This window comes from Streptomyces sp. NPDC059169 (assembly GCF_042755225.1).
Taxonomy (GTDB): domain Bacteria; phylum Actinomycetota; class Actinomycetes; order Streptomycetales; family Streptomycetaceae; genus Streptomyces.
On record NZ_JBHZCF010000009.1, the window covers coordinates 287,012 to 342,369 of the forward strand.

At 70.2% G+C, this 55,358-nt stretch carries 38 protein-coding genes (1 of these 38 cut by a window edge); 7 read left to right on the forward strand and 31 right to left on the reverse strand.

Annotated elements, in window-relative coordinates:
- Positions 1-98, reverse strand: partial view of a hypothetical protein gene (locus tag ACFXOM_RS19330; protein WP_384932559.1) — the 5' portion only. It extends 64 nt beyond the left edge of the window; only the first 98 of its 162 coding nucleotides appear in the window; its start codon is at positions 96-98; its stop codon lies off the left edge, out of view.
- Positions 99-210: 112 nt separating this feature from the next.
- Between ACFXOM_RS19330 and ACFXOM_RS19335 the strand changes: the two genes are divergently transcribed.
- Positions 211-1,323, forward strand: coding sequence for a M48 family metallopeptidase (locus tag ACFXOM_RS19335; protein ID WP_384932562.1), 1,113 nt, complete (start codon positions 211-213; stop codon positions 1,321-1,323).
- On the opposite strand, the gene ACFXOM_RS19340 is transcribed toward ACFXOM_RS19335, so the two are convergent.
- The 12 genes from ACFXOM_RS19340 to rplU all read right to left on the reverse strand — a co-directional run bounded on the left by ACFXOM_RS19340 (position 1,308) and on the right by rplU (position 16,900).
- Entirely contained in the window at positions 1,308-2,393 is a 1,086-nt protein-coding gene (locus tag ACFXOM_RS19340; RefSeq protein WP_384945307.1) for a hypothetical protein, read from the reverse strand. The genes ACFXOM_RS19335 and ACFXOM_RS19340 overlap by 16 nt on opposite strands.
- 77 nt (positions 2,394-2,470) lie before the next feature.
- On the reverse strand, positions 2,471-3,079 hold the full coding sequence (locus tag ACFXOM_RS19345) for a hypothetical protein (RefSeq protein WP_384932567.1): 609 nt from the start codon (positions 3,077-3,079) through the stop codon (positions 2,471-2,473).
- A gap of 66 nt (positions 3,080-3,145) precedes the next feature.
- Positions 3,146-4,429 (reverse strand): glutamate-5-semialdehyde dehydrogenase, encoded by a 1,284-nt coding sequence (locus tag ACFXOM_RS19350; protein WP_384932569.1) that lies wholly within the window; start codon positions 4,427-4,429, stop codon positions 3,146-3,148.
- A 204-nt stretch (positions 4,430-4,633) separates the two neighbouring features.
- Positions 4,634-5,212: a hypothetical protein gene (locus ACFXOM_RS19355; RefSeq protein WP_384932572.1), complete on the reverse strand. Its 579-nt coding sequence runs from the start codon at positions 5,210-5,212 to the stop codon at positions 4,634-4,636.
- Positions 5,213-5,353: 141 nt separating this feature from the next.
- Positions 5,354-6,481 (reverse strand): glutamate 5-kinase, encoded by a 1,128-nt coding sequence (gene proB / locus ACFXOM_RS19360; RefSeq protein WP_384932575.1) that lies wholly within the window; start codon positions 6,479-6,481, stop codon positions 5,354-5,356.
- Between the two features lie 561 nt (positions 6,482-7,042).
- Positions 7,043-8,260, reverse strand: coding sequence for a glycosyltransferase family 2 protein (locus ACFXOM_RS19365; RefSeq protein WP_384932578.1), 1,218 nt, complete (start codon positions 8,258-8,260; stop codon positions 7,043-7,045).
- A 118-nt stretch (positions 8,261-8,378) separates the two neighbouring features.
- Positions 8,379-10,526 carry a hypothetical protein gene (locus ACFXOM_RS19370; protein WP_384932581.1) on the reverse strand — a complete coding sequence of 716 codons (2,148 nt, stop codon included), beginning with the start codon at positions 10,524-10,526 and terminating at the stop codon, positions 8,379-8,381.
- 130 nt (positions 10,527-10,656) lie between these two features.
- Positions 10,657-12,159, reverse strand: a complete 1,503-nt coding sequence (locus tag ACFXOM_RS19375) for an SDR family NAD(P)-dependent oxidoreductase (protein WP_384945302.1) — start codon at positions 12,157-12,159, stop codon at positions 10,657-10,659.
- Between the two features lie 191 nt (positions 12,160-12,350).
- Complete coding sequence (locus ACFXOM_RS19380) at positions 12,351-14,456, reverse strand: glycosyltransferase family 4 protein (protein WP_384932587.1); 2,106 nt, start codon at positions 14,454-14,456, stop codon at positions 12,351-12,353.
- Between the two features lie 280 nt (positions 14,457-14,736).
- A complete protein-coding gene (gene obgE, locus ACFXOM_RS19385) occupies positions 14,737-16,173 on the reverse strand; it encodes a GTPase ObgE (RefSeq protein ID WP_384932590.1) in 1,437 nt (478 codons plus the stop codon).
- A 137-nt stretch (positions 16,174-16,310) separates the two neighbouring features.
- The gene (gene rpmA, locus ACFXOM_RS19390; protein WP_055703572.1) at positions 16,311-16,565 is read right to left on the reverse strand and encodes a 50S ribosomal protein L27; all 255 of its coding nucleotides are present in this window, start codon (positions 16,563-16,565) and stop codon (positions 16,311-16,313) included.
- A 14-nt stretch (positions 16,566-16,579) separates the two neighbouring features.
- Complete coding sequence (rplU, locus tag ACFXOM_RS19395; protein WP_017944922.1) at positions 16,580-16,900, reverse strand: 50S ribosomal protein L21; 321 nt, start codon at positions 16,898-16,900, stop codon at positions 16,580-16,582.
- A 268-nt stretch (positions 16,901-17,168) separates the two neighbouring features.
- On the opposite strand from rplU, the gene ACFXOM_RS19400 reads away from it, so the two are divergent.
- The 6 genes from ACFXOM_RS19400 to ACFXOM_RS19425 all read left to right on the forward strand — a co-directional run bounded on the left by ACFXOM_RS19400 (position 17,169) and on the right by ACFXOM_RS19425 (position 26,749).
- The gene (locus tag ACFXOM_RS19400) at positions 17,169-19,040 is read left to right on the forward strand and encodes a hypothetical protein (protein ID WP_385038584.1); all 1,872 of its coding nucleotides are present in this window, start codon (positions 17,169-17,171) and stop codon (positions 19,038-19,040) included.
- A gap of 92 nt (positions 19,041-19,132) precedes the next feature.
- Positions 19,133-19,735 carry an acyltransferase gene (locus ACFXOM_RS19405; RefSeq protein WP_384932598.1) on the forward strand — a complete coding sequence of 201 codons (603 nt, stop codon included), beginning with the start codon at positions 19,133-19,135 and terminating at the stop codon, positions 19,733-19,735.
- A gap of 279 nt (positions 19,736-20,014) precedes the next feature.
- Positions 20,015-21,703, forward strand: coding sequence for a D-glucuronyl C5-epimerase family protein (locus ACFXOM_RS19410; protein ID WP_384932601.1), 1,689 nt, complete (start codon positions 20,015-20,017; stop codon positions 21,701-21,703).
- Positions 21,704-21,970: 267 nt separating this feature from the next.
- Positions 21,971-23,074 carry a non-hydrolyzing UDP-N-acetylglucosamine 2-epimerase gene (gene wecB, locus ACFXOM_RS19415; RefSeq protein ID WP_384945291.1) on the forward strand — a complete coding sequence of 368 codons (1,104 nt, stop codon included), beginning with the start codon at positions 21,971-21,973 and terminating at the stop codon, positions 23,072-23,074.
- Positions 23,075-23,216: 142 nt separating this feature from the next.
- Positions 23,217-24,617: a glycosyltransferase gene (locus tag ACFXOM_RS19420; protein WP_384942401.1), complete on the forward strand. Its 1,401-nt coding sequence runs from the start codon at positions 23,217-23,219 to the stop codon at positions 24,615-24,617.
- Positions 24,614-26,749 carry a glycosyltransferase family 1 protein gene (locus tag ACFXOM_RS19425; RefSeq protein ID WP_384942395.1) on the forward strand — a complete coding sequence of 712 codons (2,136 nt, stop codon included), beginning with the start codon at positions 24,614-24,616 and terminating at the stop codon, positions 26,747-26,749. Before ACFXOM_RS19420 ends, ACFXOM_RS19425 begins: the two co-directional genes overlap by 4 nt.
- Before the next feature lie 94 nt (positions 26,750-26,843).
- Here ACFXOM_RS19425 and galE read toward each other — a convergent pair whose 3' ends face one another.
- From galE to ACFXOM_RS19515, 18 genes are all read right to left on the reverse strand, one after another.
- Complete coding sequence (gene galE / locus ACFXOM_RS19430; protein ID WP_384942393.1) at positions 26,844-27,809, reverse strand: UDP-glucose 4-epimerase GalE; 966 nt, start codon at positions 27,807-27,809, stop codon at positions 26,844-26,846.
- Positions 27,810-27,894: 85 nt separating this feature from the next.
- Positions 27,895-29,178, reverse strand: a complete 1,284-nt coding sequence (locus ACFXOM_RS19435) for a nucleotide sugar dehydrogenase (RefSeq protein WP_384942391.1) — start codon at positions 29,176-29,178, stop codon at positions 27,895-27,897.
- Entirely contained in the window at positions 29,175-30,806 is a 1,632-nt protein-coding gene (locus ACFXOM_RS19440) for a glycosyltransferase family 2 protein (protein ID WP_384942389.1), read from the reverse strand. Before ACFXOM_RS19440 ends, ACFXOM_RS19435 begins: the two co-directional genes overlap by 4 nt.
- Positions 30,803-31,816: a Gfo/Idh/MocA family protein gene (locus tag ACFXOM_RS19445; RefSeq protein ID WP_384945288.1), complete on the reverse strand. Its 1,014-nt coding sequence runs from the start codon at positions 31,814-31,816 to the stop codon at positions 30,803-30,805. The genes ACFXOM_RS19440 and ACFXOM_RS19445 overlap by 4 nt, the downstream gene beginning before the upstream one ends.
- Positions 31,813-32,931 carry a DegT/DnrJ/EryC1/StrS family aminotransferase gene (locus ACFXOM_RS19450; RefSeq protein ID WP_384942385.1) on the reverse strand — a complete coding sequence of 373 codons (1,119 nt, stop codon included), beginning with the start codon at positions 32,929-32,931 and terminating at the stop codon, positions 31,813-31,815. Before ACFXOM_RS19450 ends, ACFXOM_RS19445 begins: the two co-directional genes overlap by 4 nt.
- 332 nt (positions 32,932-33,263) lie before the next feature.
- On the reverse strand, positions 33,264-37,340 hold the full coding sequence (locus ACFXOM_RS19455) for a ribonuclease E/G (protein ID WP_384945285.1): 4,077 nt from the start codon (positions 37,338-37,340) through the stop codon (positions 33,264-33,266).
- Between the two features lie 234 nt (positions 37,341-37,574).
- Positions 37,575-38,366, reverse strand: a complete 792-nt coding sequence (locus ACFXOM_RS19460; protein WP_384942382.1) for a TIGR03936 family radical SAM-associated protein — start codon at positions 38,364-38,366, stop codon at positions 37,575-37,577.
- A gap of 707 nt (positions 38,367-39,073) precedes the next feature.
- A complete protein-coding gene (locus ACFXOM_RS19465) occupies positions 39,074-40,999 on the reverse strand; it encodes a TIGR03960 family B12-binding radical SAM protein (RefSeq protein ID WP_384945282.1) in 1,926 nt (641 codons plus the stop codon).
- 84 nt (positions 41,000-41,083) lie between these two features.
- Complete coding sequence (locus tag ACFXOM_RS19470) at positions 41,084-42,766, reverse strand: CHAD domain-containing protein (RefSeq protein WP_384942365.1); 1,683 nt, start codon at positions 42,764-42,766, stop codon at positions 41,084-41,086.
- A 43-nt stretch (positions 42,767-42,809) separates the two neighbouring features.
- Complete coding sequence (gene rodA / locus ACFXOM_RS19475) at positions 42,810-44,009, reverse strand: rod shape-determining protein RodA (protein WP_384942363.1); 1,200 nt, start codon at positions 44,007-44,009, stop codon at positions 42,810-42,812.
- A gap of 2 nt (positions 44,010-44,011) precedes the next feature.
- Entirely contained in the window at positions 44,012-46,186 is a 2,175-nt protein-coding gene (mrdA, locus tag ACFXOM_RS19480) for a penicillin-binding protein 2 (protein ID WP_384942361.1), read from the reverse strand.
- A 19-nt stretch (positions 46,187-46,205) separates the two neighbouring features.
- On the reverse strand, positions 46,206-46,871 hold the full coding sequence (mreD, locus tag ACFXOM_RS19485) for a rod shape-determining protein MreD (protein ID WP_384942399.1): 666 nt from the start codon (positions 46,869-46,871) through the stop codon (positions 46,206-46,208).
- Between the two features lie 21 nt (positions 46,872-46,892).
- Complete coding sequence (gene mreC / locus ACFXOM_RS19490; protein WP_384942359.1) at positions 46,893-47,903, reverse strand: rod shape-determining protein MreC; 1,011 nt, start codon at positions 47,901-47,903, stop codon at positions 46,893-46,895.
- A 164-nt stretch (positions 47,904-48,067) separates the two neighbouring features.
- Positions 48,068-49,087, reverse strand: a complete 1,020-nt coding sequence (locus ACFXOM_RS19495; protein ID WP_384942357.1) for a rod shape-determining protein — start codon at positions 49,085-49,087, stop codon at positions 48,068-48,070.
- Between the two features lie 291 nt (positions 49,088-49,378).
- Complete coding sequence (gene ndk, locus ACFXOM_RS19500; protein WP_384942355.1) at positions 49,379-49,789, reverse strand: nucleoside-diphosphate kinase; 411 nt, start codon at positions 49,787-49,789, stop codon at positions 49,379-49,381.
- A gap of 98 nt (positions 49,790-49,887) precedes the next feature.
- On the reverse strand, positions 49,888-50,226 hold the full coding sequence (locus ACFXOM_RS19505; protein ID WP_384942353.1) for a DUF4233 domain-containing protein: 339 nt from the start codon (positions 50,224-50,226) through the stop codon (positions 49,888-49,890).
- A gap of 5 nt (positions 50,227-50,231) precedes the next feature.
- On the reverse strand, positions 50,232-51,761 hold the full coding sequence (locus ACFXOM_RS19510) for a bifunctional folylpolyglutamate synthase/dihydrofolate synthase (protein ID WP_385038587.1): 1,530 nt from the start codon (positions 51,759-51,761) through the stop codon (positions 50,232-50,234).
- 171 nt (positions 51,762-51,932) lie between these two features.
- Positions 51,933-54,563, reverse strand: coding sequence for a valine--tRNA ligase (locus ACFXOM_RS19515; protein WP_384942350.1), 2,631 nt, complete (start codon positions 54,561-54,563; stop codon positions 51,933-51,935).
- Positions 54,564-55,358: the final 795 nt, after the last annotated feature.

Below are 55,358 nucleotides of genomic sequence, written 5' to 3' on the forward strand. Positions count from 1 at the left end.
AGGGCAGCTCCGACCAACGGGACAAGCAGCATGATCCGGAGCGTGTCGCCCTCCTGCTGCCCGGACGCGGCGGAAAGCAGTGCGGCGGTGTCCGGCATGTCGGTTCCACTCCTCGGTTATCCACAGGCCTCCGCCGCACCGTAGCCCCAGCGCATACGCTGGGGACCGTCAGGGGGACGAGCCAAGACTCGTGAGGACAGGGGGCACCCGATGACCGACAACAGCCACGAGAACGTGCCGAGCAGGCAGCGCAGGCGTTTCCCGGGGATTTCTTCCCGGGCCTACGAGCATCCTGCTGACCGCTCTGCTCTGGTCGCCTTGCGCAAGCTGACCGGCTTCGACACGGTGTTCAAGGCGTTGAGCGGACTGCTGCCCGAGCGCAGCCTGCGGCTGCTCTTCCTCTCGGACTCGGTGCGGGTGAGCGACGCTCAGTTCGCGCACCTGAACACCATGCTTCGCGACGCCTGTTACATCCTGGACCTGGAGAAGGTCCCGCCGATGTACGTCACCCAGGACCCGAATCCGAATGCCATGTGCATCGGCCTGGACGAGCCGATCATCGTCGTCACGACCGGCCTGGTGGAGCTGCTCGACGAGGAGGAGATGCGCGCGGTCGTCGGTCACGAGGTCGGCCACGCGCTCTCCGGCCACTCCGTGTACCGAACGATCCTGCTCTTCCTCACCAGTCTCGCCCTCAAGGTCGCCTGGATCCCGCTCGGGAACGTGGCGATCACGGCGATCGTGACGGCGCTGCGTGAGTGGTTCCGCAAGTCGGAGCTCTCGGCGGACCGGGCCGGACTGCTGGTGGGGCAGGACCTGCAGGCCTCGATGCGCGGTCTGATGAAGATCGCCGGGGGTAACCACCTGCACGAGATGAACGTGGATGCCTTCCTGGAGCAGGCCGAGGAGTACGAGGCCGGGGGTGACCTTCGCGATTCGGTCCTGAAGATCCTCAATATGCTGCCGCGTACGCATCCCTTCACGACGGTGCGCGCCGCGGAGCTGAAGAAATGGGCCGAGAGCCGCGACTACCAGCGGATCATGGACGGCCACTACACGCGCCGCACGGAGGACAAGGACACCTCGGTCACGGACTCCTTCCGCGAGTCGGCTTCCCACTACGCGGAGTCGGTGCGGACCAGCAAGGATCCGCTGATGAAGCTGGTCGGAGACATAGCAGGTGGCGCGGGCGACCTCGGCGGCCGGCTGCGCGACAAGTTCACGGGGAGCGCAAGCCGCGGTGGCACTGACGGCAGCACTCCGTCGGACGGCCGCGGCACATCAGACGGCGATGGCAAATCAGGCGATCACGGCGAGGGCTGAGCGCTCGCCGAGAGGGTTCCGCAGAGTGCGGCGGCCCGGCTCGACTCGTACGGGTCGGTGCCGGCCGGGCTCTCCGTGCCGGCCCGCTGGCCCGCCAGCAGCGGTCGCAGCTCGGTGGAGACGTCGGCCGAGCACGCCATGGGACCCGCCTGTACGTGGCTGAAGAGCAGCTCGGCCCGGTGGAGACGCAGGTCGTCGCGATCGAAGCGGAAGTGGAGCTCCCTCCGGACGGTGAAGAGTGATGCCCTGCCGGCACGGCCGGCAGTGGCGTCCGGGCTCTGCCCGACGGGACGCAGGGCGTACGTGAGCGTGTGGTCCGACATGACCTCGAGGTCATCGGGGCCGGCGTCGACGACCCGCAGCGTTCCCCTGACCCGTACGTCGGTGTCCGCCAGTGCAACCTTGGTCGGATCGAACCGGACGAGCCAGCCGGTAGCCGCGTGCCGGCCGTCGTTCGCGGGGAACTCGAGCGACCGGTCGAACTGGGGCGCCTGCCCCGGATCGAGCAGCATCCGCACGGGCCGAACTTCGCTGCCGATGAGCACATCAGGATCGAGGGAGGAGACGGTGAGGTAGTCCTTGGCAATCATGAGCGCATTCATCACCTGGGCATCCGTGAAATTCCTGGTGCGGCGTACACCCGGAAGAGTGATGCCGGCGGAGCCTTTGGGGAACTTGGCAGCGGGGCTGTGGGCGTACAACGTCACCGGATCGCCTCCGGGCACGGTGCCCTCGGGGGCGAGGGGAATCACGGTGCTGCGCAGCTGCTGGACGGGCTGGGCGCTAGGGGGCTGATAGGGATGCCGGACGCCCATGTAGATGGCGGTGCCAAAGGCCAGAGCGATGATCAGAACGAGCATGAGGGCCTGCTTGGACCCACCCCGCAGGCTCATCACGCGACGGCTCCGCACGGCTCTGGCGTGCTCGCCCATGCGCTCCTGGGCGGAAAACTCCTGGAGCCGGGCAGCACGGATGAACGATTCGTCGAAGACGACGGACCGGTACTCGTCCTCATCTCCGCCGGGGAGCCCCTCGGGTGTCCCCTCAGGTGGGTCTCCACGCCCTGCCATATCTTCAGAGTAGGTCGGGAGGCGCTGGCGTAAACGCGCTGCTGCGCGACAAGTTCTGCCCCGCGCTCACGCGGTCGTCAGGGCGTGCGGGGCACTGCGGAGACGGGAGGGGCGGAGTAGTCCGCTGAGGCGGAGGGGCCCGTCACCCGCTCGGGGAGCGCGCTGTGGGAAGGGGCGTCGACGCCGGTGGTGGCCGGTGCCGGAACCCGGTCCTGGCGGTTCGCCGACGCTCCGCGGTAGACCGCCGCGAAGGCGAGGGCGATCATCCCGATGCCCATCAGCAGCGCGAGGACCCAAGCGACGGGCCGGTGCCAACGGGCGGTCCCCCGGTACGGGCGCAGAACACCTCCGTGCGGCCCGTAGGGGCCGAACTCACGGGCGAGGCCGTCCGGGTCGTAGAAGTCGTCGTACGGGCGCCCGTCGGCGTACTCACCGCCCGGGCCGTAGTCGTCGTGGAGCTCGTCCTCCACCGGTCCGACGCCGGCACGGGCTCGCGCGGCCTCGGCCTCCGCACGTGCTTGGGCGGCCGCGAGTAGCCGCTCGACAGCCGAGGGCTCGTGGATCGTGGCGGACCGCACGAAACCCTCGTCGAACACCACGGAGGCGAAGTCCTGGTCCGCGCCTCCGCGGTCGTCGTCGGGCTCCCGGCCGTCCTGGAACGGCCTGCCCCCCACGTCGTCCGGCACGCTCTCAGGGTAGACCTGGGTGTGGCTTTTGGGCAGGGAGTGCGGGCAACTGCCCGCATCCCTCCGTCACCGGGTGTGACCGTCCCCCGTCACGATGTACTTCGTCGAGGTCAGCTCGGGCAGGCCCATGGGACCGCGGGCGTGCAGCTTCTGGGTGGAGATCCCGATCTCGGCGCCGAATCCGAATTGGCCGCCGTCCGTGAAACGCGTGGAGGCGTTCACGGCGACCGTCGTGGAGTCGACCAGCCGGGTGAACCGGCGCGCGGCGGCCTGGGAGGTCGTGACGATGGCCTCGGTGTGGCCCGAGGACCACAGACGGATGTGCTCGACGGCCTTGTCGAGGGAGTCCACGACGGCCGCGGCGATGTCGTAGGAGAGGTATTCGGTCTCCCAGTCCTCCACGGTGGCGGGCACGACCGTGGCCTTGGACGCCTCGCCGTAGGGCAGCGTGCGCTCGTCGGCGTGGACGGTCACGCCCGCCTCCGCGAGGGCATCCAGGGCACGCGGCAGGAAGGCGTCGGCGATGTCCCGGTGCACGAGGAGGGTCTCGGCGGCGTTGCAGACGCTGGGCCGCTGGGCCTTGGAATTGATCAGGATGGCTACGGCCATGTCGAGGTCGGCCTCGGCGTCGACGTACACGTGACAGTTGCCGGTACCGGTCTCGATGACGGGGACGGTGGACTCCTCCACCACCGTGCGGATGAGGGAGGCCCCACCGCGCGGGATGAGGACGTCGACGAGGCCACGGGCCCGCATCAGCTCGCGGACCGAGTCGCGGCTCTCGCCCGGCACGAGCTGCACGGCGTCAGCGGGCAACCCGGCTCCCCCGACGGCGTCCCGCAGCACCCTCACCAGGGCGTTGTTGGACGCGTAGGCGGAGGATGAGCCGCGGAGGAGGACGGCGTTGCCGGACTTCAGGCAGAGCGCCGCGGCGTCCACCGTGACGTTCGGACGGGCCTCGTAGATGATCCCGACGACGCCGAGCGGCACCCGGACCTGGCGCAGGTCGATGCCATTGGGGAGGGTGGAGCCACGCACGACCTCGCCGACCGGATCGGGCAGGGCGGCGACGTGCCGCACGTCCGCGGCGATGGCCCTGACCCGCTCCGGCGTCAGGGTGAGGCGGTCGATGATCGACTCGCTGGTGCCGGCTTCCCGGGCGCGGTCGATGTCCTGGGCGTTTGCCTCGACGATCTCACCGGTACGGACCTCGAGGGCGTCCGCGATCGCCTGCAGGGCGTCGTCCTTCGCCGCGCGCGGAAGTGGCGCGATCTCGGCGGCGGCCGCGCGGGCCCGGTAGGCGGCCTGGGTGACCGGAGTGAGGTTGTCGTACGGCGAGAGCGAGGTCATGCCCGCAGGGTAATGCGCCGTCTGCGGGCATCCCGCACGTATCCCGCAGTGCGAGACGGAACGGGTCCTGTTCCGAGACCGGTCCACTGTCTTCCCGGTAGCGTCGTCGGGGCGGCGCCGCTCCGGTGAAGGGCCGACCTGTTCGGGGCCACCGGCGAGGCATCCCACGCCGCGTCACCGGCCGGTCCGTGGACGGGGGCCCGGTCAGAAGGGATGGACGCCGACGGGTGACGCGGGGGGCGGGCCGTAGCCCTCGGCGATGCGCTGGTGGTAGGTCTCGCGGTCGATGACTTCGAGGCCCACGATCTTCCACGGCGGCAGCTTGGCGCTGGACCGGTGCTCGCCCCACAGGCGCAGCGCCACCGCAGCGGCGTCGTGCAGGTCCCGGGCCTCTTCCCAGTAGCGGATCTCCGCGTGATCGTTGGCATACCGGCTGGTGAGGAGGAACGGGTGGTCGTGTGCGAGCTGCTCGAGACCGCGCCGCACCTCGCTCAGCGGGGCCTCGGGGCCGGAGGCGCACAGGGTGATGTGCCAGAGCTTGGAGACGACGTCGCTGTCCGGGGAGGACGCGTCGTCCGCGATGCGCCGGTCACCGCCCGAACCGCCGAAGCGGTGCACCGTGTCGGCCCGGTCCTCCGCGCCACCGTCGCCGAAATCGTCGAACCCGTCGAGATCCGCCCCCGCTTCCACACTGGTCAGGGCACGCTGCTCCGCAGCGGCCCTGCGGGCTTGGGTGGTACCCCGTGTCCCACGGGGCGCCGCCCCTGGGCGCGCTCGTCTCACCGGCGGCCTCCTGTTGATGCGATCTGGTGCTGTACCCGCGTACCCCCCCCGACAAAGTTGACCAGCCCGGGACGGGACGTGGGGCGGTTTTGGTAAAGGTCCTTGTCGGAAACCAGGAGTTTCAGCCGTTTCAGGGTGGAATCACGGAAGCAGGACGACGAGATCGTCCCGGTGTACGACCTCCCGTTCGTACTCCGGGCCGAGTTCTTTCGCGAGGTCACGGGTGGAGCGGCCGAGGAGTTGCGGCATCTCCTTCGAATCGAAGTTCACCAGGCCCCTGGCGACCGCACGGCCCGTGGAGTCGCGCAGCTCCACCGGGTCGCCGGCGCTGAACTCCCCGTCGACGGCTGCGATCCCGGCGGGCAGCAGCGACTTCCTGCCGTGGACGACGGCGCGCACGGCACCGTCGTCGAGGGTGAGCGACCCTTGCGGGGTGGAGGCGTGGGCCAGCCACAGCAGCCGGTCGGCGGAGCGCCTGCCGGTGCGGTGGAAATACGTGCCGGTGTCGTGACCTGCGAGGGCGGCGGCGGCGCGGCTGGCGGAGGTGAGCACGACCGGGATCCCCGCGGCCGCGGCGATGCCGGCCGCCTCGACCTTGGTGACCATGCCGCCGGTACCGACGCCCGCCCTGCCGGCGGAGCCGATCTCGACCCCGATCAGGTCGTCCGGTCCCCGTACCTCGGCGATCCGGGACGCGCCGGGCCTCCTCGGGTCCCCGTCGTACAGGCCGTCCACGTCGGAGAGGAGCACCAGCAGGTCGGCACGTACGAGGTGGGCGACGAGGGAGGCGAGCCGATCGTTGTCGCCGAAGCGGATCTCGTCGGTGGCGACGGTGTCGTTCTCGTTGACGACCGGGACCGCACCCATGGCCAGGAGTTGGTCGAGGGTGCGATAGGCGTTGCGGTAGTGGGCGCGCCGGCTGGTGTCGTCGGAGGTGAGGAGCACCTGCCCCACCCGGACGCCGTAGCGGGCGAAGGAAGCGGTGTAGCGGGCGACGAGCAGTCCCTGGCCGACGCTGGCGGCGGCCTGCTGTCGGGCCAGGTCTTTGGGGCGGCGGGCCAGCCCGAGGGGCGCGAGCCCGGCGGCGATGGCTCCGCTGGAGACCAGCACTATCTCCTTCTCGCCGCCGCTGCGGACCTTGGCGAGTACGTCGACGAGGGCGTCCACGCGGTCCGCGTCGAGGCCGCCGGCGGCCGTGGTGAGCGAGGAGGAGCCGACCTTGACGACGATCCTGCGTGCTTCCGATACGTACTGCCTTGCCACTGTCACGTGGCGAATCTATGCCAGGGACCCGGTTTGGCGCGCATCCATATCAGCCGCTGGACGTCGATCCGGGCGGCAGCCGGGACCGGAGCCAGGGAGCGGCGACCCTTCTCCCACCGCGGACCACCCGTCAGTCGGACACGTGCACCCGGGAACACCCGGAGCCGGGCGGTGCGCGGTGCCGATGGTGACGAACCTTCAAAGGGTCAGCGGAAAAGGAGCTTTACCCCATCCATCGGCCCAATCGACTTTCGACCGATGAAAGTTTGCTCTGCTATCGCCTTGGACCGTACCCGGCACACCTCAGTACGCGGAGCCGGCTCTGTCGCCTCGTCGGACACCGGTCGTGTACCGGGACGGATGGTCGTCCGCCGCAGTAGCGATCGTCGCCGGTCCCCCGGCCGCCCCGCCGGGGGATCGAGGGTCCCGAGCCGGGCCCTCCCGTGACGGCGTGGTCCGCGGGCGGACGTCGGTCTTGCGGGGCGGCACTGCTGTGGTCGTCCACCGAGCACGGTCCGGGCGGCGGGAGTGCGGCACGCACGAGCCCCCGTCCTGCCGGCGGGTGCTCTAGGCCCACCGTTTGAAGGGAGTCCTCCCCAGGCCGTGGCCCACGTACCGCCGGACCCGGCGCGTCACCCGCCGTACGAGCGACAGGTGCGGGTCGATGCGCTTCCCCGCGACCCGCTCGGTGACGGTGACCTCATAGGCGGAGTCGGGGATCCCCGCGGCCGGGTCGGCGAAGTGGGGATAGGCGAGGTAGTCCCTTCCGCGTCGGTGCACCACGGCGGGAGGGGTACCGGCGCGGACGAAGGCGAGCACGTCCCGCAGGGCATCGGGCTTGTCGAGCGCGGCGCAGGTGAGTCGGAGCCGTTCCTCGACCCTCAGTCTCCGGGCCACGCCCGGCGTCCAGTGGTCGGCCATGAGCGGCGCGACGAGTTGCATCTTGTGGCGCAGGATCTCCTCGGGCTGCCGCAGGACCACGGGTCCGAACTGCGGCAGCAGCGTGACCGTGAACGGGCGCACCATCAGCTGGTCCCGCCGGGTGCCCGGCGGGAGAAGCCCGGCGATCAGCCGCATCAGCGCCCTGGCCGAGTCGAAGCGCGGCTCGTACCCACCGGTCTTCGTCAGGTTCTTCCCGTCCTCGCGACCGACCAGGTAGTAGCACGTGTAATCAGCGATGACGGACACCCCGGCGCCCCGCAGGTACGCCTCCATCGTGAACAGTGCGTCCTCGCCGGTGCGCAGTGACTCGTCGAACGTCATGCCGTGCGTCACGAGCAGGTCCCGGCGGAACAGCTTCTGGGCGCTGAGCGTGAACTTGACGTTGGACGTATAGATGTCGGCGCGGTCGACGGTCCGCCGCCACATCGACGTCGCGGCCCTGCGGTTGACGCCTTCGACCCTGCCGAGGACGACGTCCGTGCCGGCCCTGTCCGCCATCGCCACCATGCGCTCCAGAGCCTCCTGCCCGAGGTGGTCGTCGGCGTCGAGGAAGAAGACGTAGCGACCGCGGGCCATGGCCAGGCCGGTGTTGCGCGGGGCGCCCGGGCCACCGGAATTGGGCTGGTGCACGACCCTCACGGGGACGTCCGTACGGGCGGCGAACGCGTCCAGGTACTCCCCGGTGCCGTCGGTGGAGCCGTCGTCGACGGCGACGACCTCCATCCGTGCCGGGCCCAGCGTCTGGGCTTCGACCGAGTCGAGGCACGCGATCAGATAGGGCATCGCCTCGTACGCACCGATGACCACGGTGACGTCCGGGGCACCCGAGGGGGAGTCGGACATTCGTCCATCGTGCACAGCACGCATGTCGGGGTCGTGACGGCACGCGCAACGGCCCGCAAGCCCGCCCCGGTCAGGGGGGCCTACGGGCCGTTCGGCCGATGTCCCGCGCTGCCGCAGGTCAGCCGGCGACCTGTGTGGTGGCCTCCGCCCCGCCGGCCTCCTTGGCCTTGTCCTCGGCACCGCCCGTGTCGATCCCGCCGGCGTCCGACTCCCGGTCGAGCTCGCCGATGGCCTGCGCTCCGATGCGCTGCAGCACGCCGGCGTTGCGAGCCTCGGCCTTGGCGGCGAGCGCCCGCACCGCCGCGTCGAACTGCTCGATGGAGGTGGGCTCGTCCGGGCCGAGCAGGTACTTCTTCAACTCGGCACGAGCATCCGCCAGGCTGTCGGCCGCCGGGTCCGCCACGGCGTCCAGCAACTGGTCCAGCCCGTCGGCGCTGTTGGAGAGGATGACGGCGGCGCGCACGGCGGTGTTCTGCCGCCTGAACTCCTCGGCACCGAGTTCTGCCGAGTCCGTGACCGCATACGGCTTGCCGCTCGCGATGAAGTCCGAGACGACGCTGGAGATGTCGGACACCATGCCGTCGGACTCGTTGAAGCAGTCGTACAGCTTGGGCTCGGAGCCGGTGACGATCTTGTGTTCCCACCAGCCGGAGGTACGCCAGTACGCGGCGTTCCACTCGGCGCGCAACGCCTTGATCTCGGCGAGCCGCTGGGGGTCGGCGAGGGAGACGCGGGACTCCTCCGCCTCGTCGCCGCCGGCGCGACCGGGCGTGCAGAGCACGGCCAGCCGGGCCTCGATGCGGGCTGCTTCGGCGCGTGCTGCGGACTGGCCGGCCTGCGCGGCGGCGGCCTCGCCGGCCCAGCGGGGGTCGGCGGCCCGCTCGGCGGCGGCCCGCTGCACCATTGCCGTGATCCGCTCGTGGACGGCCTTGGCCTTCTTGTTGCGGATGCCGGTGAAGGGGTGCGGCTTGTAGATCACACGGACGGGCCGTTCGGCCTCCAGCAAGCGTCGGACGATGTTCTCGCCCGCGAGCAGCAGGGAGGTGTTGCCCGGGTTGTTGTCCCAGCCCTCCCAGGTGGGGGCGTAGAGGATGGTCGGGATCGGGTTCTTCGGCGCCCCGCCACCGATCTCGATCGGGGCGAGCTGGGGGCGGCCCACCTCGACGATGTCGTCGTCGCGGACGCCGACGTCGGCGAGTGCATAACGGTCGCGGCCGGCACGTCCGGCGGTCCAGACCTCGTCGTACACCTTGGAGAACGGATTGACGCTGGCGAGCTTGTCGCTGTCACCGTGACCGATGAAGACGTGCTTCATGGTCGGTACGCGCAGCATGTGGATGTTCTTGCCGACGTTGGCGGGGTACAGCGTGACCCGGACCGTGTCCAGCTTCATCGCCATCAGGTGCTGGCCGCCCGGAATACACAGCACGGGCACGTCGGTCTCGTTGAGCTTGGCGACGAGACCGCGTTCCCGCATGATGATCACGGGCCGGCCGTCGATCTGCTCCATCGTGTCCAGCCACATGTTGACCTGGTACGCGGACTCGTCCGAGCCGGAGAAGTACAAGGCGACGGTGGGCTGGTACTCGTTCAGCCAGGTCTGCACGGCCTTCAGCACCGCTGGGCCGGACGGCACCCGGCGCCGGCGGCGCACGTACGGTACGAGGGCGGCGGTGTAGAGCAGGCCGAGCCCGATGGTGACGGCAGTGCCGACGTACCCGACGGTGTAGTTGCCGCCGGCGGCGGCGACGATCACCCCCGCCATCGCCGGGATGTCAAGATGCAGCATCTTCTCGGTGGAGCGGTGCAGCAGGACCTTCGGCGGGGCGTCCGGGATGCGAACGGCGTTGAGGTCGACGTTGCGGGTGACGACCGGCATGGTCCGGCGCAGTCGGATCAGGGTGGTCAGTGCGCCGTGCGGAGCCTGCAGGCCGTAGAAGAGCAGGAAGCACGCGACCGCGGCGTAGAAGAGCGGTTGCTCGGCGAGGCCCTCACGGGCGAGCAGCAGGATCAGCAGTAGCTGGCGGAGCAGGAAGCGGATCGGCAGACCGGCCCGGACCTTGTTCAGACGGTTGACCAGGTAGCTGCCGCGCTGGTGCAGGTACCAGTCGGCGACGTAGGTCACCGCACCCGCCGCGGCGAACATCCAGATGCTCGGGACCAACGCGGCGATCATGACGCACGGATAGCCCAGCCCCATCAGGGCCGCTGCGGCCAGCTCTGACCGGCTGCCCACACGAGCCAGTCGAATGGCGGTCGAAATCACGAAGAACCTGCTCCAAAGGTGCCGGTTAATTCACACTTGCAGGGAATTGTGAAGCCGGGGCTTCATGAACTCGGGCCTCTGTATCGCCAGCAGCGATTGCAGAGGCCCGAATTTTTCGTCAGCGGAAATATTACACGTCCTCCTGGCGGTCCAGCACGGATGCCAGGGCCTGCTCGAACCCGGAGGCCTCGCTGGCCCCGCGGGTCGGGTCCTGCTGGCGTACGTCGATGACGTGGCCGGTCAGGTCGGAAAGCAGCACGTCCAGCGAGGTCCGGGCCACGGCCTCGGAGGACAGCAGCGAACCGGCCGGCTCCTGGCCGAACGCCTTGGTGCGCATCGGTGTGGCCGTGCGCTCCGGGTTGACGCAATTCACACGGATTCCCTCGGCCGCCCATTCGTCGGACAGGGCCTGCGTGAGGTTCACCATGGCTGCCTTGGTGGACGAGTAGAGACTGTAATCGGCTCGACCGCGGGTGTAGCTGGACGAGGTGTAAAGAAGCAGCTGCCCCTTTGTCTCCACCAGATATTTGTACGACGCACGGGCGATCTGCACGGGCGCCAGGTAATTCACCTTCAGCGCTTCCTGAATGGTCGCGTTGTCCGCCTCGGCGAGCTTGCCGATCCGCAGCACGCCGGCGGTGTTGATGACGTAGTCGATGCGGCCGCTCTCGGCGTAGGCCTTGGAGAGGGCGTCATCGACGTGCTCCGGGTTCTCGACATGCGTGCCCGTGGTGGAACGGCCGAGGGCGTAGACCTTCGCGCCGTAGCGCTCGGCGAGGGCGGCGATGTCCGCGCCGATGCCGTACGAGCCGCCGAACACGACCAGGGTCTTGCCGGAGAGCAGCTCACGGTAGGCGGCCTCGTCCGCCTGGCGCGGGGCGGCGGTGGAGGCCAGCTGGAAGAGCTTGTCGGCGATGAAGACGTCGACCGGTTGGGTCACCTTCATGTTGTACTCGTCACCTGCGACGACGTAGATCGGCACGTCGGGCAGGTACTTGAGTACGACGCTGCAGTCGTCGGTGGCTTGGAAGTTGGGGTCACCCGCAGCAACCTCGTAGGCCCGCCGGATCGTGGACAGCTTGAAGGCCTGCGGCGTCTGGCCGCGGCGCAACCGGGAGCGGTCCGGGACGTCGGTGATGAACTCGCCGTCCTCACCGTGCGTACGGGTCACGATGATCGTGTCGGCCGAGGGGATCGCGACGTCGACCGCCTGGTAGCGATCGAGGGCGCTGACACAGTCCGCGATCACCCTCTGTGACAGCAGGGGGCGCACCGCGTCGTGGAAGAGGACGTTGCGGTCCTCACCCTCCGCGAGTCCCTCGCTGAGTGCCGCGATGGCCCGCTCGGTGGTCTCGTTGCGCGTCGCACCGCCCTCGATCACACGGGTCACCTTGGTCAGCCCGGCCTTGGCGATGATCTTCTCGACGTCGGGCACGAAACCCGGTGCCATCAGCACGATCACGTCATCAATGGCCTCCGCCTGCTCGAAGATCGTCAGCGTGTGCTCGATGACGGCCTTCCCGGCGATCTTCAGCAGCTGCTTCGGGATCGCGAGCCCCACGCGCTGGCCGGTACCACCGGCGAGCACGACTGCTGTGGTGCGGGGCTTGGCTGCGGCGTGCGGCACAGACACAGAACGACCTACCTTGCGATGACTGGGGGACGATGTGATGGTCGCACTCAGCGTGACCGTCCCGCAAGGAGGTCACCAGGCGCTCCGCACCCTGTGGAAACCCTGCGTTCACCCCATGGCCAGGGGCGTTGTCAGGGATGTGGGACGGTGAAGGGGTGACTGATACCACATGTGGCCCACGCGGCGCAGCGTTACCCCGTCGCTTTGTCGACGACATTGATCACAAGTTCGTTCCCGGCACTGAAGAAGATCTTCACCGTGACTTCGTCCCGGGGCTTGGAGAGCAGTCTGCGCACCATGGCGCGAAGCAGCGCCAGCGGACGCTTCTTGGGTACGACGACCGGCGGGTACGGGTACACGCCGCCCTTCTCGACCACGTCGTCGAGGAAGCGGCCGATTCTGGCGGGCTCGGCGTCGGGGGCGTACCGCAGCCAGAGGTCCCACACATCATGAGCCGCGACCTGCATCCCCACCGGCGCACCGACCGGAACGGTGCAGCGGAAACCGTCTGCGCCCTCGCGGGTACCGGGGAACGCCAACTCGCCCTGGTCCGCGCCGCGTCGGCGCATCAGGAGCACGGGATCACCAGTCGGCTGCGCCTCGCCCAACAAGCGTCCGGAAACGGTGATGTCCCTACCGGAGACCGTCACCTCTGCGGACTCGGCGTGGACGGAGCGCGCCCAGGAGCGCAGCGAGAGTGAACCCTGCCGTACGTAGGGGACGAGGGTGCGGACGGGATCGCCGGAGCGGAGGCGCTCGGCCGACCGCATCGCCCCGCGCTGATCGACGGCGCGGGTGGTGAGCGACCGGCGCTCCTCCCTTGACCCGCTCCCCGCGGTGTGGCAGGTCCAGATGCCTTCGGCGAAGTCCCGGTCCGCAGGGACCGTTGCGCGGCCGTCCGCGTCGAAGGGGAAGACGAGGTCGGCGACGGCGGGGGCGGGATGCACACAGACGAGCTGGGAGACGTCCCCGCGCTCGCCGAGCAACTTCACGGTGACCGCACCGCTGTGCTCGACGACGCAGTCCGCGACGGGTTCCTGGAGTTGGATTCCGTGCGCGGGGGGTTGCGACGCCCCCTCCGCGGAAGGGGATCCGGCTACGGCGGACAGGTGGGCACCGGCCCCTCCGGCGTAGCAGCCGGCGGGGATCCGGGAGCCCGCGCCCAGAGAGGCGAAGAGTTCCTCGTACTGCTTGGCGACGGGGCCGGGGTCGAAGCGGCTGGCGTGGGAACGGGCGGCTGCGCCCATGCGCCGGCGCAGGTCCTCGTCGTCGATGAGCCGCAACAGGGCGGCGGCTACGGCTTCGGCGTCACCGACCGGGACGAGCAACCCGTCGACGCCGTCCGCGATGATCTCGCGAGGCCCGTAGTCGCAGTCGGTGGAGACGACCGGGAGCCCGCACCGCATCGCCTCGACGAGGGTCATGCCGAACGACTCGTGGCGCGAGGTGGACACGGCGATCGCGCCCTTGACCCACTCCGGCTCGATCGGCGAACGCGGGCCCATGAGCTGCACGTTGTTGTAGAGGCCGAGCTCGTCGATGCGTTTGCGCAGTCGGTCCTTCTGATTGCCCCAGCCGCAGATGCGCAGGGTCCACTCGGGTCGTTCGACGACGACCTTGCCGAACGCCTCGATCAGGACGTCGTACTGCTTCTCTGAAGCGAGGCGCCCGGCCGCCACGACGGTCGTCCCGCTCAGGTCGGAGGGGGCCACCATCGGTTCGGGCACGCTGTTCGGGATCGCCAGCACCCGGGTGTCCGGAAGCGGCATCTTCTCCCGCCACACCGCCGCGTCGCCCTCGGAGACGGTGACGAAGGCGTCGAGAGCGGCGAGGTACCGGCGCATCTCGGCGCGCAGCTCCGGCTTGTGGTGGTTGTGGGTCATGTGCTCCTGCCCGATGAGCACGGCGTGGTCGGGAGCGAACTGGGCCGTGTACGCCACCAGGCCGGGCCGGGTCCCGATGATGACGTCCACACCGGAATGCGCGTAGTGGTCGCGCACCCGCGCGTCGGTGAGCTTGCTGTACTCCTTGAAGCGCGCGTCACGGGCCGGGAAGCACTCAGCGGGCTGGAGGGCGAGCGGGTGCTCCTTCTCGTTCGTCGGGGACTTGGGGCGGGTGTCGACGAGCGGGACGACGGTGATGCGCGGATCGATCGCGAAGAGAGGCTCGTCCCGGTGCCGGAAGACGGAGACGATCTCCACCTCGTGACGCCCGGCGAGTTCCTCCGCGAGGTTGAGCGTGGTGCGGATGGTGCCACCGATGCCGTAGATGGTGTGGATGAGGAAGGAGACCTTCATCAACGCTCCGTTTCAGTTCTGCTGGGGCACATTGCCCCACCCCCGCCTGGAAGACGGTGATTCGGAGCAGCAGGTTTATTCCGCTCACGACCTGAGCGGTTCGGCTGTGCCTCCTCACTCTTCGTCCGTCCTCCGTACCCCACGCCCCGTCCCCGGTTCCGTCCGGCTGCCCGGGCCCAACGAGACCGGCAGCCCACCTGCCGTCTGCGCCAACGCAGACGTCGGGGCCCCGGGTTGTAACCCGGGGCCCCGACGGGACGCTCTGGTGAGGACTGTGCGGTTAGAACGGATCGAAGTCGTCGAACTCGCGCTCCGCGTCGTCGCGCTCGGCCTCGCGGTCCTTGCGGCGCTGCGCCGCCGGTCGCGGCGCCTCGAAGCGGTGGTCCTCGCCGCGACGGCCGAGCATCTCGGCGCCGGCCATCATCGTCGGCTCCCAGTCGAAGACGACCGCGTTGTCCTCGGGGCCGATCGCGACGCCGTCGCCGGCGCGGGCACCGGCCTTCATGAGCTCTTCCTCGACGCCGAGCCGGTTGAGACGGTCGGCCAAGTAGCCCACGGCCTCGTCGTTGTTGAAGTCGGTCTGGCGCACCCACCGCTCGGGCTTCTCACCCCGCACGCGGAAGAGGCCGTCCTCCTCCTGGGTGACCGTGAAGCCCGCGTCGTCGACCGCCTTCGGGCGGATGACGATCCTGGTCGCCTCCTCCTTCGGCTTGGCCGCACGCGCCTTGGCGACGATGTCCGCGAGCGCGAACGACAGCTCCTTCAGGCCCGTGCGAGCCACTGCCGACACCTCGAAGACGCGGTAGCCGCGCTCCTCCAGGTCCGGGCGGATCATCTCGGCGAGGTCCTTGCCGTCCGGGACGTCGATCTTGTTGAGGACGACGATCCGGGGGCGGTCGTCCAGGCCGCCGTAGCTCTTCAACTCCTCCTCGATGACGTCGAGGTCGGAGACCGGGTCACGGTGGGACTCCAGCGTCGCCGTGTCCAGCACGTGCACCAACACGGAGCAGCGCTCGACGTGGCGCAGGAACTCGAGACCGAGTCCACGGCCCTGGCTGGCCCCGGGGATCAGACCGGGGACGTCCGCGATGGTGTAGACGGTCGAACCTGCCGTGACGACACCCAGGTTCGGCACGAGGGTCGTGAACGGGTAGTCCGCGATCTTCGGCTTGGCTGCCGACAGCACCGAGATCAGCGAGGACTTGCCCGCGCTGGGGTAGCCGACCAGCGCCACATCCGCGACGGTCTTGAGCTCCAGGACGATGTCGCCTGCGTAGCCGGGCTCACCGAGCAGTGCGAAACCGGGCGCCTTGCGACGCGCCGAGGCGAGCGCCGCATTGCCGAGTCCGCCGCGGCCGCCTTCCGCCGCCACGAAGGTGGTGCCCTGCCCGACGAGGTCGGCGAGGACGTTGCCCCGCTTGTCGAGGACGACCGTGCCGTCGGGCACGGTGAGCACCAGGTCCTGGCCGTCCTTGCCGGAACGATTGCCGCCCTCGCCCGGTTTGCCGTTGGTCGCCTTGCGGTGCGGCGAGTGGTGGTAATCGATCAGTGTCGTGACCGACTGGTCGACGGTGAGGATGACGTCGCCGCCGCGACCGCCGTTGCCGCCGTCCGGCCCGCCGAGCGGCTTGAACTTCTCACGGTGGACGGAGGCGCAGCCGTGGCCTCCGTTACCCGCGGCGACGTGCAGCTCGACGCGGTCCACGAAGGTGGTCATGGTTGTGCCTCCAGAATTGACTGTGCGAGATGTCTGACTCGGTGCCGTGCTACGGCACAACACGCGAAAGGCGGACCCGCTTCCCGTAGGGGAAGAGAGGTCCGCCCTCGCGAAAGAACCGTTCTACGGGGCCTGGATCAGGCGACCGGAACGACGTTCACGACCTTGCGGCCGCGGTGGGTACCGAACTCCACCGCACCAGCCTGCAGCGCGAACAGCGTGTCGTCACCGCCGCGGCCGACGCCCGCGCCCGGGTGGAAGTGCGTGCCGCGCTGACGGACCAGGATCTCACCCGCGTTGACGACCTGACCGCCGAAGCGCTTCACGCCGAGCCGCTGAGCGTTGGAGTCGCGACCGTTCCGGGTGGACGATGCGCCCTTCTTGTGTGCCATCTCTCCTCAGTCCCTTACTTCGCAGCCGTGGGGATCGCCGTGACCTTGATCGCCGTGTACTGCTGGCGGTGGCCCTGACGACGGCGGTAGCCGGTCTTGTTCTTGTAGCGCAGGATGTCGATCTTGGCGCCCTTGTGGTGGTCCACGACCTCGGCCTGGACCTTGATCCCGGCAAGCACCCACGGGTCGCTCGTCACGGCGTCGCCGTCGACAACGAGCAGGGTCGAGAGCTCGACCGTGTCGCCAACCTTGGCAGTGGAAATCTTGTCAACCTCAACGATGTCGCCGACAGCAACCTTGTGCTGGCGACCACCGCTGCGCACGATGGCGTACACGCGGATCTCTCTCTCGCTCGGAACGGAAACCTCTGATGCCAGCCGTCCCGCACGGGTCGGGGACCCGTAGCTGTCCACGAGGGCGAACGGCCTCTCCGGCGGAGCCGGAGGGAGTTGCTCAGAAGTTGGCGTGCATGGAGACACGCCGACGGTCCAGGTTACGGGGCGGGCCGCAAGGGGTCAAACCAGCCCGCTCTGTGCCTCCTGGGGTCGACGAGCCGTGCGATCTCTGGTGGGAAGACCTTCTCTGCCTGTTGAATGACCGCTCGTGCCTCTGCGCTCCTTCATCACCCTGCCCCGGCTACTCCGGCACGGCTCGACCGTGGGCGCCGACCTCCCCCCGGACGAGGCGGTCCTGCTCGACGAGCGGCCCGCTCCGCTGCGCGCCGCAACAGCCGCGGCCGTCGCCGGTGATCACGGCCCGGCGCAGGAGCTGCTGGCGGCCACCCGGTCCGGTGCCGAGTGGGAGCGGCGCAGCGATCATGTCTCCGCACTGGCCCGCACGGCCCTGCACCACCACGGCTGGCTGGACGCCTGGCTGGCCGAGTCACCCGAGGATCCGGACGCGATGCTGGTCAAGGCCGACCTCTGCATCCGCCGTGCCTGGGCGATCCGCACCGGTGCCCGCGCCGACCAGGTGCCGCGCGAGCAGCTGCGCGCGTTCTTCGCGCTGCTTGAGGACGCGGTCCCGGTGGTCGGTGCCGCCGTCGAGCTCAACCCCCACGATCCGGTGCCGTGGCGGATCGCCCTCACCCACGCCCGCGGCATCCAGGCTCCGCGCACCCTCTTCGACGCGTACTGGGCCGAAGCCACCGCCCGCTCCCCACACCATCACGGCTGCCACTCCGCGGCACTGCGGTACCTGTGCGCGAGGTGGCACGGCTCCCACCGGGAGATGTTCGCCTTCGCCGAGGGGGCCGCGGAGCAGTCCCTGCCGGGGTCGAAGCTACGGGCCCTCCCCCTGTCCGCCGCGATCGAGTACGAGGTGGTGGCACGCGCGGGCGATGACGGACTGATCGACCGCTCCCGGATCACGAGCGCCGTGGACCGAGCACGGGAACTGTCCTCCTCTTACGCGCCCGGGGACCCCGAGGCGGCCGGTTTCCGCAACGAACTGGCCCTGATGCTGGTCCTCGGCAAACGGTTCACCGAGGCGCTGGACGTCTTCCGGGCCATCGGGGTCCAGGCGCGCACCCATCCCTGGGCCTACTTCGGGGACGCCCGCCAGGAGTTCCTGGACTTCCGCACCGGCGTACGGATGCAGATCGCGAGCCGTACGCCCCTGTTCTCCCGGAGGTCGTACCGCGCCGCGGCCCCGGCCCCGGACTTCCCCGCCGGGCCCACCGTCCACCTCCTGGCGATAGCCGCCGCCCCACCCGCCAAGGTCGCCGAGGCGGCCCTGATGTGCGGGGTCCCGCTGAGGATCGCCCCGGCTGACGACGCCAGCAGTTACGTGGCGCTCGCCCCGGACGCCTCGCCCGGCCGGAGGGCGAGCCTGATCAACGGTGAGGATCGGCTGACGGCGGCAGCGGACACTTTCACCACCGGGGAGAAATGGCCCGCGCTGGTACTGCGCAGGGCCGGCGGTGTCGCCGGTTTCACCCTGCTCCACAAGGGCAAGGAGATCGCCGCCCATGCGTGGGACCCGGCCGCTCCGGTCGGGGACCACACCTCCGCGGCGGCCACCGCGGCCGCCCTCGCCCGGACGTACGACGTCCCCGACCCGCGGCCGCTCACCGCCCTGCTGCGTTCTCCGGCGTCACCGGCCCGCAGCCAGGCGGCGCTCGTGGCCGCTCTCGGTCTCCCCCCTCTCCCGGAGGACTTCGGGCAGCGATCCGATGTGCTCGCCGGCTTCCCTCAGGCCCGGCTGCTGGAGCGTCGCGGCCTCCTCGCGGGCTTGCGCGACACCCTGGCGGATGACGGTGAGCGCCTGCTCGTGGGCACGGGAGGCGAACGGCCAGCCCCGCGCCGCGCCCGCTGGTGGCTGCTGCGAACGGCCGCCGCCCTCTTCTTCGGCTCGGCGGCGGTCCACTCCTGGTGGTCACCGGAGACGGGCGTGCTCAGGTCGACGCTGGTCTCCCTCGTGACGTTGGTGTTCGTGGGACAGCTGGCGTCGGCGGTGGAGGAACGTCGTCGCTGAGCGGTTGCCGTCCGGGCCCCCGCACGAGCGGTCCCGGCCAGGGAGCGGGCCCGTATGCTCTCCGGCGAAGCCCGACACCGGAAGGCAGAGAAGTGAACTACAGGGTCCAACCCACCGCCCAGGTCGACGAGACCGCCGAGATCGGCGCCGGCAGCAGCGTGTGGGAGCTCGCCCAGATCCGCGAAGGCGCGCGCCTCGGTGAGGGCTGCGTGGTGGGTCGCGGTGCCTACGTCGGGACGGGTGTGCAGATCGGCAACAACGTCAAGCTGCAGAACTACGCCCTGGTCTACGAGCCCGCCGAGCTCGCCGACGGCGTCTTCGTGGGTCCCGCCGTGGTCCTCACCAACGACCACAACCCACGGTCCGTGGACCCCGAGGGCAAGCAGAAGCGCGGGGGCGACTGGGAGGCCGTCGGAGTGAAGGTCGCCGAGGGCGCCTCGCTCGGGGCGCGCTCGGTGTGCGTCGCGCCGGTCCGTGTCGGCCGCTGGGCCATGGTGGCCGCGGGCGCGGTCGTGACCAAGGACGTCCCGGACTTCGCGCTGGTCGTCGGTGTTCCCGCACGTCGGATCGGCTGGGTCGGCCGGACCGGCGTGCGCCTGGTCGAGCGGGAGGGCGAGCCGGGGGTGTGGGAGTGCCCGCAGAGCGGCTCCCTGTACGACGAGAAGGACGGCGTGCTGATCGAGCGCCACGCGTAGTCCCATCGGACCGGCGCACGCGACCGCGTGAGACGGGCGTATCGGCTCTCGCTCCGCGACCGCGCTGTGTGCGCCCGGCGCACGACGGCGCACACATGCGACGCTCTGCGCCCGGCTACCCACGACGGAACAGCCCCGAGAGGCCGACGCGCCACCCGATCGAGTCGGCCTTCCGGGCTTCTGCGTGTTCGTCGCGCCCGCCCCCCACCGCCTCCCCATAGGATCCGCAGCCATCGCTGGTCTTCGCTGATCTTGTCCGACACCTCCGGGGGTACGGTCGTGGCCGCAGACATCCGTTCCGCGCTGGACCGCAGGGTCTTCCTCCACCTCGCGGGCGGCGCCGCGCTGGGCGCCGCCCTGACCGGCACGGCCGACGCCGCGCACTCCGCACCGCAAGCCCCGGCCGCACCACCGGCCACGGAGCCGCCGCTCCCCCCGCTCCCGGACCAACTCGCCGGCGGAGTGGTCACCACGCCCGACGCGCCCTTGCGGCCGCCCCGAACGAACCGCGCCCCCGCGCCCGACCGGGGCAGCGTCCCGGCCACGCTGCCGTTCCTCTTCCACACCGCCGGCTACCGCACCCGATCCGACCTGCCGGAGTCCATGCAGCCGTGGCGCGACCGGCCCACTGCCTGGGCCCACGTCACCCCGGACGGCGACCACACCTACCTCGACGCCTCCGGCGTCCTGAAGTACCGGCCGAGGCGTACCGCCGCCGGCTACGACCAGCCGGTCAGCCAGATCCAGTTCGCGCTGGGCTGCCTCACCAGCCACCGCACCGAAACGGACCCTTCCCGCCGCGCACTCTTCCTCCGGCGGGCGAAGACCCAGGCACAGCGTCTGATCGACACCCGGGTGGAGGCCCGCGGCGCCTGGTACTTCCCGTACCCCTTCGACTTCACGCACCCGTCACACGGCGGCGTTTCCTACCGGGCGCCCTGGTACTCCGGGATGGCCCAGGGCGAGGCGATCAGCCTCTTCATCCAGCTCGCGCAGCTGGACGCGGTCACCGAGCAGGAGCGCGCCCTGTACCGGTCAGCCGCGGACGGCGCGTTCGCCTCGCTGCTCCGCGCCGACGACGCCGCCCCCTGGGTGGTCAACCGCGACGGCGACGGCTACCTGTGGATCCAGGAGTACCCGGGGGCGGAGCCCGGCACGGGCGACTGCACGTACAACGGCATGATCTTCGCGATGTTCGGCCTCTGGGACTACGTCCGTGCGACCGGCAACACGCTGGCGGCCCAGCTGTACGACGGCGCGTGCACGACGGTGGACCACCACTTCCCCGCCCTGCGCAACCGGCGGTGGGCGTCGTACTACTGCCTGACGCACCGGATTCCGACGCCGTCGTACCACCAGCACCACATCAACCTGTTCCGTCAGCTGCACTGGCAGACGGGCAACCCGCGCTTCGCCCACATGAGCGACGTGCTGACGGACGACTTCCCGGCGGGGTTCGTGCGCGCCGGCTCCCGAGCCGTCCTGGCTGCGGGTACGCACACCCTGTACCGCTACGCGACGGACGCGGACGGCGACTTCGTCGCCTCCGAGGGTGACGCCGAGCTGGCCCGGAAAAAGGTGACCTTCACCAGGACCACCCAGGCTCCGGTGAACCGGCGCCGACGCATCCGGGGTCGCGGCGTCGCCTACCGGATCGCCCAGGGAGCGTACGAGGGCTGGTGGGCGGGCGAGGCGTTCCCCCGGGTCTTCCTCGTCGGCGAGCACCTTCCCACCACGTACCGCCCGGCACGGACGCTGACCTTTCCCGCCGACACCCCGGTGACGTGCTACCGGCCCAGCACGGGCCGGAGAGGAGAGAGAACCCGCACCGTGACGTTCGCCAAGCCGTCCTCCGCCCCGTTCGACCGCCGGGCGATCGTCAACGGCAGGCCGATGTGCCGCATCTCGACCGGGGCCCTCACGGGCTACTGGGTGCCCGCGGGGAAGGTCGCCACCGACGGCCGCTGACCGTCCACGAGCGCCCCCACCAGCGGTCTTGGCACTGGCCACGGCCTCGGGTGGCCGATTTCTCCCGAAGTACGCACACGGTTCACGAAATCGTTATGCGGTCGGCGGCGGCCGAGCACGTGCGTCCTGACCATGGCAGGGACACGGCATGAGCCCGGTGCGGCCGGAATGCACCGGGCCTGGTCAGTGCGCGGATTGCCTACCATTACCAGCGGTGTGAGACCGTGACACGCCTGCCGTTGCCCGGACCGAGAAGAAGAGTGCTCAGTGAAAGTCATCAGCATCGTCGGAGCCCGTCCTCAATTGGTGAAGCTCGCCCCCATCGCGGCGGCCTTCGCGGAGACCGAGCACCAGCACGTGATCGTGCACACCGGGCAGCACTACGACGCGGACCTCTCCGACGTCTTCTTCGACGGTCTCGGCATCCCCGACCCTGATGTCCACCTCGGCGTCGGCTCCGGCAGCCACGGCGTACAGACCGGCTCCGTGCTCTCCGCCCTCGACCCGGTCCTCGAGCGCGAGAAGCCCGACTGGGTGCTGGTCTACGGCGACACCAACTCGACCATCGCCGGTGCGCTCTCCGCGGTGAAGATGCATCTGCCGGTGGCGCACCTGGAGGCGGGCCTGCGCTCCTTCAACCGGCGCATGCCGGAAGAGCACAACCGCGTCCTCACCGACCACTGCGCCGACCTGCTGCTGGCCCCGACCGAGGAGGCCATGCGCCACCTCGCCGGCGAGGGTCTCGCCCACCGCGCCGAGTTGGCCGGCGACGTCATGGTCGACATCTGTCTGAAGATCCGGGACGCCGTGCGCGCCGGCGAGCACCCCGCGCCCGTACTGCCCGAGGGAATCGACCCGGCGCAGCCGTTCCTGCTGACGACGCTGCACCGTCCGGACAACACGGACGACCCTGAGCGACTTTCCGCCATCCTGGAGTCGCTGGCCAAGCTGCCGGTCCCGGTGGCACTGCTCGCCCACCCGCGCCTCGTCGCGCGCGCCGAGGCGCACGGCATCAGCCTGGCGCAGGGCAACGTGCACGTCGGCCGCCCGCTGCCGTACGCCGGTCTCATCGCAGCGGTGCTGGCCTCCTCCGGCGTGGTCACCGACTCCGGCGGCCTGCAGAAGGAGGCGTTCCTGCTGGAGCGCATCTGCACCACGGTGCGCCCGGAGACCGAGTGGGTGGAAACCGTCGACACCGGCTGGAACGTCCTCGTTCCCGACCCGCACGCCCTCTCCCCCGAGGAGTGGGCCGCGACGGTGACCCGCGCCGTGCCGACCGCCGACCCCGGCACCCCGTACGGCGACGGCCGTGCGGCGAAGAACGTTGTCCGGATCATGGAAGAGTGGAAGGGGGGCAGCCGGCACGCGTGACGGAGCATCGCGCCCCCCTGCCGCAGGCCGTGAGCTACGCGGCACGTGGGGGTCCGAATCCGTACATGTCACCGTGCTAGCGTCACCGGTTATGTCAGCGTCTCCCAGGTCCGGGCTGCCCGCGGAAGGCAAGCGGCCTCACGTGATCTACCTCGCCATCGGATTTCCGCCGGCCGCCAAGAGCTCGGCGTACCGCATGCGCGAGACAGCGAACCAGTTCATCAACGTGGGCTGGGACGTCACCGTCGTCACCATTGCGCAGGAGTCCTGGGAACGGGACTCCGGCATCGACCTCACCCTGCTGGACCAGGTCGACCCCAAGGTCAGGATCGTCGAGCTGCCACTGGCGCGCGAGGACCTGGAGACGGACATCCGCCTCTTCGACGAGGCGCGCGCGCTCAACCCCAACGGCTGGGTCGCCAAGCTCCGCCGCCGCCAGATGAAGCCCTTCCCGGAGCCCAACTTCGGTGAGTGGCGCGCCGATCTGGAGCAGGCCGTGCTCCGGATCCACGACGAGCACCCGGCGGACCTGCTGCTCGCCAGCTGCGTCCCCTACGTCAACCTCGCCGCGGCGTGGAAGCTGTGGGAGGAGCAGAAGGTTCCGTACGCCGTCGACTTCCGCGACGGCTGGTCCATCGACGTCATCGAGGGCGTCGAGGCGTTCGGGCCCGACTCCGAGGAAGGCCGCTGGGAGCGCAGGATCCTCGACCACGCGGCCTCGCTCTGGGTGGTCAACGACCCGATCGCCGACCACTACCGCAAGCGCTACCCGGACTTCGCGGAGCGCGTGCACGTGGTGCGCAACGGCTACGACGCCGACAGCTCACCGGGCCGCGCCCACAGCCCGGACCCTGAGTCCGGGCTGGTCTTCGGCTATCTCGGTACGGTCAACTTCACCCCCCAGCACCTGGAGACGGTGCTGAACGCCTGGAAGGCGGCACGGGCGAAGGAACCGCTGCTCGCCAACGCCCGCTTCGAGGTGCGCGGCCACATCGGCAACGGCGCGGGGCGCGAGGCAAACCGGCACACCGAGATCCTCAAGCAGGCCGAGGCCGACGGCGTCCACTTCGGCGGCCCCGCCGCCAAAGCCGAGGTCGCGCAGATCTACGCCAGCTGGGACGCCATGGTGCTGATCCTGATCGGCGGCCGCTACGTCACCTCCGGCAAGGTGTACGAGTACATGGCCACCGGCCTCCCCATCGTCTCCGCGCACGTGGTCGAGCACGACGCGTCGAACGTGCTGCAGGGCCACCCGCTGTGGACCGGCGCCGTCGGCATCGACGAGGAACGTCTCACCGAGTCCTTCGTCAAGGCCGCGCACATGGCGGTGGAAACCAGTGACGAGGTCCACGCCGAAGCCATGGCGCACGCCGACCAGTTCACCCGCGAGGCGCTGATGACCGTCGCCGTGAAGAACCTCGTCGCAGGTCTCACGACGGAGCACACCGCGCAGGAGTCCGAGCCCGGCGACACGGCAGCGGGCTCCGGGGACGAGGCCCCCCTCGCCGAGAAGTCGATCGTCGCCGGAGGACCCACCCCGTGACCGAAGTCCTGTTCGTCGCCGCTGCAAAGCCGCAGTTCGGCGTGCTCGCCGACTCGGTGCGCAAGTTCAACGCCCAGGGCGCCCGGGTGCACCTGGCCGGCACATTCCACCTGGAGTCCTCCGCCGAGGAGCTCGCCAAGCTGGAGCTGGCCGGACTGCACCAGCTGCCGCGCAGCGTGGCGCACCGCAGCCAGGCGCTGCGCCGCAAGGCCCGCACCTCTCCGCTCGGCATGCGGGTGTGGATGCAGTCCAAGCGCGACGCGTGGCTGCGCTCACGTGCCCGCAAGGCCGACGTCCTGGTCGCCCTCGACCCGGGCGCCGTCTACACCGTGTGGCGGCTGGCCCAGTACAACCGCAACGCCGAGGCCATGTTCGGTCTCGCACCCGCGTTGAAGGCCGTGGAGGGCCTGGTGGCCCAGGGCGGCAGCGTCACCCGCCGCTCGGTCCTGCCCTCGCTGGACGCGGTCGCCCGCGACATGCGCCGTTCCGTCGACGGACTGCCCGCCGCCGTGATGCGCACCGCGACCGCGCGACCCGTGATGCGCTCCACCGTCGGTGCACGACTGTGGCGCAGCGCGGTCACCGCCCCCGGAGTGCCGACCCGGGTGCGCGCCGCGACCTCCCGCTACGTCGCCGAAGGCATGCAGTGGGCCGGTCGCACCAGTGGTGCCGCCATAGCACTCACCGCAGCCGCGTCGAGGATCCCGGACCTCGGGCTCAGGGCACAGCTGATGGACGAGGCCGTGATGAAGGAGATCACGAAGGGCATCAGCCCGCGTGAACTCGGCAAGGCCGTCGCCGCCCAGCTCGCCTACGCGGACGCGGAGTTCACCGCGGGCCGGACCGGCAAGGCCGCCACCGCCCTGGACCGTGCACTGTTCCTGGACTTCCACCGGGTGCTGCACATCGACCAGCTGTCCTCTCCGCTGGCGAAGGACGCGGAGGGCTTCGTCAAGCCGCTGTACCGCTCGAAGGCGATGCAGGCACTGTGCCGTGCGCAGGGCCGCAAGGTCCCGGCGGCACCCGCGCCCAAGGACCGTCCGCTGCGGCTGCTGGTGGCGACGAGCGCCAACGACAACTTCCTCCACCACATCCTGGAGCACTTCGGCGAGCACCCCGGTGTCGAGCTGCGGTACCTGGACCTGGCCGCGTCCAAGCACCTGAAGCGGATCTCCTGGGCGGGCCGGCGCATGCTGGAGGACCGCCTCTCGGGCGGCACCAGCGACTACCAGGAGGAGGTGGAGCGCCTGATGCGCCCCTACCTCGACTGGGCCGACACGGTGTTCCTCGACTGGTCGGTGGGTCCGGCCGGCATGCTCACCACCATCGACCCGGGAGACACCCGGATCGTTGTCCGGCTGCACAGCTACGAGGCTTTCACGCGCTGGCCGCACATGACGGACTTCTCGCGGATCGACGACCTGGTCTTCGTCGCCCCGCACGTGAAGGACCTGGCGGCCTCCCTCGTCCCGCAGCTGCGGGGGGAGCACGCACCGCGCTTCCACGTCCTCGACAACGCGATGGACCTGTCGGGCTTCGCCCGTCCGAAGCCGGCCGAGGCCCGCTTCAACCTGGGCCTGATCGGCATCAGCCAGGTCGCCAAGGACCCCAAGTGGGCCGTGGACGTCCTGGAACGGGTGCGCAGGCACGACGAGCGTTACCGGCTCATCCTGGTCGGCGGCGACATGGACCCGAAGACCAGCCGGGCGACCCGCGAGTACCGGCGCGACTTCGAGAAGGACCTGGCACCGCTGGAGGAGTCCGGCGCCGTGGTCCGACTCGGTCCGACGGACGACGTCCCCGGGAAGCTCGAGGAGATCGGCACCATCATCAGCTCCTCGGTCCGCGAGGGCTGTCACGTGGGCCTGATGGAGGGCGCGGCGAGCGCCGCCGTCCCGGTCGTCCGCGACTGGCCGTTCTACGCGGGCAAGGCGAACAGCGCCCGCACCCTCTACCCGGAGGGCTGGGTCGTCGGCTCCCCCGAGGAGGCGGCGAAGCGGATCCTGGAAACCACCGCCACCGAGGAGGCGTGGCGGGAGGCGGGCAAGCTCGCGGCCGACCACGCGCTGACGGTGTGGGATTGGCCCGTGGTGCAGAAGCACTTCGAGAAGCTGTTCCTCGACGAGCAGTAGAGCGTGAACGGAGAGGGCTCCCGGGACACACGTTCCCGGGAGCCCTCTCCGTTCGCCTCGTGGTTCTCCCTCGGCCTGTGGCGGGTCCGAGGACCTACGGGTGGCGCAGCTGCCAGCCCGCCCACGCGGACTCGACCATCGCGCGCACTCCGTGCCGGGCGCTCCAGCCCAGCTCGTCGCGGATCCGGTCGGCGGAAGCCACGACACGGGCCGGGTCGCCGGGGCGTCGCCCGGTGACCTCGGGCTCGTGGGCGAGGCCGGTGACGCGCTGGATGATCCCGACCATGTCCGCGACGGAAACTCCCTCGCCGCGGCCGATGTTGAGGATCAGGTTCGCGCCGGGGTCGGCTGCGAGCCGCCGGGCGGCCGCGACGTGCGCCGAGGCGATGTCCTCGACGTGGATGTAGTCGCGGATGCAGGTGCCGTCGGGGGTCGGGTAGTCGTCACCGAAGATCCTGGGTGCCTCACCGGCGGTGAGGCGTTCGAAGACCATCGGGACGAGGTTGAAGACGCCGTCGTCACCGAGCTCGGGCGTGACCGCGCCGGCCACGTTGAAGTAGCGCAAGGAAGCCGTCGCCATCGGGTGGACCGAGCCGACCGCCGTGACGAGCCACTCGCCCGCCAGCTTGGTCTCGCCGTACGGGTTGATCGGCGCGCACGGCGTCTCCTCCGTGACGAGGTCGACGTCCGGCATGCCGTACACGGCCGCGGAGGAGGAGAACAGGAAACGGCCCACCCCGGCTGCGACCGCGGCGTCGAGCAGGGCCCGTAGGCCCTCGACGTTCTCCCGGTAGTAGTACAGCGGCTTCTCGACGGACTCCGCCACCTGCTTCTTGCCCGCGATGTGGACGATTCCGGAGACGGCGTGGTCGCGCAGGACGCGGTCCACCACGTCGCGGTCGAGCACCGAGCCGACCTCCAGCGGAACGCCGGCCGGGAGCCGCTCGGCCCGCCCGGTGCTCAGGTCGTCGAGGACGACGACGCGCTCACCTCCGTCGGCCATTGCCTTCACCACGTGCGAGCCGATGAAGCCGGCGCCGCCAGTAATCAACCAGGTCATGGGGAAACCTTCTTGCGAGCGGGCCCCGCCCCGCAGGTGCACGGGGCAGGGCCTCGGAGTTCGTCGCGTACGGGAAGTCCGTCCGTCAGCCGCCGATGACGACGCGGCGGACGCCCTCCCAGCGGGCCGGGTCCGTGGTGCGGCGGCCGTCGACCAGGACGGTGACGTCCGGCAGGTCGGAGGCAGCCAGCTCACGGTACTCGGCGTGGTCGGCCTGGAGGATCGCCGCGGTGACCTTCTCGCCCTGGTGGGGGGTGAGACCGTGGGCGACCAGCTCGTCGGCGGTGTACATCGGGTCGGAGACGAAGGGCACCGCGCCGCGCGCCCTGAGGGCCTCGACGGTACCGAAGACGCCGGAGAAGGCCGTCTCCTTGACACCTCCGCGGTAGGCGGCACCCAGGACCAGCACGTTGACGCCCGTCAGATCGCCGTAGGCAGCGGCGAGCAGGTCGACGGCGTACTCGGGCATGGCGGCGTTGGCCTCGCGCGCGGCCCGCACGACGGTCGCCTCAGGGTCGTTCCACAGGTACATCCGCGGGTAGATCGGGATGCAGTGGCCGCCGACGGCGATGCCCGGCTGGTGGATGTGGCTGTACGGCTGCGAGTTGCAGGCCTCGATGACCTTCTTGACGTCGATGTCGTTCTTGTCGGCGAACCGGGCGAACTGGTTGGCCAAACCGATGTTGACGTCGCGGTACGTGGTCTCGGCGAGCTTGGCGAGCTCGGAGGCCTCGGCGGTGCCCAGGTCCCACACGCCGTTCGGCTGCGGCAGGTCGGCGCGCTCATCGAAGTCCAGGACCTGCTCGTAGAACTCCACGCCGTGCCGGGTGGATGCCTCGTCGATGCCGCCGACCAGCTTCGGGTAGCGGCGCAGGTCGGCGAAGACCCGGCCGGTGAGCACGCGCTCCGGGGAGAAGACCAGGTGGAAGTCCTTGCCCGGGGTGAGGCCGGAGCCCTCCTGGAGCATCGGCGCCCAGCGGGTACGGGTGGTGCCGACCGGCAGGGTGGTCTCGTAGGAGACGAGGGTTCCGGGCTTGAGGCCCTTGGCGATCGCCTTGGTGGCGGCGTCCATCCAGCCGAAGTCCGGGGTGCCCTCGGCGTCCACGAACAGCGGGACGACGACCACGACGGCCTCGGACCGGGCGACGGCCGCAGCGGTGTCGGTGGTGGCGGACAGCAGCCCGCCGTCGACGGCCTGCTTCAGCTTGACGTCCAGGTCGTGCTCGCCGGGGAAGGGCTCGGTGCCGGCGTTGACCAGCTCGACGACCTTCTCGTTGACGTCGGCGCCGATGACCTTGTGGCCCTTGGCGGCGAACTGCACGGCGAGCGGAAGCCCGATCTTGCCGAGCGCGACTACACAGATATTCATCGGGTCAGTTTCCTCTTCACACGGGACATCAAGTGGCGCAGCCGGCTGCCCACGCCGGACGACGAGGACTCCCAGAGCGGAGCCGTGGTGATCACCAGCCGTCCCTTGGCGTTCGCGTTGGCGGAGATGCGGTACGGGACCTTCTCGCACCATCGCCGGGCCAGGGGCAGCGGCAGGCCCAAGGTCTTCACCGGGACCTCGTAGGTCGAGCCTGCCACGTCCAGATAGGCGCGGACACCCAGCTTGGCCTTGACGGGCTTGACCGGCATGCGGGCCGTGAGCACCGTCCCCGTGCCGTCGTCGGTGGGGGTGCGGCTCAGTTCCCCCGCCGGGGCGGGGAGTTCGGTGCCGACCGGCAACCGGCGGGCACCCGGCTTGTCGGCACTCTTCGGCATGGCCTTGGTGGCCAGGCGCAGCACGGCCGAGTCCGTCTCGCCGCTGACGGGCACGCGGACCGCGAGGGCCAGTGTCAGGTCCTGACCGAGCTGCTCCCACTCGGCGGACACGAGGCCGGTTCCGTCGGCGAGCTGCTTGGGAACGGCTTCCCCGATGACCTCGTAGAGCCGGTCGGGCAGACCCAGGGCCGGGTCGCGGAAGCCGGGGTATCGCAGGTACGCCCGACCGTCCTCCAGCAGCATCGGCGGGGCTCCTGCGGCGGCCTCCTCACTGATGGCGCGGACGAGCTCCGGGACGGCACCGCGCTGGGCCAGCGCGATCCGCACCCGCCGCTTGACGTCCATCGAATCGCGCAGCGCTTCGGTGAAGTAGTCGTCGGCGAGGGCGGCGATACCGGCGCACACCTCTTCCCGCGTGGTGCGGTCGAGGGCCGGGAAATCGTCCTGGATCAGCTTGGCGAGCTCCCAGGTGAAGTGGCGCTTGAACACCGCGTCACGCTGGGGCCCCGCCTCGATGAGACCGGCCGTGAATCGCATGATCTCGGCAGTGCAGCGCAACCGCGCCAAGTGGTTGGCCCGGTAGGTGATGTTGCTCGCGTCGCCGCGCTTCACCGCGTAGTAGTACGTGTAGTCGGCGAGGACCGAGATCTTCTTCGCCCGTACGCACGCCTCGATGGTGAACGGCTGGTCGCTGCCCACCGGAAGGTCCTCGGGGAAGCGCAGCTTGTACTGCTCGACCAACTCGCGCCGGAACAGCTTGGTGTTGGCCAGCGTGAACGGCAGAGCCGACTCGTACAAGCTGACGTCCGGGTCGCTCTTCTTGTAGAGCGCCTGATGGACGTAGCGGCCGTTCGTACCGACCATCTTGCCGACGACGACGTCGGAGCCGTGCTCGTCTGCGCAGGCCACCATCCGCTCCAGCGCGTCCGCGCCGAGGTAGTCGTCGGAGCCGATGAAGTACACGTAACGGCCGGTGGCCACCTCCAGGGCCCGGTTGCTGGGGGCTGCCGGGCCACCGGAGTTGGCCTGGTGGATCACCTTCACGGTGCCGGGGTACCGCTCGGCGTAGCGGTCGAGTTCCCGGCCGCTGTCGTCGGTCGAACCGTCGTCGACGGCCACGATCTCCAGCCGGTCCAGCCCGATGCTCTGCCCCACCAGCGAGTTCAGGCACTCCGTGAGGTACGGCATCGTGTTGTAGACGGCGACGACGACACTGACGTCGGGGGTGGTCAACTGGCCACGTCCTCCGGGGTCAGCTGCACGGTGGCGCCGCTCCTGGCGGAGTCGATCACGGCCGCGGCGACCTCGACGGTCCGCAGGCCCTGTCGCAGCGTGCAGATGTCCTGGGACTTGCCGCGCATCGCGTCACGGAAGAGCTCGTGCTCGACGAGGAGCGGCTCACGCTTGGGGATGGCATAGCGGATCATGTCGCCCTCGGCGACGCCGCGGAACGCCCGCAGGGCCTCCCACTCGGTCGCCACGGCGGCGTTCGAGTAGAACGTCAGGTCGGCGGTGAGGGTGTCCGCGATGAAGCAGCCGCGCTCACCGGTGACCGACGTGAAGCGCTCCTTGAGCGGGCTCAGCCAGTTGACGAGGTGGCTGACCATCGTGCCGTCGGAGAGCTTGCCGACGGCGGAGACCATGTCCTCGTGCGGGCGGCCGGACTTGGAGACCGTGTGCGCCGCGATCGACGTGTACTGCTGGCCGGTGACCCAGGCCGTCAGGTCGATGTCGTGGGTGGCGAGGTCCTTGACCACGCCCACGTCGGCGATGCGGTGCGGGAAGGGGCCCTGACGGCGGGTGACGACTTGGTAGACGTCGCCGAGTTCGCCGGCCTCCAGACGGGTGCGCAGCGACCGCAGCGCCGGGTTGCAGCGCTCGATGTGTCCGACGCCGGCCACCAGGCCGCGTGACTCGAAGGCGTCCACGAGTCGGCGTGCGCCCTCGACGGTGTCGGCGACGGGCTTCTCGATGAGGGCTCCGATGCCGGCCTCGGCCAGCTTCAGGCCGACTTCCTCGTGCAGCGCGGTCGGACAGGCCACCACGGCGTAGTCGATGCCGAGCGCGATCAGCTCCTCGACCGTCGACAGCACGGGGGCACCCTGTGCCCAACCGTTCTTGTCGCCCATCGGATCGACGACGCCGACGAGCCGGACGTCCTCCAGCCCGGCCAGCACGCGGGCGTGGTGGCGCCCCATGGAGCCCAGGCCGACCAGCCCGGCCCGCAGTCCAGCAGCAGTCACAGGTTCTCTCCCAGCGCGTTCACGGCGGTGACGATGCGCTCAAGGTCGCCCTCGGTGAGCGAGGGGTGGACGGGGAGCGAGACGACCTCGGCGGCCGCACGCTCGGTCTCGGGCAGGTCCCAGGTGCGACCGGCCTTCTGGTCCGGCTCCCAGTAGGGCTTCAGCCGGTGGATGGGGGTCGGGTAGTAGACGGCGTTGCCGACGCCCGCCTCGGTGAGCTTCGCCATGGCGGCGTCGCGGTCGCCCCGGATGCGCACCGTGTACTGGTGGTAGATGTGGCGCGCGCCCTCGGCGACGACCGGGGTGACGACACCGGCCGCGGAGATGTGCTCGGTCAGGTACGCGGCGTTGGCGATGCGCTGCTCTGTCCAGCCGGGGAGCTTGCCGAGCTGGACGCGGCCGACGGCGGCGGCGACGTCGGTCATGCGCATGTTGGCACCGACGATCTCGTTGGCGTACCGCTGCTCCATGCCCTGGTTGCGCAGCAGCCGGAGGGTACGCGCGACTTCGGCGTCGGCCGTGGAGATCATGCCGCCCTCGAGGCTGTGCATGTTCTTCGTCGGGTAGAAGCTGAACGTACCGCCGGAGCCGAAGGCGCCGACCGGAGTACCGTTCAGCGCGGCGGCGTGCGCCTGGCAGGCGTCCTCCACGACGGCGAGCTTGTGCTTCCCGGCGATGGCCATGATCTTGTCCATCGCGGCGGGGTGGCCGTACAGGTGGACCGGCATGATCGCGGCGGTACGGGGGGTGACCGCGGCCTCAACGGCTGCCGGGTCGATGCAGAAGGTGTCGGCCTCGACGTCGACGAAGACGACGTCGGCACCGACGAGGCGGACCGCGTTGGCCGAAGCGGCGAACGAGAAGGAGGGAACGATCACCTCGTCACCCGGACCGATGCCGAGAGCCATCAGAAGGAGGTGCAGCGCGGAGGTACCGGAGTTGACGGCCACACAGTGGCGGCCTTCCACCAGCTCCGAGAAGCCCTCCTCGAAGGCAGCCACCTCCGGGCCCTGCACGACCCGACCACTGCGCAGTACGCGCACGGCTGCTTCGATCTCTTCTTCACCGATGACCGGGCGGGCAGCGGGGATGGGCTGCTCGTTGCTGCTCGGCATGGACGTCCTCCTTGAACACCGCGAGAGCTCTATGTGGCAGAGGTCCGGGGTTGCGGGGCGTCTGTGGGCCGCGCGAACCCCTCCGGCGTGATGCCGACGCCCTACCGAGGAATGCTGGGACCGGTCTGTCCCTTGAACCGGGCCGATCACCGACCGTAGTCTCCGGGCGGGGCCCCGGCACGGCAGCGACCGCCGTCACATTATCAGGGATTTCCTAGCCAATTCCTGGGCCCTTTACGGCTCCAGGCATCGATTGCGAAACGAATGGCGCGTCCCGCCCCTCCGTCATGAGAGGCGGGACACAAAGACTTCAACCACCGGTCGTCGAGCGTTCAGCTCTCGGTCGTCGACGCCGCGGCGGTCTTCTTCGCCGCCGCCTTGGTCGCCTTCTTGGCGGTGGTCTTCTTCGCCGCCGTCTTCTTGGCCGCCGTCTTCTTCGTGGCGGCCTTCTTCGCCGTGGCCTTCTTGGCCGTCTTGCGGGCCGCCTTCTTGGCCGGGGCGTCCACCGCCGTCTCCTCGGCGACGGCGTCCGCACCGGTCCCGGACTCCGCCGCGGGCGCCGTGGCGACCACGACGACCGCCGCTTCCTCCGTGCCGGACGGCGAGCCCGCGGGGGCGGTGACCTTGCGGGTCACCCGGCGGCGGGCGCGCGGCGGTGCGGCGACCTCCTCCGTGGCGGGCGGCGCGACCGGGGCCTCGGCGGCGGGACCCTCCGGGGCCGGGCCTTCCGGAGCCTCGGCGGGGGTCACGATCTCGGCAGCCTCCGCCACCTTGGGCGACCCGGCCGGGGCCGTCGCCTTGCGGGTGGCCCGGCGACGGGTGCGGCCCGCGGGCGCCTCGGCGGCCGGGGCTTCCGGCTGTTCGGAGAGCGTCTCGGGAGCGGCAGCCGCCTCCGGGGCGGGAGCCTCCTGCACCGTCTCGGCTTCGACGGGCGCGGCCTGCTTCGGCGCACCCGCCGGAGCGGTCGCCTTGCGGGTCGCGCGACGGCGCCCGCGGCGGCCCACGGCGGCCTCGGCCTCGGCAACGCTGCTGTACAGCTCCTCGTCCGGCGCGAAGGCGGGCTCGGGAAGAGCGGCCGGAGCGGCCGCCTCGGCAGCCACCTCGGCCTCGGTCTCCGCCTCGGTCGGCGGAGCCTCGGCGCCCTGGGCCTCGACGACGACCTCGTGCTCGTGCGCCTGGCCGTCTCCGCGACCGCGCTTCTTGCCGCGCTTGCCGCCACCGCCGCCACCGGCCGTGCTCGGCTGCTCCATGTGCACGATCACACCGCGACCGTTGCAGTGGACGCAGGTCTCCGAGAACGACTCCAGCAGACCCTGGCCGACCCGCTTGCGGGTCATCTGCACCAGACCCAGCGAGGTGACCTCGGCGACCTGGTGCTTCGTACGGTCCCGGCCCAGGCACTCCAGCAGCCGCCGCAGTACCAGGTCCCGGTTCGACTCGAGCACCATGTCGATGAAGTCGATCACGACGATGCCGCCCAGGTCGCGCAGCCGCAGCTGGCGCACGATCTCCTCGGCCGCCTCCAGGTTGTTCCTGGTGACGGTCTCTTCGAGGTTGCCGCCCTGGCCGGTGAACTTTCCGGTGTTGACGTCGACCACGACCATGGCCTCGGTCTTGTCGATCACCAGCGAACCACCGGAGGGCAGCCACACCTTGCGGTCCAGCGCCTTCATCAACTGCTCGTCGATCCGGTAGGTCGCGAAGACGTCGGTCTCGGAGGTCCAGCGGTTCAGCCGGTCCGCCAGATCCGGCGCGACGTGCGACACGTAACCGTGGATGGTCTCCCACGCCTCGTCACCACTCACGATGACCTTCGAGAAGTCCTCGTTGAAGATGTCGCGCACGACGCGGACGGTCATGTCCGGCTCGCCGTAGAGGAGGGTCGGGGCGTTGCCGCTCTTCGCCTTCTTCCGGATGTCCTCCCACTGCGCCTGCAGTCGCTCGACGTCACGGCGCAGCTCGTCCTCGCTGGCACCCTCGGCGGCCGTGCGGACGATCACGCCCGCGTCCTCGGGAACGATCTTCTTGAGGATGGTCTTCAGCCGGGCCCGTTCGGTGTCGGGCAGCTTGCGGCTGATGCCGGTCATCGAGCCCTCGGGCACGTACACCAGGTATCGACCGGGCAGCGATACCTGGCTGGTGAGCCGGGCGCCCTTGTGGCCGATCGGGTCCTTCGTCACCTGGACGAGCACGGACTGCCCGGACTTCAGCGCGGTCTCGATGCGGCGCGGACCGTTGGCGAGCCCGAGCGCCTCGAAGTTGACCTCACCGGCGTACAGGACGGCGTTGCGCCCCTTGCCGATGTCGACGAACGCGGCCTCCATGGACGGCAGGACGTTCTGCACCTTGCCCAGGTAGACGTTGCCGACGTAGGAGGTCGACTGCTCCTTGTTGACGTAGTGCTCGACGAGCACGTTGTCCTCGAGGACACCGATCTGCGTACGGTCGCCGTTCTGCCGGACGACCATCACCCGCTCGACGGCCTCCCGGCGGGCCAGGAACTCCGCCTCGGTGATGATCGGCACCCGGCGGCGACCCTGCTCACGCCCCTCGCGGCGGCGCTGCTTCTTCGCCTCCAGACGGGTCGAACCCTTGATCGACTGGACCTCGTCGCTCGGCTCCGTCTCCTTGGCCCGCCGTTCCCTGGGCTCACGGACCTTGACGACGGTGCGCTCTGGCTCGTCCTCACCCGCGACGTCGGCGGCGTCGCCACTGCGACGACGGCGGCGACGACGCCGACGGCTGCTGCTGGTGCCCGCTGCGGACGGCGTGCCGGCCTCGGCCTGCTCTTCGTCCTCGTCCTCGTCCTCGTCCTCGTCTGCCTGCTCCGGCTCCTCGGACACGCCGCCCTCGGACTCGGCGTCCTCAGCGGACTCCTCTGCCTCGGCGGCCTCACCACGGCGCCTGCGACGCCCACCGCGGCGACGACGGCGCGACGGACGGTCCTCGGACTCCTCGCCCTCTGCCTCGGTGTCAGCCTCCTCGGTCTCGACGGCCTCGGCGGCCTGGGTCTCCTCCGCCGGCTCCGCCGACTCCACGACCTCCGCGGGCTCACCACGACGGCGACGCCGACGCCGCGACACGCCCTCGGCGGCCACGGCGGGCTCGGCCGTCTCCTCCTCCTCGGCTGCTTCTGCGGCCTCAGCGGCGGCCGCCGCAGCGGCAGTCTCCGGCGTCTGGAACATCGGCTCGGCGAAGACCGGCGCCTGGAAGACGGCCACCGCAGGCCGCACCGCGCGGCGTGCTCCGGCGGGCTCCTCGGCCCGCTCCGGCTCGGCGGTGAACTCGGGAGCTCCGGACCGGCTCCGCTTGCGGCCGCGCGATGCCGCACGCCCGGCAGCCTCCACCTCCGCCTCCTCGGCGGAGATCTGCGAGACGGCCTCGGCGGGCAGGCCCTCGCCCGCGGCGGACTCGTCCGCGGGTCCGCCCTGCGCCGCCCCGGCGGACGCGGTCACCCGGCGCGTGGCACGCCGACGGGTACGAGCGCGGGGCGCCTCCTCCGCCGGCTCCTCGGCCGCCGCGACGGGCTCCGCCGGCTCGCCGGCCTCGGTTCCCTGCTGCTCGGCGGTGGTGGCTGCACGGGTCGCACGGCGGCGGGCGCGGGCGCGCGGCGCCTCCTCGACGACCTCTGCGGACTCGACGGCCTGGTCAGCATCCACGGCGGGCTCTTCGGCCGGCGCGACCTCGGCCTGTTCGGGCGCGGACGCCTGACGCGTCGCACGGCGACGGGCGCGCCGCACCGGCGCGGCAGCCTCGTCCGACGATCCCCCTGCTACCGGCTCGCTCATGGCACCACCCTCAATGTCCTCCGCCGCGTCGGGAGCCGGCGTCTCGACGGCGTCCGCGGCATCAGCCGCCTCCGCCGCAGCGGGCGCACCGGCGGGCGCGGTCGCCTTGCGCGTCGCACGCCGACGCGGACGCGGCGCGGGTGTCTCTGCTTCAGCGGGGACCGCGGCAGCCTCGGCCGCGGGCTCGTCCTGGGCGACGGTCCCGGCAGCCGGGGCGCCGGCGGCCGCGGTCGCCTTGCGCGTGGCACGCCGACGCGGACGCGGCGTCTCGGCCTCGGCCACCACGGCGGCAGCAACCGGCTCGGCGGGCGCCTCGGCCACCACGACCTCCGCGGTCCCGGCAGCCGGCGCACCGGCGGCCGCGGTCGCCTTGCGCGTCGCACGCCGACGCGGACGCGGCGTCTCGGCCTCGGCCACCACGGCGGCAGCAACCGGCTCGTCCGCCGGTATGGCGGCGGCAACCGACTCGGTCACGTCGGTGACCGTCTCCACCCCGGCCGGCGGTCCCGCGGGGCGGGAAGCGGCACGGCGACGACGCCGCGGCGGCAGCGTGTCGCTCGGTGTGGAGTTCTGGTTCTCCTCGTTGTCCCCGGTCGTACCGGGGTCGTTCTGCTCGAGCATGCGGGCGGTTCTCCCGTCACGCTCCCGGGCGCCGAGCCTCGTTCCGGTCCGGTGGCCGTCCCCGCGTGATGAGCGCGGGGCCTCCGTCCGGGGCGCGGGCGCCGCACGGGAGCTGTATGTCTGGCTCGCCGGTTCCGTACGCGATGTACGCACGGCCTGGCGAAAGTCTCCTGGTCCTTGCGCTGCCCGACCCAGGTGGCTCCCGAGTGCGAGGGCGGCGCTACGACGGCGCTCTTACGCGGGACCGGTGCCTGCGGACGCCGTCGCGGCGGCGGATCCGGCGACCCCCGAGCGATCGGCTGGGGCGGCCGTGACTGCCTCGCGGTCGGGCGCGAGCGGGTCGGTCACCGTGCCGGACTCCTCGTCGAAGAGCCCCTGCGCCAGCCTGGTCACCGCAGCGGGGACCGGCGGCGCCAGGTCGGCCACAGCTCGGAGACCGGACAGGACGTCGTCGGGTCGCACGGCAGGTGTCACGTGCCGAACAACCAGCCGCAGTATCGCACAGGGCTCGTCCCCCGGCCTATCAGGCTGTGGACAACTCGCCTGCAGGTCGGCGACGGCTTCGCGGGCATCGAACGTCCGCATTCCGTTCTTCGTCTTGCGCTGGACCTCCACGTTCTCCGCCGCAACGAAGGCGGCGACGGCCTTCTCGGCCTCCTCGACGGCGACACCGTCGAGCCGGAGCTCCCACACGGACGCCGTCAACCGGTCCGCAAACCCGGAGGTACGGACCTCGACCGCGTCGGTGATGTCGAGCCCGGCCGGCAGGGACGCGTCGAGAAGCTCGCGCAGCGTCCCGGGGTCGCGGAACTCGGTGAGCGCGATCTCCAGGTACTCGGCCTCGGAGCCCGTGCCGGTGGGCGCAGCGTTGGCGTAGCTGACCTTGGGGTGCGGGGTGAAACCCGCCGAGTACGCCATGGGAACCTCGGCGCGCCGCAGCGCACGCTCGAACGCCCGCTGGAAGTCGCGATGACTGGTGAACCGGAGGCGGCCGCGCTTGGTGTAGCGCAGTCGGATGCGCTGCACCGCGGGTGCGGGCGGCGGGCCTTCGGGCTGTCGCTTGCCCAGTGGTTCTTCTCCTCGGTGTGGGGCGGGCGCGGTCGCGCTCCGCCCTCGTGGTCTGCGGTGGCCCCGGGGGCACCCGCCCGGCTCACCCCTGCTGCTGCAGGGAGATCTCGGCTCCGGGCGCCACCTCGGGGACGGTCTGTGTGTGGTGCGTACCCCCCAGATTACGCGCCCGGGCGGATGGCGGTCCCCGGGCACGGAGCCGCGGGGGCCGCGAGGAGCCTCCCGACGGGGACGAGCACGTGCCGACGCGGGGCGGTCCACGGCCACACCAGCACCAGCCGCGACACCCCCCACCCCGCACGTCCCGACGGCACTGCCACACGGCCGCGCACTCACGTCGGCCCCCGGCCGGGGGACGTGAGGCGGTCGTGGAGCACCGCGGAGACGACCTGGACCACGACCTACCGCCATGCCCCGACCCACTGCCGGTAGAGGACGGCGCGCTCCGGCCACCACACGGCCGTCCCGTTGGCCCGGCCCGCTGGTGCGAGGACGCGCCGGGACCACGGTCCGCACCGGGTTCCCAGTGGCCGCGGTCAGGCACCCCTCCGGGTCCGGACCCTCTGCGCGCTGCTGCAACTCCATACCCACGGGGACGCGACGGCCCGGCGCCCGGGTTTCCCCCGGGGCCGGGCCGTCGCACGAGCGTTACACGCCGCTGACCGTCACTTCACGACGGTCAGCGGGAGCAGCTTCTTGCCGGTCGGACCGATCTGGATAGCCGTGTCCATCTGCGGACAGACGCCGCAGTCGAAGCACGGCGTCCAGCGGCAGTCCTCGACCTCGGTCTCATCGAGGGCGTCCTGCCAGTCCTCCCAGAGCCAGTCCTTGTCGAGACCGGAGTCCAGGTGATCCCAGGGCAGGACCTCCTCGTAGGTGCGTTCACGGGTCGTGTACCAGTCGACGTCGACCCCGAACTCCGGCAGGGTCTTCTCCGCACAGGCCATCCAGCGGTCGTAGGAGAAGTGCTCGCGCCAGCCGTCGAAGCGACCGCCGTCCTCGTAGACGGCGCGGATGACGGAGCCGATGCGGCGGTCTCCGCGGGACAGCAGTCCCTCGACGATGCCCGGCTTGCCGTCGTGGTAGCGGAAGCCGATCGAGCGGCCGTACTTCTTGTCGCCGCGGATCTTGTCGCGCAGCTTCTCCAGACGGGCATCGGTCTCCTCGGCGGAGAGCTGCGGCGCCCACTGGAACGGGGTGTGCGGCTTGGGGACGAATCCGCCGATCGAGACTGTGCAGCGGATGTCGTTCGAGCCGGAGACCTCGCGGCCCTTCCGGATGACGTGCGTCGCCATGTCGGCGATCTGCAGGACGTCGTCGTCGGTCTCCGTGGGCAGGCCGCACATGAAGTACAGCTTCACCTGGCGCCAACCGTTGCCGTATGCCGTGGCGACGGTGCGGATCAGGTCCTCCTCCGAGACCATCTTGTTGATGACCTTGCGCATGCGCTCGGAGCCGCCCTCGGGGGCGAACGTGAGGCCCGAGCGACGGCCGTTGCGGGTCAGCTCGTTCGCCAGGTCGACGTTGAAGGCGTCGACGCGGGTGGACGGGAGGGACAGCCCGATCTTGTCCTCCTCGTACCGGTCCGCGAGGCCCTTGGCGATGTCACCGATCTCGCTGTGGTCGGCGGACGACAGGGAGAGCAGGCCGACCTCCTCGAAGCCGGTCGCCTTGAGGCCCTTGTCGACCATGTCGCCGATGCCGGTGATGCTGCGCTCGCGCACCGGCCGGGTGATCATGCCGGCCTGGCAGAAACGGCAGCCGCGGGTGCAGCCCCGGAAGATTTCCACGGACATCCGCTCGTGGACGGTCTCGGCGAGCGGGACGAGCGGCTGCTTCGGGTAGGGCCACTCGTCGAGGTCCATCACGGTGTGCTTGGAGACGCGCCACGGCACGCCCGACCTGTTCGGCACGACGCGCCCGATGCGGCCGTCCGGCAGGTACTCGACGTCGTAGAAACCGGGGATGTAGACCCCACCGGTCTTCGCGAGCCGGAGGAGCAGTTCCTCGCGCCCGCCGGGGCGGCCCTCCGTCTTCCAGGCCCGGATGACGTCGGTGACCTCCAGGACGGCCTGTTCACCGTCGCCGATCACGGCGGCGTCGATGAAGTCCGCAATGGGCTCGGGGTTGAAGGCCGCGTGTCCGCCGGCGAGCACGATCGGGTCGTCGACCGTGCGGTCCTTCGCCTCCAGCGGGATGCCCGCGAGATCGAGGGCCGTGAGCATGTTCGTGTAGCCGAGCTCGGTGGAGAAGCTCAGTCCGAGGACGTCGAAAGCCTTCACCGGGCGGTGGCTGTCCACGGTGAACTGGGGCACGCCGCGCTCGCGCATCAGCTCCTCGAGGTCGGGCCAGACGCTGTAGGTGCGCTCCGCGAGCACGCCCTCGCGCTCGTTCAGTACCTCGTAGAGGATCATGACGCCCTGATTGGGCAGCCCGACCTCGTACGCATCGGGGTACATGAGCGCCCAACGGACGTCGCACTCGTCCCACGGCTTGACGGTGGAGTTCAGCTCACCGCCGACGTACTGGATGGGCTTCTGCACATGCGGGAGCAGAGCTTCGAGCTGTGGGAAGACCGACTCGGCAGACATCTGGAACCTTCGTGGACTGGCAGGGGGGCGACTCTCAAGCGTAACCCGATCGGAATCCCCTCTCGTACGGCGTTGCCAGAAGGGTCACTTCGTCAGTGAATCCCGCAGCTCCGGCTTTGACGCCCTCGCCCACACCTGCGGCAGCTCGCGTTCGCGCTCTGCGGCCAGTGCTTCTTCCTGGCCGTACAGAACGCCCCAGGTGAAGGCGGATTCGCCCGCCGCGTGGGCCTGGATGCCGAGGCCGCGCAGGGTGGTGCGGGCGACCACGCTGTCCTGGTGGTCACCGAGCACGGTTTGGACGGCCTTCATGCGGCGGGCGAACCGTCCGGCGGAATTGCCCAGGGCCGGGGTGGCGGCCTCGGCGGCGTAGCGGGCCCGTTTGGCGGCCTTGCGGGCATCGTGCATCGCGAGGTCCCGTTGATGACCGGCGGGCAGGTCGAGGGCATGTTCGACGCGCGCTGCGAGCCGGTCGTAGTCCTTGATGACGGCTTCGGGCAGGGCGTCGGCGGGGGCCGCAGTGGCGGAGCCGAGGAGGGGCGGGTGGTCGAGCAGGACGTCGAGGGCGTCGAGCAGGGCGAGGTAGCGCTTGCTGTCGAGCACCGCGACGGACCGACGACGAGCCCCGGCACGGTGTGCGGTGCTCCAGATGCGCAGCCTGCCGCGCACCGGGCCGAGGAGGAGGGTCTTCGGCAGGGCGTCGATCCGGGTCCTGAGCCGATCGGCGAGCACTTCCTGGTCGCGGGCGACACCGAGTTCCCCGGCGAGCCATCTGAGTTCGTCGCCGAGCGGGTCGGTGACGGAGCGGTCGACGATCTTGCGATAGGTCTTGAAGGCGCTGCGCATGCGACGGGTGGCGACGCGCATCTGGTGGACCGCATCGGGGAGGTCGCGCCGTACGGCGGGGTCGAGGGCCACGATGGCGTCCCGCTGCTCCCTGAGGTAGGCGAGCACGTAGGCGCCGGCGTGCTTCTTCTTCAGGCGTGCTCCGCGGTCCCGCACGGCCCGTGCGGCGTCGGGGGCCTTCGGCGCCTTGTGGCTCCCGTCGGCGGGCGGGGTGGCGGAGCCGTCCCGTGGGGAGGCGAGTGTCGCGGTCCCCCGGGTGTCGACGGGGCTGGATGGTGCGCCGGGAGCGGGTGGCGCGGCGGCCGGGGCGGGGCCCGCCCGGTCGCTACCGGTCTCGGCGAGGGCGCGTGCCAGTTTGGACGCGGCCGATGACGTGCGGATGCCGGCCTTGCGGAGTCGCTTGTCGACCGCGTCGAGGAGCGCGGCGTCGGCGTCGTCGGCGAGCTCCACCTCGATCTCGGTCCAGGACGCTGTCCGCCCCCCGTCGGCGAGGCGTTCGGCGCGTACGGAGTCGATGCTGAGCTCGGCGAGGAGTTCGCCCCGGGTGTCGACGAGGTGGCTGACCCTCCGGGAGGACAGCAGTCGGACGACGGGGAGGAGGGGCACGCCGCGGGTGCGGGAGCGGATCAACGCGGTGAGGGGGCGGGGCAGCTCGTCGGAGAGGGGCGAGCGGATCTCGTCACGGATGCCGGTGGCCACGGGGAACTTGAGGTGCCATCCGGCGTCGTCGCCGCCGGTGCGGCGGCGCAGGGTGATCCCGTCGGCGGCGAGTCGGAGGTCCGCGGTGTCGTGGTAGACGGCGTCGAGCTCCCTCGTGCCCCGGTCGACGACGTCCGCGACCCCGGCCACCCCGGTGAGGTCCGGGACATTGGTCTCGCTGGTGGCTTCGTACTTCCGCTCGATCTCGCGCTTCGTGTCCGCCATGAACAAAATCTAGACCGCCGGGTGCGGTCGCGACAGTACGGCGTCACGCGGACATGGGGCGCTGTGCCTTGATCGACTGGAGGAGTCCGACGGCCACCCAGACGGCGAACATGGACGAGCCGCCGTAGGAGACGAACGGCAGGGGCAGTCCGGCGACGGGCATGATGCCGAGGGTCATGCCGATGTTCTCGAAGGCTTGGAAGGCGAACCAGGCGATGATCCCGGCCGCGACGATGGTGCCGTAGAGCTCGGTGGTCTCGCGGGCGATCCGGCACGCCCGCCAGAGGACGACGCCGAGCAGGAGGAGGATGAGGCCCGCGCCGACGAAGCCGAGCTCTTCTCCTGCGACGGTGAACACGAAGTCGGTCTGTTGCTCGGGGACGAACTGACCGGTGGTCTGCGAGCCCTTGAAGAGACCGGTTCCGAGGAGCCCTCCGGAGCCGATCGCGATGCGGGCCTGGTTGGTGTTGTAGCCGACGCCCGCGGGGTCGAGGTCCGGGTTGGCGAACGCGGCGAACCGGTTGAGTTGGTATTCGTCGAGCAGTCCGAGTGCGGTGACCAGGACCGCTCCGCCGACGCCGGCGCCGATGAGACCGAAGATCCAACGGTTGGAGGCACCCGAGGCGAGCAGGACGCCCAGCACGATCACGACCATCACCATCACCGAACCGAGGTCCGGCATCAGCATGACGATGGCCATGGGGACGGCGGCGAGGCCCAGCGACTTCGCCACGGTGCGGTGGTCGGGATACGCCTGGTCGCCGGCGTCGACCTGGGCGGCGAGCATCATCGCCATGCCCAGGATGATCGTGATCTTCACGAACTCGGAGGGCTGGAGGGAGAATCCGCCTCCGATGACGATCCACGCGTGTGCGCCGTTGATGGTCGCACCGAGCGGGGTGAGGACGAGCAGGACGAGGACCACGGCGATGCCGTAGAGCACGGGTACGGCTCCGCGGAGCGTCCGGTGACCGAGCCAGATCGTGCCCACCATCAGGGCGAAGCCGATGCCGGTGTTGAGGAGGTGACGGAAGAGGAAGTAGTACGGATCGCCCTGGTTGAGCTCCGTACGGTTGCGGGTGGCGGACCACACGAGGAGCGAGCCGATGAAGGACAGTGCGAGGGCCGAGGCCAGCATGAGCCAGTCCAGTCGGCGCACTATCGAGTCGCGGGCGAACAGTTTCGCCAGGGCTCCGCGCTCGGGGGTGTACCGCGCGACGGAGATACCACCGGTCCCTGCCATGTTCAGTCCCTCCGCCCGGTAGCGGCGGGGGGACCCGCGAGCGTCGCGTCGTCCTTCTCCTCCGGCTTCACCGGGTCGTACGGCACGACCTTCGGTGCGTCGATCGAACCGTCCGGCTGGATCTTGGGCAGCGCCTTCTGCGGTTGCGGCAGCAGGGCCCGCTTGAGGTCCTGCTTCCCCTCCTCGTCCAGGCCGTAGAGCGCGTTGTAGATGTTGCGCACGGCGGGCCCTGAGGCACCGGAGCCCGTACCACCCTGGGAGATCGTCATGACGATCGCGTAGTCCTTGGTGTACGTGGCGAACCAGGAGGTCGTCTGCTTGCCGTGGACCTCCGCGGTGCCGGTCTTGGCGTGCATCGGGATCTTGTCCTGCGGCCAGCCGCCGAAGCGCCAGGCGGCCGTACCGCGGGTGGCGACTCCCGCGAGGGCTTCGTCTATCAACGTGCGGGTCTCGGCCGTCATCGGCAGCTTGCCGTGCGACGTCGGCTTGATCTCCCGGATGTCCTTGCCGTCCGGGCTGATGACCGCCTTGCCGACGGTCGGGTCGTAGAGCGTGCCGCCGTTGGAGATGGCCGCGTAGATGGTCGCCATCTGGATCGGGGTGACGAGGGTGTCGCCCTGGCCGATCGAGTAGTTGACCGAGTCACCGGCGCGCATCAGATTGCCTTCCAGGCAATTCTCGTAGGAGAGCTGCTGGATGTAGCTGCCGCCCTTCTTGCCGATCTTGCACCAGTAGTCCTTGTTCGCCTCCCAGAACTTCTGCTTCCAGCGGCGGTCCGGGACCCGGCCGGTGACCTCGTTGGGCAGGTCGATGCCGGTCTCGGCGCCCAGACCGAACTGGTGGGCGGTCTTGTAGAACCAGTCGCCCGGGTTCTTCTTCGGTTTGAGGCCGCCGTCCTTCTGCCACTGCTGGTGGGCGAGGGCGTAGAAGACGGTGTCGCAGGAGACCTCGAGGGCCTGGCCGAGGGTGATGCTGCCGTGGCCCTGCGACTCGAAGTTCTTGAAGACCTGGTTGCCGATCGAGTACGAGCTCGGGCAGGGGTAGCGGCCGTTGAACTCATAACCGGCGTTGACGGCGGCGGTGGAGGACACGACCTTGAAGATGGAGCCCGGGGCCGCCTGTCCCTGGATGGCCCGGTTCAGCAGCGGGAAATTGGACTTCTTGCCGGTGAGCTTGGCGTAGTCCTTGGCGGAGATGCCGCCGACCCAGGCATTGGGGTCGTAGGTGGGCTGGGAGGCCATCGCGACGACGCGGCCGGTCTTCGCCTCCAGGACGACGACGGCGCCCGAGTCCGCCTTGTAGTTCTCGTTGGAGTTGTTGTCGAAGACCTTGCGCGCTTCCTTCATCGCGTTGTTCAGCTCCCACTCGGCGACCGCCTGGACGCGGGCGTCGATGGAGGTGACGACGTTGGCACCGGGCTCGGCCTTGTCGGCCTTGGCCAAGCCGATGACCCGGCCGAGGTTGTCCACCTCGTACCGGGTGACGCCGGCCTTGCCGCGCAACTCCTTGTCGTACGTGCGCTCGAGACCCGAGCGCCCCACCTGATCGGAGCGGAGGAACGGCGAGTCGCTGTCCTTGGCCTCCTCGATCTCCTCGTCGGTGACGGGTGAGAGGTAGCCGAGGACCTGTGCTGTGTTGGCCTTGCCGGGTGCGGCGTAACGGCGGACGGCGGTGGGCTCTGCGGTGATGCCGGGGAAGTCCTCGGCACGCTCGCGGATCTGCAGGGCCTGCTGGGTGGTGGCCTCGTCGGTCACCGGGATCGGCTGGTACGGGGAACCGTTCCAGCAGGGCTGCGGCGTCTTGGAGTCACAGAGCCTGACCTTGTCCGTGACCTCCTTCGGCGTCATGCCGAGGACCGCCGCGAGCCGGGTGAGGACGCCTTTGCCGTCGTCCTTCATCTTCATCAGCTCGGTACGGGACGCCGAGACGACGAGGCGGGTCTCGTTGTCGGCGAGCGGAACGCCGCGCGCGTCGAGGATGGCTCCGCGGACCGCAGGCTGGACGACCTGTTGGACGTGGTTGCTCTTGGCTTCGTCCGTGTACTCCTTGCCCTGGCGGATCTGGAGGTACCACAAGCGCCCGCCGAGGGTCGCCAGGAGGGAGAACACCAGGACCTGGATGACGACGAGCCGGATCTGGACGCGGGGGGTCCGTCCGGTCTCGGGAATGTTGCTCATGCTGTCGACGCCCCCTCGCTCACAGTCGCTTGACCCCCCTGATACGTCCGGCGCGGGACGCACGGTTCCTGGCCGCCTTGATCCTCAGTCCGCTGCGCTGGCGGCCGATGCGCAGCCCGGTACCGGAGGAGGACCAGCCGCTGGAGACGTCCCCGCCACCGGACTGCGCCTCGGAGAGCGGATCGTTCTCGGCCCGTCTGGCGAGCGCCATGATCAGCGGCACGGTGAACGGCGCGAGCAGCAAGTCGTAGATGGTCGCGGTCAACAGCAGCGAACCAAGACCGACGTGGCGGGCAGCGGTGTCGCCGACGAGCGCTCCGACGCCCGCGTACAGCAGGGTGGTGCCGACGGCCGCGGCGACCACCACGACCATGGGCCCGGTGGCGGAGGTGAGCCGGCCGTTCTCCGGTCGTGCGAGTCCGGCGAGGTAGCCGATGAGGCACAGCACCAGGGCGTAGCGCCCGGCGGCGTGGTCGGCGGGCGGGGCCAGGTCGGCGAGCAACCCGGCACCGAAGCCGATGAGCGCGCCGCTCACATGGCCGTACACGAGGGCGAGGGCGAGCACGACGAGGAGCATCAGGTCGGGCACGGCTCCCGGGAGCTGGAGACGGGCGAGGACGGTGACCTGGACGACGAGGGCGACCACGACGAGCGTCGTGGAGAGCAGCATCCGGTTGAAGCGCAGCATCGTGTTCGGCTCCTCCTGCTACTCGTCGTCGCTGCCGGTGGTGACGGCGGCAGGACTCGCCCCGGTGTCGCCGTCCTGACGTGGCCTCTGCTCCCCGCCTCCCGCCGCCGCGTCGGCGTCGGCCGAAGGAGTGACCGTCACCGTGACGGTGGGCGTCGGGGTCGCCTTCGGCTTGGGCGGCAGGACCGTGTCACGGGGATCGGTGCGGGGGGCCTGGACGACGACTCCGACGATGTCCAGCTTGGTGAGCCCGGCGTACGGGCGGACGTAGATCGTGCGGGTGAGGGCACCGCCCGAGGGGTCGACGCGGACCACCTCACCGACGGGCACGCCCGGCACGAAGGGCTTGCCCGCCTGCGAGCCGAAGGTGACCAGTCGGTCGCCCTTGCGGACCTTGGCCTTGCCGTTGAGGAGCTGGACGGACAGCGGCCGGTCGCCCTGGCCGGTGGCGAAGCCGAGCTCGTCGGTGCGTTCCATGCGGGTGCCGACCGTGAAGTCGGGGTCGCTGGCGAGGAGGACGGTCGAGGTGTGCGGCCCGACGGTGGTGACCCGGCCGACCAGCCCGTCCCCGTTGAGCACGGTCATGTCCCGCTTGATGCCGTCCAGCGAGCCGATGTCGATCGTCACGGTCCACGAGAACCCCTGGGCCGCTCCTATCGCGATGACCTCGGCGCCCTTGATGCCGTACTGCCCGTTGGCCGCCGTCTTCAGCATGCTGTCGAGCTGTCGGATCCGGCTGCGGTTGCGGTCGTCACTGCCGAGTCGTGCCTTGAGGGACGCGTTCTCACGCTCGAGTTCGGCGATCCGGTCGTGCCGCTTCCCGGAGTCCCGGATCGCTCCGATGGCGTTGCCGATGGGGTCGACGGCAGCCGCCATGCCGTTCTCGACCGGTCCGAACGCTGCGGCGGCGGCCTGCCGGGCGCCGTCGACCGGTGACTCCTCGCCGCCGCGGATGTCCACCGTGATCAGTGCGAACGCGATGGCGATCAGCAGGACCAGGAGCAGCCGGCTCTCTTTCGTGTCCCTCACGTGCGGCGGCCGTGCCTTCCTCGTCGGACTGGGTGTGCCGTTGAATTGTGTCTGCGGTGCTGCGCGGGGTGCTGCTTCGTGCCGTTATACCAACGATCAGCCCCACGGACCGGGCGAGCCGGTCCGTGGGCCTACCGGCGGTCCGCTCGGTCGGGTGTCGGGTGCTAGCGGCGGGGCTGGGCGTCCAGCACCTGCTGGAGCGCCTCGAACTCCTCGACGCACTTGCCCGAACCGAGGGCGACCGAGTCCAGCGGATCCTCGGCGATGTGGATGGGCATACCGGTCTCGCGGCGCAGCCGCTCGTCGAGGCCGCGCAGCAGGGCGCCACCGCCGGTCAGGACGATGCCGCGGTCCATGACGTCGCCGGAGAGCTCAGGCGGGCACTTGTCGAGGGTGGTCTTCACGGCGTCGACGATCGCGTTGACCGGTTCCTCGATGGCCTTGCGCACCTCGGCGGCCGAGATGACGACGGTCTTCGGGAGGCCGGAGACCAGGTCCCGGCCGCGGATCTCGGTGTGCTCGTCCTTGTCGAGGTCGTACGCCGAACCGATGGTGAGCTTGATGCTCTCCGCGGTCCGCTCGCCGAGCAGCAGGCTGTACTCCTTCTTCACGTGCTGGATGATCGCGTTGTCCAGCTCGTCGCCGGCGACCCGGATCGACTGCGCCGTGACGATTCCTCCGAGGGAGATCACAGCGACTTCGGTAGTGCCGCCGCCGATGTCCACGACCATGTTGCCGGTGGCCTCGTGCACCGGTAGACCCGCTCCGATGGCCGCCGCCATCGGCTCTTCGATGATGTGCACCTGGCGGGCACCGGCCTGGGTGGAGGCTTCGATGACCGCGCGCCGCTCCACGCCCGTGATCCCGGAGGGCACGCAGACGACGATGCGCGGCCTGGCCGCCCAGCGACGCTTGTGGATCTTCAAAATGAAGTAGCGGAGCATCCGCTCGGTGATTTCGAAGTCGGCGATCACGCCGTCCTTGAGGGGACGCACCGCCACGATGTTGCCGGGCGTACGGCCGATCATCTTCTTGGCTTCGGATCCCACCGCGAGGATGCCACCGGTGTTGGTGTTGATCGCGACGACCGACGGCTCGTTGAGAACGATCCCCCGCCCTCTGACGTACACCAGCGTGTTGGCGGTCCCGAGGTCGACAGCCATGTCACGGCCGATGAACGACATTGAGTTCCCCTTGTTTCCCATGAGGATGCGTCGGGCCTTCCCAAATCGAGCTTTGATGGCTTTTTAGGTAGGCGAGGAGGGTGCTGCGGCGTGAAGGCTTCCATCGTAGTGCCGCCAGTGCGTACACCGCGCGTTGGCCCGCCTCGTTATGGGTGACGACGAGTCGGAGCGATGCGTTCCCGAAATCCGGATGCGTATGCCGGCGGGCGACCGAAATTCCTTCGGTCGCCCCAGGCCGTGGGCGCTGTATGGCTGACGCCCGATCAGGAAGCACCGGAGGGAAGAGGACCCTCAGCCCGCCGGAAAGAAAATCTTGAGTTCCCGGTCCGCGGACTCCTCGGAGTCCGAGGCGTGGATCAGGTTCTCCCGGACGATGGTGCCGTAGTCGCCGCGGATGGAGCCGGGCGCGGCGGCGATCGGATCCGTCGGACCCGCCAGCTGGCGCACGCCATCGATGACGCGCTCGCCCTCGACGACCATGGCGACCACCGGGCCGGACAGCATGAACTCAACGAGCGGCTCGTAGAAGGGCCGTCCCACGTGCTCGGCGTAGTGCTGCTCCAGGGTCGCGCGGTCGAGCCGACGCAGCTCCAGCGCCGTGATCTGCCAGCCGGCCTTCCGTTCGATACGGCCGATCACCTCGCCCACGAGTCCGCGACGGACGGCGTCCGGCTTGAGCAGGACGAGGGTGCGCTGAGTCATGGTGTGCGGCTCCTTGCAGGCCAGGATGTGCGTAGTGGGCCCGAGGCTACCCGGTGCGGCAGGAGCTGCGGCACCCGGACCTGGCTCGGGCGCCTGTGCTACGTCTCGGCCTCGGCCGCGAACCGCGCCTTCGCCGCGTCGACCTTTCGGCCGAAGTGGACCGAGGCCCACCACAGGCCGGCGAAGACCGCACCGAGGAAGAACATCGTGGGGACCACGAATCCGCTGGCGACCAGGCCGAGCTGCAGCGCCCAACCGAGCTGGACCCCGCCGGGGCGGGTGATCATCCCGCACAGCAGCACGGTCAGCAACATCGCGATGCCGCTGACCGTCCACACCGTGGCCATGGACAGATCGGAGTCCTTCATGGCCACCAGCCCGGCGAACCCGATGACGAAGAACTCACCGATCAGAGTGGATGCACAGAGCGTACGCACGGGATTCAGCCCCTCCCCATCAGCAGCCGGGCCTCACCGACCGTGATGACGGAACCGGTCACGAGCACCCCCGCGCCCGCGTACTCGGCTTCCTCCTCGGCAAGCGTGATCGCCGTTTCGAGTGCGTCGTCAAGCCTCGGCTCCACGACCACGCGTTCGTCGCCGAAGACCTCCACCGCGACCGCGGCCAGCTCATCCGCGGCCATGGCGCGGTGGCTGGAGTTCTGGGTGACGACAATCTCCGTGAAGACCGGCTCGAACGCCTCGAGGAGTCCCTTCACGTCCTTGTCGCCGCTCGCTCCGACCACACCGATCAGCCGGGAGAACCCGAAGGCCTCCGTCACACCGTCCGCGGCGGCCCGCGCCCCTGCCGGGTTGTGCGCGGCGTCCAGGACGACGGTGGGGCTGCGGCGGACGACCTCCAGGCGGCCCGGCGAGACCACGGACGCGAACGCCGTGCGCACGGTGTCCAGGTCGAGCGTACGGGCGTGCTGGGACCCGATGCCGAAGAATGCCTCGACCGCGGCGAGCGCGACCGCGGCGTTGTGCGCCTGGTGCGCTCCGTACAGCGGGAGGAAGACCTCCTCGTACTCGCTGCCGAGCCCGCGCAGGGTCAGCAACTGCCCCCCGACCGCGACCTCCCGCGAGACGACGCCGAACTCCATGCCCTCGCGCGCCACCGTCGCGTCCACCTCGACGGCCTTCTTGAGCATCACCTGTGCGGCGTCCACCGGCTGCTGCGCCAGGATCACGGTGGCCCCGCCCTTGATGACGCCGGCCTTCTCCGTGGCGATCTCGGCCGCGGTGCTGCCGAGCCGGTCGGTGTGGTCCAGGTCTATCGGGGTGATCACGGCGACCGAACCGTCGATGACGTTGGTCGCGTCCCAGCTGCCGCCCATGCCGACCTCGACGACGGCGACGTCGACCGGCGCGTCAGCGAACGCGGCGTACGCCATGCCCGTGAGTACCTCGAAGAAGGAGAGCCGGTACTCCTGCGAGGAGTCGACCATCTCCACGTACGGCTTGATGTCGTGGTACGTCGCGACGAACCGCTCCGGGTCCATCGGAGCACCGTCCAGGCTGATGCGCTCCGTGATCGACTGCACGTGGGGCGAGGTGTAGCGGCCGGTGCGCAGCTCGAAAGCGCCGAGCAATGCCTCGATCATGCGGGCCGTGGACGTCTTGCCGTTGGTCCCGGTGATGTGGATGGAGGGGTAGGCACGCTGCGGCTCACCGAGCACGTCCATCAGCGCGGCGATCCGGCTGACCGACGGCTCCAGCTTGGTCTCGCCCCAGCGGGACGCGAGCTCCTGCTCGACCTCGCGCAGCGCCTTGTCCACCTCCGGGTCGGCGGGCCGGGCGGGCACCTGGTCCCCCTGCGGTGGCCCGGCCTGGGTGCGCAGCGTGCGACTCCCGGCCTCGATCACCGCCAGGTCGGGGTCGCGGTCGGTCTCGGCGTCCACGATCGCGTCGAACTCGTCCGTCTCGTCGTGCTCGTCGTGCTCGTCAAAGGACTCGGGCTGCTGCTCACTCACGCTGCCAGTCTACGGAGCGCCTCCGACACTCGGACCGAGGCCCGGCGGTGCAGGGTGCGAGCCGTCCCGATGCACGCTCCCCACCGACCCGCGCCCCCGGGCGAGAACCCTCACACGGACGCACGCGGCCCCTGGAGCCCGGGGGCGCCAGGGGCCGTGTACGAGGCCGGATCAGCCCTGCGGCAGGTTCGCCAGCTGGGCGGTGATGCGCGCGATGTCCTCCTCGGCCTTGGCGAGACGGCCGCGGATCTTGTCCACGACGTTGTCCGGGGCCTTGGCCAGGAACGCCTCGTTGCCGAGCTTCGCCGTCGCCTGGGCCTTCTCCTTCTCCGCCGCTGCGAGGTCCTTCGCGAGCCGCTTGCGCTCCGCGGCCACGTCGATCGCGCCGGACAGGTCCAGTGCGACTTCGGCGCCCGCGACGGGCAGGGTCGCCGTCGCCTGGAACGCGTCCCCTGCGGGCTGCAGCCGGAGCAACTGCCGGATGGCACCCTCGTGCGACGCCAGGGCCGTGCCGTCGAGCGCGAGCCGGGCCGGGACCTTCTGGCCGGGCTGTAGGCCCTGGTCGGACCGGAACCTGCGGACCTCGGTGACGACCTGCTGGACCAGCTCGATCTCGCTCTCGGCGGCCCGGTCACGGAACCCACTGTCGACGGGCCAGTCGGCGATGACGACCGATTCGCCACCCGTGAGGGTGGTCCAGAGCGTCTCGGTGACGAACGGGACGACCGGGTGCAGCAGCCGCAGCGTGACGTCCAGGACCTCGCCGAGGACGCGGGCGGAGACCCTCGCGGACTCGCCGCCGCCCATGAACGTGGTCTTGGACAGCTCGACGTACCAGTCGAAGACCTCGTCCCACGCGAAATGGAAGAGCGTCTCGGACAGCTTGGCGAACTGGTAGTCCTCGTAATACGCGTCGACCTCGGCGACGACCGAGTTCAGCCGCGACAGGATCCACCGGTCGGTCGCCGACATCTGCTCGGGCGAGGGCAGGGGCCCCTCGACCGTCGCGCCGTTCATCAGAGCGAAGCGCGTGGCGTTCCAGATCTTGTTGGCGAAGTTGCGCGAGCCCTGGACCCAGTCCTCGCCGATCGGGACGTCGACGCCCGGGTTGGCACCGCGCGCGAGCGTGAAGCGGAGCGCGTCGGAGCCGTACTTGTCCATCCAGTCCAGCGGGTTGACCGCGTTCCCGAAGGACTTCGACATCTTCTTGCCGAACTGGTCGCGAACCATGCCGTGCAGCGCGATGGTGTGGAAGGGCGGGGTGCCGTCCATCGCGTACAGGCCGAACATCATCATCCGGGCGACCCAGAAGAAGAGGATGTCGTACCCGGTGACCAGGACGGAGTTCGGGTAGAACTTCGCGAGGCTCTCCGTCTGCTCGGGCCAGCCGAGCGTGGAGAACGGCCACAGGCCGGAGGAGAACCACGTATCGAGGACGTCAGTCTCCTGCGTCCAGCCCTCGCCGCCGGAGGCAGCGGGAGCCTCCTCGTCCGGCCCGACGCAGACGACCTCACCGTTCGGGCCATACCAGACCGGGATGCGGTGCCCCCACCACAGCTGCCGGGAGATGCACCAGTCGTGGAGGTTGTCGACCCAGTCGAAGTACCGCTTCTCCATCTCCTGCGGATGGATCTTGACCCGGCCGTCGCGGACCGCGTCACCGGCGGCCTTCGCCAGCGGACCGACCTTGACCCACCACTGCATCGAGAGCCGCGGCTCGATGGTGGTCTTGCAACGCGAGCAGTGGCCGACCGAGTGGACGTACGGACGCTTCTCCGCGACGATCCGGCCCTCGGCGCGCAGCGCACCGACGATCGCGCTGCGGGCCTCCAGCCGGTCCAGGCCCTGGAAAGGCCCGTGGACCGTGATGATCGCGTGCTCGTCCATGACGGCGAGGCTCGGCAGGCCGTGGCGCTGGCCGATCTCGAAGTCGTTCGGGTCATGGGCGGGCGTCACCTTGACGGCACCGGTGCCGAACTCGGGGTCGACGTGCTCGTCGGCGACGACGGGGATGCGGCGGCCGGTGAGCGGCAGTTCGATCTCCCTGCCGACGAGGTGCCTGTAGCGCTCGTCGCCGGGGTGGACGGCGACACCCGTGTCACCGAGCATCGTCTCGGCACGGGTCGTCGCGACGACGATGGAGTCGTCGCCCTCCCCGTACCGGATCGAGACGAGCTCGCCGTCGTCGTCCTGGTACTCGACCTCGATGTCGGAGATGGCCGTCAGACAGCGCGGGCACCAGTTGATGATCCGCTCGGCGCGGTAGATCAGCTCGTCGTCGTAGAGCTTCTTGAAGATGGTCTGGACGGCCTGGGACAGGCCCTCGTCCATGGTGAAGCGCTCGCGCGACCAGGCGACGCCATCACCGAGCCGCTTCATCTGCCCGGAGATCTGGCCGCCGGACTCGCCCTTCCACTGCCAGACGCGCTCGACGAACGCCTCCCGCCCGAGGTCGTGCCGGGACTTGCCCTCCTTCGCGAGCTCGCGCTCGACGACGTTCTGCGTGGCGATGCCGGCGTGGTCCATGCCGGGCTGCCACAGCGTCTCGTGGCCCTGCATCCGCTTGCGGCGGGTGAGGGCGTCGATCAGCGTGTGCTCGAAAGCGTGCCCCAGGTGGAGACTGCCCGTGACGTTCGGCGGAGGGATGACGACGGTGTACGGGGGTTTGTCGCTCTTGGCGTCCGCCTCGAAGTAACCGCGCTCTACCCAGCGCTCGTACAGCTTCCCCTCTACCTCGGCCGGCGCGTACTGGGTCGGCAGTTCGGGGTTGCTGGCAGGCGGGTGCTGAGTGTTTTCGGTCACGAGGCACAGTTTAGAGGTGTCACGGTCCCGTTCTGAAACGGGAATGTTCCGTAACGGTCTGCCCCCTGAGGCCTTGCCCCCGGGCCCTTTCCGACAGGTTGTTCGGAAAGCATGTGTACTTGAAGGGGAACCAGGGCAATGAGCTACAACCAGCCGGGCCCGTACGGCGGTCAGCCCCAGCAACCCGGCCCTTGAGGCCGGCCGGGCCCGTACGGCCAGCCGCAGCACCCCCCCGTACGGCACGGGCCCGGGTGCCTGCCCGCCCCCGTAGTCGGCGCGGGGCGGCGGCAAGAAGGCCGGGATCGTCGTCGGTTCCGTGATCGTGGCGCTTGCGGTGATCGGCGGCGGCGTGTCCTTCCTCATGGGCAGGCGGCAACGCCGACGTGGCCGACAGCACCAAGGGCTACAACCTCACCCCGGCGGCCTCGGTCGGCGAGTTCACGAAGCAGAAGGACGACAACAAGTCACTGTCCAGCAAGGACTAGAAGGAGATCGAAACCCTCGGAATCAAGAACCCGACGCCGGCGGGGGCCTCCTACAAGGCGAGCGAGGGGCTCGGCGGCAAGTCGATCGAGGGGCCCTTCTGCGTCTGGGCGGACTACAGCACGGTGACCGCCGTGGACGTGGTGGACTGGCGCAGGGGCTGGGCAAGGGCGGTACGAACGTGTCGCAGGACGAGGTCTCCGGGCTCGCCGCCGAGCTCTACAACACCCCCGCACCAAGATCTGATCCGCCGCGCATACGGCTACGGCGACTTCTCGTGCCGACCGTCGTTCTTCACGATCCGCGGCACCA

Coding starts and splice junctions, on each gene's coding strand:
- ACFXOM_RS19450 (WP_384942385.1), bottom strand. CDS start 32,931: ATGCCGAGCAGCAACGAGCAGCCCATCCCCGCTGCCCGCCCGGTCATC.
- ACFXOM_RS19350 (WP_384932569.1), bottom strand. CDS start 4,429: ATGACCTCGCTCTCGCCGTACGACAACCTCACTCCGGTCACCCAGGCC.
- ACFXOM_RS19335 (WP_384932562.1), top strand. CDS start 211: ATGACCGACAACAGCCACGAGAACGTGCCGAGCAGGCAGCGCAGGCGT.
- ndk (WP_384942355.1), bottom strand. CDS start 49,789: ATGACTCAGCGCACCCTCGTCCTGCTCAAGCCGGACGCCGTCCGTCGC.
- ACFXOM_RS19435 (WP_384942391.1), bottom strand. CDS start 29,178: ATGAATATCTGTGTAGTCGCGCTCGGCAAGATCGGGCTTCCGCTCGCC.
- mrdA (WP_384942361.1), bottom strand. CDS start 46,186: ATGAGCAACATTCCCGAGACCGGACGGACCCCCCGCGTCCAGATCCGG.
- ACFXOM_RS19340 (WP_384945307.1), bottom strand. CDS start 2,393: ATGGCAGGGCGTGGAGACCCACCTGAGGGGACACCCGAGGGGCTCCCC.
- obgE (WP_384932590.1), bottom strand. CDS start 16,173: ATGACCACCTTCGTGGACCGCGTCGAGCTGCACGTCGCCGCGGGTAAC.
- ACFXOM_RS19380 (WP_384932587.1), bottom strand. CDS start 14,456: ATGAAGGTCTCCTTCCTCATCCACACCATCTACGGCATCGGTGGCACC.
- rodA (WP_384942363.1), bottom strand. CDS start 44,009: ATGGCAGGGACCGGTGGTATCTCCGTCGCGCGGTACACCCCCGAGCGC.
- ACFXOM_RS19465 (WP_384945282.1), bottom strand. CDS start 40,999: ATGTCTGCCGAGTCGGTCTTCCCACAGCTCGAAGCTCTGCTCCCGCAT.
- rpmA (WP_055703572.1), bottom strand. CDS start 16,565: ATGGCACACAAGAAGGGCGCATCGTCCACCCGGAACGGTCGCGACTCC.
- ACFXOM_RS19365 (WP_384932578.1), bottom strand. CDS start 8,260: ATGTCCGACTCCCCCTCGGGTGCCCCGGACGTCACCGTGGTCATCGGT.
- galE (WP_384942393.1), bottom strand. CDS start 27,809: ATGACCTGGTTGATTACTGGCGGCGCCGGCTTCATCGGCTCGCACGTG.
- ACFXOM_RS19470 (WP_384942365.1), bottom strand. CDS start 42,766: ATGGCGGACACGAAGCGCGAGATCGAGCGGAAGTACGAAGCCACCAGC.
- ACFXOM_RS19495 (WP_384942357.1), bottom strand. CDS start 49,087: ATGTCGTTCATCGGCCGTGACATGGCTGTCGACCTCGGGACCGCCAAC.
- ACFXOM_RS19455 (WP_384945285.1), bottom strand. CDS start 37,340: ATGCTCGAGCAGAACGACCCCGGTACGACCGGGGACAACGAGGAGAAC.